The 57671-nt window shown below is 49.5% G+C and carries 50 protein-coding genes, 1 tRNA gene and 2 pseudogenes (1 of these 53 running past the window's edge); 37 read left to right on the forward strand and 16 right to left on the reverse strand.

Annotation, left to right across the window (positions count from 1 at the left end):
• Positions 1-36: 36 nt before the first annotated feature.
• Complete coding sequence (locus F8561_RS06850; RefSeq protein ID WP_012291449.1) at positions 37-1275, reverse strand: IS110 family transposase; 1239 nt, start codon at positions 1273-1275, stop codon at positions 37-39.
• 491 nt (positions 1276-1766) lie between these two features.
• Here F8561_RS06850 and F8561_RS06855 point away from each other — a divergent pair, with 491 nt between their 5' ends.
• Both F8561_RS06855 and F8561_RS06860 read left to right on the forward strand, forming a co-directional pair.
• Positions 1767-2675: a hypothetical protein gene (locus F8561_RS06855; protein ID WP_151887269.1), complete on the forward strand. Its 909-nt coding sequence runs from the start codon at positions 1767-1769 to the stop codon at positions 2673-2675.
• Between the two features lies 1 nt (position 2676).
• Positions 2677-3483: a GIY-YIG nuclease family protein gene (locus F8561_RS06860; protein ID WP_151887270.1), complete on the forward strand. Its 807-nt coding sequence runs from the start codon at positions 2677-2679 to the stop codon at positions 3481-3483.
• 452 nt (positions 3484-3935) lie between these two features.
• Here the strand turns inward: F8561_RS06860 and F8561_RS06865 are convergent, their stop codons facing one another.
• Complete coding sequence (locus tag F8561_RS06865) at positions 3936-4733, reverse strand: hypothetical protein (RefSeq protein ID WP_151887271.1); 798 nt, start codon at positions 4731-4733, stop codon at positions 3936-3938.
• 360 nt (positions 4734-5093) lie between these two features.
• On the opposite strand from F8561_RS06865, the gene F8561_RS06870 reads away from it, so the two are divergent.
• A complete protein-coding gene (locus F8561_RS06870) occupies positions 5094-5672 on the forward strand; it encodes an inovirus-type Gp2 protein (protein WP_151887272.1) in 579 nt (192 codons plus the stop codon).
• Positions 5673-5779: 107 nt separating this feature from the next.
• The gene (locus F8561_RS06875; RefSeq protein WP_072420663.1) at positions 5780-5989 is read left to right on the forward strand and encodes a helix-turn-helix transcriptional regulator; all 210 of its coding nucleotides are present in this window, start codon (positions 5780-5782) and stop codon (positions 5987-5989) included.
• Positions 5990-6205: 216 nt separating this feature from the next.
• On the opposite strand, the gene F8561_RS06880 is transcribed toward F8561_RS06875, so the two are convergent.
• Positions 6206-6814 carry a DUF1062 domain-containing protein gene (locus F8561_RS06880; RefSeq protein ID WP_012543048.1) on the reverse strand — a complete coding sequence of 203 codons (609 nt, stop codon included), beginning with the start codon at positions 6812-6814 and terminating at the stop codon, positions 6206-6208.
• Between the two features lie 961 nt (positions 6815-7775).
• Between F8561_RS06880 and F8561_RS06885 the strand changes: the two genes are divergently transcribed.
• From F8561_RS06885 to F8561_RS06985, 21 genes and pseudogenes are all read left to right on the forward strand, one after another.
• A complete protein-coding gene (locus F8561_RS06885) occupies positions 7776-8210 on the forward strand; it encodes a VOC family protein (RefSeq protein ID WP_012543049.1) in 435 nt (144 codons plus the stop codon).
• 60 nt (positions 8211-8270) lie between these two features.
• The gene (locus tag F8561_RS06890; protein WP_151887273.1) at positions 8271-9089 is read left to right on the forward strand and encodes a GNAT family N-acetyltransferase; all 819 of its coding nucleotides are present in this window, start codon (positions 8271-8273) and stop codon (positions 9087-9089) included.
• Between the two features lie 40 nt (positions 9090-9129).
• Positions 9130-9702 carry a DUF1349 domain-containing protein gene (locus F8561_RS06895; protein ID WP_151887315.1) on the forward strand — a complete coding sequence of 191 codons (573 nt, stop codon included), beginning with the start codon at positions 9130-9132 and terminating at the stop codon, positions 9700-9702.
• Between the two features lie 38 nt (positions 9703-9740).
• The gene (locus tag F8561_RS06900; protein ID WP_151887274.1) at positions 9741-10997 is read left to right on the forward strand and encodes an MFS transporter; all 1257 of its coding nucleotides are present in this window, start codon (positions 9741-9743) and stop codon (positions 10995-10997) included.
• A 24-nt stretch (positions 10998-11021) separates the two neighbouring features.
• Positions 11022-11414 (forward strand): VOC family protein, encoded by a 393-nt coding sequence (locus F8561_RS06905; RefSeq protein ID WP_151887275.1) that lies wholly within the window; start codon positions 11022-11024, stop codon positions 11412-11414.
• 386 nt (positions 11415-11800) lie between these two features.
• Positions 11801-12592 (forward strand): class I fructose-bisphosphate aldolase, encoded by a 792-nt coding sequence (locus tag F8561_RS06910; protein WP_000032488.1) that lies wholly within the window; start codon positions 11801-11803, stop codon positions 12590-12592.
• A 14-nt stretch (positions 12593-12606) separates the two neighbouring features.
• Positions 12607-13158 carry a glycerol-3-phosphate responsive antiterminator gene (locus F8561_RS06915; RefSeq protein ID WP_000479583.1) on the forward strand — a complete coding sequence of 184 codons (552 nt, stop codon included), beginning with the start codon at positions 12607-12609 and terminating at the stop codon, positions 13156-13158.
• A gap of 20 nt (positions 13159-13178) precedes the next feature.
• Complete coding sequence (locus F8561_RS06920) at positions 13179-14717, forward strand: FGGY-family carbohydrate kinase (RefSeq protein WP_151887276.1); 1539 nt, start codon at positions 13179-13181, stop codon at positions 14715-14717.
• Between the two features lie 11 nt (positions 14718-14728).
• Positions 14729-15490, forward strand: a complete 762-nt coding sequence (locus tag F8561_RS06925; protein WP_108394109.1) for an SDR family NAD(P)-dependent oxidoreductase — start codon at positions 14729-14731, stop codon at positions 15488-15490.
• Positions 15491-15506: 16 nt separating this feature from the next.
• Positions 15507-16502, forward strand: a complete 996-nt coding sequence (locus tag F8561_RS06930) for a 2-hydroxyacid dehydrogenase (protein ID WP_151887277.1) — start codon at positions 15507-15509, stop codon at positions 16500-16502.
• An 89-nt stretch (positions 16503-16591) separates the two neighbouring features.
• A complete protein-coding gene (locus F8561_RS06935) occupies positions 16592-17854 on the forward strand; it encodes a PTS galactitol transporter subunit IIC (protein WP_104440643.1) in 1263 nt (420 codons plus the stop codon).
• A 437-nt stretch (positions 17855-18291) separates the two neighbouring features.
• A complete protein-coding gene (locus tag F8561_RS06940) occupies positions 18292-19797 on the forward strand; it encodes a BglG family transcription antiterminator (protein WP_151887278.1) in 1506 nt (501 codons plus the stop codon).
• Position 19798: 1 nt separating this feature from the next.
• The gene (locus F8561_RS06945; RefSeq protein WP_032681816.1) at positions 19799-20272 is read left to right on the forward strand and encodes a PTS sugar transporter subunit IIA; all 474 of its coding nucleotides are present in this window, start codon (positions 19799-19801) and stop codon (positions 20270-20272) included.
• A gap of 21 nt (positions 20273-20293) precedes the next feature.
• Positions 20294-21700 carry a PTS fructose transporter subunit IIC gene (locus F8561_RS06950; protein WP_151887279.1) on the forward strand — a complete coding sequence of 469 codons (1407 nt, stop codon included), beginning with the start codon at positions 20294-20296 and terminating at the stop codon, positions 21698-21700.
• Between the two features lie 2 nt (positions 21701-21702).
• Positions 21703-22563, forward strand: a complete 861-nt coding sequence (locus F8561_RS06955; protein WP_040018505.1) for a ketose-bisphosphate aldolase — start codon at positions 21703-21705, stop codon at positions 22561-22563.
• A gap of 276 nt (positions 22564-22839) precedes the next feature.
• Complete coding sequence (locus F8561_RS06960) at positions 22840-23097, forward strand: YjhX family toxin (protein WP_072420586.1); 258 nt, start codon at positions 22840-22842, stop codon at positions 23095-23097.
• Between the two features lie 10 nt (positions 23098-23107).
• Positions 23108-24745, forward strand: a pseudogene (locus F8561_RS06965) (methyltransferase domain-containing protein).
• Positions 24746-24872: 127 nt separating this feature from the next.
• Complete coding sequence (locus F8561_RS06970; RefSeq protein WP_100167015.1) at positions 24873-25124, forward strand: zinc ribbon domain-containing protein; 252 nt, start codon at positions 24873-24875, stop codon at positions 25122-25124.
• 20 nt (positions 25125-25144) lie between these two features.
• A pseudogene (locus tag F8561_RS24540) lies at positions 25145-25327 on the forward strand (VOC family protein); the annotation flags it as partial.
• 241 nt (positions 25328-25568) lie between these two features.
• Positions 25569-25985 carry a putative zinc ribbon protein gene (locus F8561_RS06980; protein WP_151887280.1) on the forward strand — a complete coding sequence of 139 codons (417 nt, stop codon included), beginning with the start codon at positions 25569-25571 and terminating at the stop codon, positions 25983-25985.
• Positions 25979-26377 carry a zinc-ribbon domain-containing protein gene (locus F8561_RS06985; protein ID WP_226778008.1) on the forward strand — a complete coding sequence of 133 codons (399 nt, stop codon included), beginning with the start codon at positions 25979-25981 and terminating at the stop codon, positions 26375-26377. Before F8561_RS06980 ends, F8561_RS06985 begins: the two co-directional genes overlap by 7 nt.
• A gap of 423 nt (positions 26378-26800) precedes the next feature.
• Here the strand turns inward: F8561_RS06985 and F8561_RS06990 are convergent, their stop codons facing one another.
• The 3 genes from F8561_RS06990 to F8561_RS07000 all read right to left on the reverse strand — a co-directional run bounded on the left by F8561_RS06990 (position 26801) and on the right by F8561_RS07000 (position 33161).
• Positions 26801-30082, reverse strand: a complete 3282-nt coding sequence (locus F8561_RS06990) for a type I restriction endonuclease subunit R (protein ID WP_096111254.1) — start codon at positions 30080-30082, stop codon at positions 26801-26803.
• A gap of 84 nt (positions 30083-30166) precedes the next feature.
• Entirely contained in the window at positions 30167-31567 is a 1401-nt protein-coding gene (locus F8561_RS06995) for a restriction endonuclease subunit S (protein WP_151887281.1), read from the reverse strand.
• The gene (locus F8561_RS07000) at positions 31557-33161 is read right to left on the reverse strand and encodes a type I restriction-modification system subunit M (RefSeq protein WP_096111252.1); all 1605 of its coding nucleotides are present in this window, start codon (positions 33159-33161) and stop codon (positions 31557-31559) included. Before F8561_RS07000 ends, F8561_RS06995 begins: the two co-directional genes overlap by 11 nt.
• Positions 33162-33576: 415 nt before the next feature.
• On the opposite strand from F8561_RS07000, the gene F8561_RS07005 reads away from it, so the two are divergent.
• The 8 genes from F8561_RS07005 (at position 33577) to F8561_RS07040 (ending at position 43833) form a co-directional block, all read left to right on the forward strand.
• Positions 33577-35178, forward strand: coding sequence for a hypothetical protein (locus F8561_RS07005; protein WP_000126516.1), 1602 nt, complete (start codon positions 33577-33579; stop codon positions 35176-35178).
• 643 nt (positions 35179-35821) lie between these two features.
• Positions 35822-36310: a hypothetical protein gene (locus F8561_RS24325; protein ID WP_000185033.1), complete on the forward strand. Its 489-nt coding sequence runs from the start codon at positions 35822-35824 to the stop codon at positions 36308-36310.
• On the forward strand, positions 36307-36888 hold the full coding sequence (locus tag F8561_RS07015) for a hypothetical protein (protein ID WP_002431130.1): 582 nt from the start codon (positions 36307-36309) through the stop codon (positions 36886-36888). Before F8561_RS24325 ends, F8561_RS07015 begins: the two co-directional genes overlap by 4 nt.
• Before the next feature lies 1 nt (position 36889).
• A complete protein-coding gene (locus tag F8561_RS07020) occupies positions 36890-40300 on the forward strand; it encodes a UvrD-helicase domain-containing protein (RefSeq protein ID WP_151887282.1) in 3411 nt (1136 codons plus the stop codon).
• A gap of 65 nt (positions 40301-40365) precedes the next feature.
• The gene (locus F8561_RS07025) at positions 40366-41121 is read left to right on the forward strand and encodes a multiubiquitin domain-containing protein (protein ID WP_151887283.1); all 756 of its coding nucleotides are present in this window, start codon (positions 40366-40368) and stop codon (positions 41119-41121) included.
• Positions 41096-42271 (forward strand): ThiF family adenylyltransferase, encoded by a 1176-nt coding sequence (locus tag F8561_RS07030; protein WP_001271380.1) that lies wholly within the window; start codon positions 41096-41098, stop codon positions 42269-42271. Before F8561_RS07025 ends, F8561_RS07030 begins: the two co-directional genes overlap by 26 nt.
• Before the next feature lie 77 nt (positions 42272-42348).
• Complete coding sequence (locus F8561_RS24330) at positions 42349-42726, forward strand: DUF6527 family protein (RefSeq protein WP_254284910.1); 378 nt, start codon at positions 42349-42351, stop codon at positions 42724-42726.
• A gap of 552 nt (positions 42727-43278) precedes the next feature.
• Complete coding sequence (locus tag F8561_RS07040) at positions 43279-43833, forward strand: hypothetical protein (RefSeq protein WP_151887284.1); 555 nt, start codon at positions 43279-43281, stop codon at positions 43831-43833.
• A gap of 357 nt (positions 43834-44190) precedes the next feature.
• Here F8561_RS07040 and F8561_RS07045 read toward each other — a convergent pair whose 3' ends face one another.
• The 5 genes from F8561_RS07045 to rraB all read right to left on the reverse strand — a co-directional run bounded on the left by F8561_RS07045 (position 44191) and on the right by rraB (position 47827).
• Positions 44191-45450: a tyrosine-type recombinase/integrase gene (locus F8561_RS07045; protein WP_151887285.1), complete on the reverse strand. Its 1260-nt coding sequence runs from the start codon at positions 45448-45450 to the stop codon at positions 44191-44193.
• Positions 45451-45648: 198 nt separating this feature from the next.
• Positions 45649-45733, reverse strand: a tRNA-Leu gene (locus tag F8561_RS07050).
• Between the two features lie 104 nt (positions 45734-45837).
• Positions 45838-46566 carry a hypothetical protein gene (locus F8561_RS07055; protein WP_020885380.1) on the reverse strand — a complete coding sequence of 243 codons (729 nt, stop codon included), beginning with the start codon at positions 46564-46566 and terminating at the stop codon, positions 45838-45840.
• A 30-nt stretch (positions 46567-46596) separates the two neighbouring features.
• Positions 46597-47355 carry a tRNA isopentenyl-2-thiomethyl-A-37 hydroxylase MiaE gene (gene miaE / locus F8561_RS07060; RefSeq protein ID WP_151887286.1) on the reverse strand — a complete coding sequence of 253 codons (759 nt, stop codon included), beginning with the start codon at positions 47353-47355 and terminating at the stop codon, positions 46597-46599.
• A 46-nt stretch (positions 47356-47401) separates the two neighbouring features.
• Positions 47402-47827 carry a ribonuclease E inhibitor RraB gene (gene rraB / locus F8561_RS07065; protein ID WP_014168417.1) on the reverse strand — a complete coding sequence of 142 codons (426 nt, stop codon included), beginning with the start codon at positions 47825-47827 and terminating at the stop codon, positions 47402-47404.
• Positions 47828-47947: 120 nt separating this feature from the next.
• Between rraB and argL the strand changes: the two genes are divergently transcribed.
• The 3 genes from argL (at position 47948) to xynR (ending at position 49888) form a co-directional block, all read left to right on the forward strand.
• Positions 47948-48022 (forward strand): putative translational regulatory protein ArgL, encoded by a 75-nt coding sequence (argL, locus tag F8561_RS24335; protein WP_223399268.1) that lies wholly within the window; start codon positions 47948-47950, stop codon positions 48020-48022.
• Positions 47992-48996 carry an ornithine carbamoyltransferase gene (gene argF, locus F8561_RS07070; protein ID WP_049023681.1) on the forward strand — a complete coding sequence of 335 codons (1005 nt, stop codon included), beginning with the start codon at positions 47992-47994 and terminating at the stop codon, positions 48994-48996. Before argL ends, argF begins: the two co-directional genes overlap by 31 nt.
• A gap of 133 nt (positions 48997-49129) precedes the next feature.
• A complete protein-coding gene (gene xynR / locus F8561_RS07075) occupies positions 49130-49888 on the forward strand; it encodes a DNA-binding transcriptional repressor XynR (protein WP_025205733.1) in 759 nt (252 codons plus the stop codon).
• 4 nt (positions 49889-49892) lie between these two features.
• Here the strand turns inward: xynR and F8561_RS07080 are convergent, their stop codons facing one another.
• The 5 genes from F8561_RS07080 to F8561_RS07100 all read right to left on the reverse strand — a co-directional run bounded on the left by F8561_RS07080 (position 49893) and on the right by F8561_RS07100 (position 56803).
• Positions 49893-51512: a glycoside hydrolase family 43 protein gene (locus F8561_RS07080; protein ID WP_151887287.1), complete on the reverse strand. Its 1620-nt coding sequence runs from the start codon at positions 51510-51512 to the stop codon at positions 49893-49895.
• Between the two features lie 11 nt (positions 51513-51523).
• Positions 51524-52906, reverse strand: coding sequence for an MFS transporter (locus F8561_RS07085; protein WP_072126504.1), 1383 nt, complete (start codon positions 52904-52906; stop codon positions 51524-51526).
• A 335-nt stretch (positions 52907-53241) separates the two neighbouring features.
• Entirely contained in the window at positions 53242-55209 is a 1968-nt protein-coding gene (yagF, locus tag F8561_RS07090) for a xylonate dehydratase YagF (RefSeq protein WP_063925713.1), read from the reverse strand.
• Between the two features lie 14 nt (positions 55210-55223).
• Positions 55224-56132 (reverse strand): 2-keto-3-deoxygluconate aldolase, encoded by a 909-nt coding sequence (gene yagE, locus F8561_RS07095; RefSeq protein ID WP_032681837.1) that lies wholly within the window; start codon positions 56130-56132, stop codon positions 55224-55226.
• A 218-nt stretch (positions 56133-56350) separates the two neighbouring features.
• On the reverse strand, positions 56351-56803 hold the full coding sequence (locus F8561_RS07100; protein ID WP_151887288.1) for a YhcH/YjgK/YiaL family protein: 453 nt from the start codon (positions 56801-56803) through the stop codon (positions 56351-56353).
• Positions 56804-57478: 675 nt separating this feature from the next.
• Between F8561_RS07100 and arcA the strand changes: the two genes are divergently transcribed.
• Positions 57479-57671, forward strand: partial view of an arginine deiminase gene (gene arcA, locus F8561_RS07105; protein WP_151887289.1) — the 5' portion only. 1028 nt of this gene lie beyond the right edge of the window; 193 of the gene's 1221 nt are visible here — the first part of the coding sequence; its start codon is at positions 57479-57481; the stop codon falls past the right edge of the window.

Genomic DNA, 57671 nt, shown 5'->3' on the forward strand with positions numbered 1-57671 from the left:
GTCCGCTTCACGCCCTGAGACATTCGACAAGCTTTTTTATGGCTTCAGTAAGGGCGACTTTCGCGCTTCCAGTGCCAGCAAATACTTCGCTTCATCGTACTGGGTCTTGGTCTTCCAGCAGCGGTAAATGATCCTTATCCATTTGAAGGCCAGAGCCCGGATTGCAGACTGGTGAGATTTTCCTTTTTCTCGCAGTCCCCGATAATAAAGTCTGGCCCAGTATGATGAGTTAACCGTCTTGGCAGCCCATTCAACAAAGGTTTGCCGGACGAACTTGGCACACTGCCATCGCCAGTGAACCCAGGATTTCTGGCCACTTCGTTCTGTCACCGGTGCAATACCTGCGTAGTTTTGAATTTCTTCAGCGCTGTTAAACCGGTCACGGTTATCACCAAGTGCAGCAAGCATTCGTGGTCCCAAACACGGCCCCATGCCCGGAAGTGATTTGAACAGCCCCGAATCTGGCAATGTGTCAAACAGCGTTTCGATTCGTTCGTCATAGGTTTTGATGATTTCACTCACGACTTTAATTTGTGTCGCCAGTGCTGTTGCCATCAAAGCATTAGCCTCTATAACACTCGGGTCTGTCGTCAACGGAATGGCGTTATCAATACTCACAACACGCTGCTCGGTAAGGGCCATTGCGCGGCCACCTTTGGCATTGAGAAAGTTGCGGATCGTGTCTCGCCTGGCTCGTTTTAGTTGTTGCAGACTGGGCCATCGCATAATCAGTTCACACAATAGCAAGCTACCCCGATGTGAGAACCACTCCAGGGGCTGAGGATAATACTGTTTGAGTGTGTTGATTAGCCGGTTCACAAAACGGCGCTTATCTTCAACCAACTGACGACGCTGCTCAACCAGTTGCTGGAGTAACCGGATATCGGCATTGTCGGGTTCAATGGCTTTTATCTTTTGGGGATAACGCAGCATTAACTCTAATGCCAGCTCGGCATCCTGCGGGTCATCTTTAGCACCGCTGGGCGAGAAGGCTTGCCGGTAACGAGCCAGAGACAAAGCGTGGACGGGGAAAACGGTGATAAATGGATATTTCTGAAGAGCATACACCACGGGACCTTTCTTCAGCTCAACGGCGATAGCGATCCTGCCTTTTACCTTCTGGTGTAACTCGGTAAGCCAGACATCAAGCGCTTCCGGCGTATGTTCAATCACATGGAATGTGCGTTCACCGTTTTTAAACTGAACACAGACATCGTGCTTTTTATCTGCCCAGTCCAGACCAACGTGCGCAGCAAATTGATTAGTCTCAGTCATCACCAACTCCTTTTTATCGGGGATTGGTATGCATTCCACGCTCTTCGAAAGAAATATAGCCAGCAGTTATCTGCATGCCCTGAGTATTCGTTAGCGAACGTGGAGCACCTACTGGCTCGAAAGAAAAGCGGCGATCATCGCATGATTCTCGCTCAATATTCGTAACCAGTAAGCGCATACCCTGAATCACTTCAAAGTGTAATTCTCAGGGTGCGAATGACTATATCTCGCTCACAGCGGACCTTTAGCACTTCACCTGATGCCTGCCAGCATCGCACCTCGCTTCATGTCTAACCTCTCTGTTAGCCCGGCATGGTCAGTGGCTCTGTTGACAATGGTGCCACTTTCCAATACGTTAAGCACAAGGTTAGCGCGACCCGGCAGCTCACGGCCAAAGCGGAATGCAGCGCAGACTTATCAAATCTTTTTTGGTTAAGTGTCTTTGATTCTTATGGTTCGTGAGCACATAAGACAGATTAGAGACTTAAACCATGAAACAACTCCCTACATGCGCTGAAGCAAAAGCCCACGCTAAATACCTTTCACGGTCGCTCAATATCAATCTAAGCTACGCCCGGGATGCAGTGGCATTACGCTATAACTGCCATAACTGGTCGGAACTCAGCACAGTATTTGGTCAGCTTAGCGATAAGTACATGTCGTTCTATGGCCTTGCCAGCCATGAAGAGAAGCGTGTTTTTAGCCAGCTTCTGGCACCGTATATCGCAGAATTGCAAAATGCCATTCATCCTGACCGCCATGTGCCGGAAAGCTTGATACGTAAGATCGCTGAAGGCCATATTTCCCGGGTATCCGGTAAAGTCATGTCGGCTGTAATACGTGAATGCGAGGATTTTCCTCCCACGACAGTTAAAGACATCATTGAACTGCTTGAATTTTATGATGAAACGGTCAGCCGGGTATTAGCAGGACATCACAAACAGATCCCGACCAATAATCCCTGGCTGGAACCTTGGGTATTTGGTGTGCGCTTTTATGCCTATTACCACTTTAATGGCAAGCAGGTCACCATCTTAAGCCGTGAGTGGGATTTAGATATTCATGATGCCTACCTGCCACATGCCTGTGACAGAGTATTTTCACGCCCATGGTTTCAGGACTATATGATCGGCTATCTGGCCTACCTCGTGAAGCAATTTATCGGATTGGGTTACGACGGTACCGTTAAGATTTGTTGCATTAATAATTATAGCGCGCTGGATTACCATCAGAAAAAAGCAGCCCCCAACGGTCGTGTGGGGCTCAATCACTTATACAGAGAGTTACTTAATCGCGGGGGAGAAGAAAAGTGGTCGTTTAGTCAAAATGGTCATAAACATGATTTTGGTATCGAGCTCCCGTTTGCCGCATTGACCTCATTGAATAAAGGAAGAAAATGAGATGAACAAAGCCGGGAAAATAGCGTATTCATGGCTAAAGGCACAGAGCGATAGCGAAAAAATTCGATTTATTGCACAAGCGCTGGGGAGTATCGAATATCAGGCGTTTATAAAAAAACATCAGCCTGAAAAGCAGCATGCCCACAATCTACCTTTAAGTTTTTTGAAATGGTATTTGCCTCAGAAACTAGTGGCCTCCTATCAGGGCAAGGAGATCGGCCTGAGAAGTGTACCGGAGACGGTTGGCGATAAGCTGGAAATTCGGCATACCTGGATGCCAACAGGACAGTTTGCTCCTTCGCGTCATGGATCTTACATACCACTGGGAACCCACGTTGCTTGTACTGCTCTGATGCAACCCTTTTTGCAAAAACAGCAGGAAAAATGTGTGGAGCAGGCCTGGCAGGCAGCACTTCCCCTGCTTCTGTCACCTGACATCAGTAATAACAATGAATTCACCGCTCCATGGCTTGATTACGAGCCCTATCTCAATGGTGAAACGGATGTGTACTTTTTACTGGATGAACCTCAGGAAAGAGTCAAGATTGGAATATCAGGTAATCTCAGGCAACGCGTGGATACCTTGAAGCAACAACATAATACCAGCCTGAGTCTTATCTCCATAATACCCGCAGGGGGTATTGAGACAGAATCCGCATTACATCTTTTCTTTAAAAAATACAGGTTGGATCAGAAGGGACTTGGTCGAGAGTGGTTTTCTTACACGGATGAATTATGCGAATTTATCAATACCCTGAACACCTATGCAATCAGGAGCCACTGTCTAAGAGCTTACGGCATTATCTGACATAAGATCGTATCTTTAGGACCCGTGGCGCTACGCACCTACAGGTGTGAAAAATCGATTATTTAACCCCAGTGCCGTATGTAACCATTAAGCCAATACAGGTCTGACAGAGCCAGTCAACAACGTGACAGAATGAACGCTACAAGCCATCTGTCTTGGCAAGAGAAATTATATCTTCTTCGGGAGCGACACGATGGTGAGTACAACGAAAACCTATCTTTTTACGCCACATCTAGATCGCACCAACTGCCTTTACGCACTGGTACGTATCAGATGTGAAGACCTATGTCCCGGAACTTCTGGTTCATGTTAGACAGAGCGTCTACATTGTAGCGTGATATATTCTTTGTCACTTTGCTGACTCTCATCCGCACTTGGTAAATAAACCAAAATGAGGCTAAGGTAGCCGCTGAATAGACAAAATAATGACCTAGAGGGAACAAGAATCAACGTTACTTTTTGCCATGGTAGACCACTGTGATGTTGTCTGGTTTTCTTAACGTCGGGACCATAGCAGGGTCAATCAGGTACACAGGGACTATCACGGCATTTTTCCCACTAACCAAGATTGGCACCCAGCAGTGAACACGTGGGTCTCCTGTCGTCTCCGGAATACCACTTGTACCGTATGCCATAAGATCAACCACATTGATAAAAAGCGCCTTACCTATATCAAAGAAAAACTCGTTAAAAACCACATCTTTTGCAAGCAAGATTACAGCGTCACCTGCCGCCAGTTTTACTGGCGATGAAGAGTGTTCAGAGGTTTCTACATCAGCAAAAACAATCCTTTCGGTATAGATAAAACAAGCATAGCGGGCATCCTGTTCTGACCTTTCCAGGAGCGACTGACAGAACTCTTTGATATGTCGATTTTCGACCCTGCCAACTGCATTATCCCGGCGGTGGTGTCGCTTATGTTCGCGGACATGCGCCTTGCCATTAACGCTGTCAAAGTCATACACTTTTCCAACCTGAAGCTTGCTCTCCCAGATCTCCATACAATACTTTTCAGCAGCTACAACATTTCTTCGGCGAGGCAAATCCTGCTGATAGACACCAGACAGTAGCCGGGCCTTAAGTTCGTCCGCAAGCTGATAATAGCGATTAATATCTTTCAGTACCGGAACGGTAGCATCCAACAATATGGAAATAACCTGTGATCGTGAGATCTTCTGTTTTTTGCTGTATTCATCCACAACACGCAAAGTCTCAGAATTGGTTACATTGAAAGTGATTCGTTCTGACATGCCTCAACTCCTGTTAAGCACTTTATCAAAATTGCATAATAATTAACATTAATTTCTTAATTATCAATACCTTTGTTTATTTTAAACTGTTGATTCATGGTAACATATCCCTACGTAAAATACCGGGTATAATTTTGTCAGGACAGGCAGAATAACAAGAATGAACATTTGGGTTTTTAGTATAATTAAGGGGCACTTCCTGTTTCTATACCACTTTGTTCACAGCGCCCTCACCCAACAAGCAACTCTGCCTGTATTCCCCCTGGATACATAGTTCCCTGTTTCTGCCGTATCCCCGCTTCTCTTAAAAATTACATTTCATCCCAATCCTTTGTACTCCACCTGACAAAGGATAAATCAATGCACACACCTTACCCCTTTAATCCTAGATACACGATGAACTGGTTTCTACTGTCTCTAATCAACGACCACCTGAATCAGCTACTGAACCGATACTCCCGAATACAGGCACTCAGACTCGACCTGTTCTATCAGAAAGGTACAGAGCGCTATAAACGTCATTCCTGGAATGAAACAGAGCGAGAGGTGCGCATGCTGGTTGAACGCACCCTGCAGCACACAAATCTGACAGGGTATTTCTGGGTACTCGAGAACTCTGTAGACCACGGGTGCCATGCCCATATCGTGTTCTATCTCGACAGGCACCTTAACCAGGCCACCTACCCAATAGCTGAGAGAGTAGGAACAATATGGCGGGAAATAACGCAACGAGAAGGCTATTACAACCGCTGCGAATACAAGTCCACTTATGACGTCAGTATTGATAAGCCAGTGAACTACGATGATACCGAAGCCATCGATAACCTGCGCTACATCATCAGCTACCTTGCCAAAGAAGAGCAAAAGTACGGTCACTATCACTACGGAGCCAGTGAGGTACCGCCGCCCAGCGGACTGGGGCGTCCTCGCACGCTGTAACTCACGTTCTGCACTTTTTAACGTATCAATCCATTGATGTGGAAGGGCTGGTAGTAACGAGCAATCAACCACCAGCTCAGGATAATCCCACAATGGAAGACAGCATTATGACAGAACAAATTTCTTTGCTTGATGACCAACTGGTGGATATGCGGTTCATCACTAAGCTTACAGGGCTGACGGACAAGTGGTTTTACAAGCTGATAAAAGACGGCCAGTTCCCGAAGCCAATTAAGCTGGGCCGCAGCTCCCGCTGGAAGCAAAGTGAAGTCGAATTATGGTTACAGCAACGGATTGCCGATTCACGCGGTCATTGATACAACCCATTCAATTAAGCTACACCTTTCCCGATATCCCAATCCTTAAAGCACCATTAGACTCGGCACAATTCAAGCGATATCGTTTATCACCCTATTAACTAAAGTTCTCAATTCTGAAGCTGAAAAACTGAAGCTCCCCTATCCCCGGCCTATCTGGCATTATGTTGAACCGCTGCCACACGGGCGTTTATTACCTCAGGGGAGCTTAATATTTTAACGATGCGTCAGAACAATCCTGCGCCTGGCATATAACGTTTCCGCAGACAGCTGGAATTCATATTCCGCTGCCTTTAGCTTTCTCGATTTAAGCATCTTCATCGTAACGCCGCTGATCTGCCCTGACTCCAACCCTCTCAGAATTTCACCAGCGCTCAGCATGAGCTGTTGCTTCAAAATCGACAGCAGACTTACCTGAAATGAACGGGAGATCCTGACACTAACGCGAACCCGCTGGTGGGCGGTGATGCTTAACGGCCAGCGCTCCTGAACGGTAAAATCAGGCCGACCCGATAGCTCGGCGTTGTTCCGCTTCAGCGTCGCGATATCACAGGCAAAATGTTGAACCGTGGCGGCATCGTTTGTCATTAGCCGATGATAAAGCTGGCGGTCAATTTTGCTGACGTGCAGACGCGAAAACAGGGAGATATTCCAGGTGTAATCACAGTGTGTGCATTTATAGATACTCCACACGTCCAGCACCTTCTTTTGCGAATTAACCCGAAATGCACCTGACGGCGTGAAGTCCCGTTTAATGTTGCATGAAGGGCATCGTTTCGCGATGCGCTGATACCCCACAGGCGTGACGGTCCATGTAACTTTCATAACGTACCTTTTTTAACCCATACAAAATCGGATCCGTACTGAACGGACCATAAATTTTTATGTATGAAAAATATTTAAGAGATATTTTTCAGCAGGTTAAAAAAAGATTTCCAACGTTACATTCCTGTAGATGTTCAACGAGATAAGTCGAGGTTATCAAAATGGCGCTTTTTAGGTAAATGAGTTCAATCAATATTTATGGTGGTTAATCACGCTACTTAACCCCCCGGGAATCCCCCGCCTAGGATGTAATTGCATTGATGGCTAATCAGAAGCAATTATCTCTCCAGTTCTCATGAGCGCCTATCAATTAGCAGTACTGGATAGTCCCACCTTGTTTATTATTTGAGTGCGTATTATTCGGAAGGCATTATTTAAATAAACGCTAAACAACGATTTATTTATTATGGATATACTGATTTTATCCGTTAACCTGTTCTGGCTAACAAACGAACAGTTATACAGGAGGAAACTGTCAACCCGGAAGGAAAACGGTTAGCCACTTGTGGCTTGTTTTTACCGTTACGTTAGCACCAGGGCAACTAACCTTGCTCACAAGTGCCTTGTTTGTGGAATGATTCTTTTTCATTGTTTAGCAGCCTGTGCAGGCGGCTCTTTTTAAGGAGGCAGCATGCCACTCAATAAAATGAAGCGTCATGCCATACTCCACACGCTCTCTATACCTGAACGTAAACTACGCCCCGTAAAATGGCTTGCTCTTATCTCATCCCTGCTCGTTATATTACAACTGGCAATTGAGAGCCTGGTCATAAGCGAATAACGGAATAGCAATTCCTGTACAAAGACCAATTCTGGAATGATTTTCTGATATCTGTCGGGTTCAGAGCACAAAACTTAATGTATTTTTTTTCCAACAACACAATCATTACGTAGAGTTGTGCCTCTGTTGAGTTTCACAGGTAAAGACCTGACTGACAGAATCTGAATAAGGAAATGAACCATGGATAACTATACGCTGCATCGTGGCAGACTTATCGACCATATCCAGCTCGTGGTAAACAACTTTGCCGCAAGCAAAGCGTTTTACACTGCTGTTCTGGCGGAACTTACGATCCCCATGGTTATTACCGATGACGATTATATCTGGGCTGACGAACTGGTCATTTCGTCGGTAAAAAGTTCGGAGTCTGGCGGAGTGCCTACAGGACGGCACCATCTGGCCTTTCAGGCCGCAGACCGTGAATCGGTGAACGCGTTTTACCACGCAGCACTAAATCATGGCGGACGTGATAACGGCGCACCTGCCGAACGAACCTATCATCCCGGATACTATGCCGCTTTTGTTCTGGATCCGGACGGTAACAACATCGAAGCTGTTTACCATGGTGAGGGCGATCGCAGTGCCCGCTCTGTAGAAATCAGCTTCACTGTCTGAGAAAACAGGGAGCATATTTTCCCCTGTAGCTCCCGGTAACCGCAATGGAGAGCTTTATCTATGACCGTTATTCCGGTATCAGCCCTTGAATGCAGCATTACTGAGCTGTGCCGTATTCTTGCAGACAGCTTTAATGAATCATTGACACCGTTTGCGTTGCCACCGGAAATGTTTGCCTCACGTTTCATTTCAGAAGGACTCAGCCTTGAAGACTCGTTTGTCTGGCTGGTCAATGATAACCCGGCGGCAATAGCCATCGTAACCCGCAGAATGGACAAAGCGCGTCTGGCAGCATTTGGTGTGTTGCCTGAGTACCGGAGCCAGGGACTGGCAAAACAGATGCTTACTCCTCTGTTTACCTCCTTAAAAGAGAAAAAGTTATCCAGCGTGAGGCTGGAAGTGATGCGCGAAAATACCGGGGCAATCGCTCTCTATCACGCGCTCGGTTTTCAGGTTCGCCGACATCTGTGCAAATACCGGGGAGATCCACAGTCTCGTCCGGAAATACCTTCAGGGGATATGGAATCCAAGACTGCTGATGACTTCCTGCGTACCGTCTGGTCTGCACCAGATGATGATCTTCCCTGGCTGGCCAGTCCCCTGCAGCTCTTGTCTATTCCCTGCGACATCCTCAGGGATAACGAACATGCATGGTGTGCTGTCGCGGAGTTCATGGGACAACCTCAGCTCCGCTGTTTGTTTGTGGAACCGGTGTATCGTTACCAGGGACGGGCTAAAAGAATGCTTCAGAAAATGAATGCCAAATGGCCTGGCATAGGTACATCAGCCGCGATCCCAGAAACGCTGGCACCATTATTTACTGCGGCGGGTTATCAGGCTGAACCGTTATGCCAGTTTGAAATGGAACTGACATTTTAAACTATCGTTATGCTGCGTTCCGCATGACAGGAGAACAATGATGAGTTGCAGGTTTGAATGGATCAATGAGCCCGCCGTATGGTGCTACGAAAATAACGCCCTGTCGGTAATCACAGATGAGCATACTGATTTCTGGTGCCGTACCTGGTACGGGTTTGAGCGTTTTACCGGCCACATCTACGCTACTGATGTAACGGGTGATTTTACTTTTCAGGTCAGGATCCGCGCAAACTTCACCACACTCTATGACCAGGCCGGAATTATGATGCTCTCTGACGAACAGCACTGGCTCAAAGCTGGCATCGAATTTAACGATGGAGCACCTGCAATCGGGAGTGTACTCACGATGAGAAATTCCGACTGGGCTACAGGACTCTTTCCTGGAGATCCGAAGGAATTCTGGCTGCGTCTGACCCGTAAAAAAGATGTGTTACGACTGCAGTACTCCTCAGATGGACAGCACTGGCCATTACTTCGCTTATGCCATTTCCCTACGGGCCCTGTAAAAACGGGCATCATGTGTTGTACACCTCAGCGCAAGGGGTTGGAGGTAGAATTTCTTGATCTCAGACTGACTCCTGCGATGGATAAGGAACTGCACGATCTAAGTTGATAATAACCATTCAATAATAAAAAACGGAGAACCCGTTTATGAAGCCATTCTCGGGACGCCTTGGCAGGTATGGCAGCGTGCTATTATTTCCACTGGCGATGATCATCTACGATTTTTCAGCCTACCTGACAACGGACCTTATTCAGCCGGGCGTCATTAACATTATGAATGAGTTACAGGCGGATGTTACGCTGGCTCCAGCATCAGTCAGTTTGTATATGGCAGGCGGACTGGCGCTCCAGTGGCTCCTGGGTCCTCTCTCCGACCGGATTGGTCGCCGCCCCGTCCTGCTCACTGGTGCAATGATCTTTGCCCTGGCATGCCTGAGCATGCTGTTTGTCACCTCGATCAAACAGTACTTTATTGCCCGTTTTATACAGGGAACCAGTATCTGCTTCATCTCTACCGTTGGTTATGTATCAATACAGGAGGCCTTTGATGAAAAGGATTCCATCAGGATCATGGCTGCGCTGACCTCTATTGTTCTGCTCGCCCCAGTTATCGGGCCGGTGGCCGGCGCTGCGCTGATGGCGTTCATTCACTGGAAACTGCTCTTTGCCATCATCGGTGTGTTTGGTCTGGTAGCATGGTTCTTACTACTGTTCAAAATGCCGGAAACAGTTATATCTCAGGGAAGAGAATTCAAACCGGGTGAAGTGCTGTCAGATTTCATCGCGGCATTTCGCCATCCAGTGGTGCTGACCGGCTCACTGGCAGTCGCTTTTGGTAACCTGCCAATCATCACCTGGGTGGCACTCTCCCCCGTGATCCTGATTGAGCACGGGGGTATGTCTCCCGGTACCTATGCCTGGACACAGGTGCCCGTGTTTAGTGGGATCATTATCGCCAGTGCGATCGTAGCGAATTTTATCAAAGACCCGACTTCACCGCGTTTTATCTGGGGTACTGTCCCGATACAGTTTGCTGGCTTGCTGGCTTTGCTGGCCGGCAACCTGCTATGGCCACACGTCTGGCTATGGTCAGTAGTGGGAACGAGCTTTTATGCCCTGGGTATTGGACTGCTCTATCCGGTGCTGTTTCGCTTCACGCTCTTTTCTCATAACCTGCCAAAAGGCACCGCTTCTGCCACGCTGAATATTCTGGCGCTCAGCATAATTGCCCTTAGTATTGAAATAACACGCTGGGTTTACTTCCATGCCGGCGGCAGGATTGCTTTCCACGGTGCAGCGCTGCTGGCCGGTATAGGCGTAATCATATCAGTTGCCCGCCTGCTTATACTGCGTGGACAGCATCAGAGCCAGTCAGTATCACCGGCTGGCTGTCAGGAGCAATAATACAAAAGAGATTAAGGAGTATTTATGTTTTCTTACGTGATGCTGGGTACTAACGATCTACAGAGAGCTATAAGGTTCTACGATCCCCTGATGGAATTGCTTGGACATCCAAAGGCAGGCCGTAATGAAGAGGGCGCGTCCTGGGGGACGTTCAGCGATAACCATACCATCGGACTCTGCGTTGGCATGCCCTTTGATCGGCAGCCCGCCGGGGTTGGTAATGGCACGATGGTGGCGCTGAACGCCCGCTCTGTTCAACATATCAGACAGTTGCATGCGCTTGCCCTAAGTCTGGGAGGCGTGGATGAAGGTGCGCCGGATCACAGGCCGCAGTACGGACAAGGATTCCATAGTGCTTATGTACGCGATCCGGATGGCAATAAGCTGGCGTTTGTATTCTACGATTTGGTGGAATAAAGGATGTGGTATCAAAAGCCTTCCGGGCTAAATAACTCATCCGTCAGAAAATTTTCGACGAGATAGTTTAGTTGTTTTATTTCAACTGGTTGCATTTAATCGGAGCATCGTTAATTCTTACAGGATTTAAAATTGACGTGATCAGCTTCTCAGTTTTGGTACTCAAGCTAGACAAGCTAATCCTGAGCATGTTAGTTATTTAAGCACGCAAGAGAACGGATTTAAATATAAAAAAGTTTAAATCCCTCTCAAATTGCAAAACAAATTAACTGATAATGATTTAGATTCCTAAACCATTATTACAAGGGTATGTGAATAGAAAGCCCTCAGAGACATGAGTCTCTGAGGGCTTTTTTTGTTTTTTTATCTTGCTAAGGAGTAAATAAATGTCTAAAGAACGCCGTCTCTCAAAGATTTTTGCAAAAGATGGTAAATCAGTGACATTAGCGCTGGATGGTTACTATTTTTCCACGAAAACAAATGGTATTGATAATACGATTAACCAACTGCCTGCATTGGTGGAACAAGGGCTGGATTGTGCGTTGGTCACGTACGGTATGCTGAAAAATTTTCGTGAGCCATTAAATTCTGTCCCTGTTGTATTACGCGTCGATAGTACAGTCAGTATTTTTGATAATACCGTTCCCGATACTACCCCGATGTTTACCGTTGAAGATGCGTTGAAAGTCGGCGCTGAAGGTGTCGTCTGCATGACCTTCCCGGGTGCTTTCAACGAAGAAAAAACGCACATCATGGCAATGCAACTGGCACAAGCCGCAGACCGCTGGAACGTTCCGCTGATTGTCGAATCACTTCCATATGGCTACCCCGTGACCAGCGACGACTCGAACAACCCGGCGATTATCGCCGCCTCGGCTCGAGCCGCAGTGGAGCTGGGGGCCGATGTCATCAAAACACGTTTTACAGGTACAGCGGAAGACCGCTTGATCGTCGAAGCGGCAGGCGTTCCCGTCCTTGCACTTGGTGGCCCAAAAACCGGCATTGATGGTTACTTCAGGTTTGTTCAGCACTGTATGCAGGTTGGGGCTAAAGGGGTGGCAGTGGGTCGAAATATCACTCAGGACCCGCGACCAGACAGAGTGGTCGCAGGCCTGAATGCTATCGTCCACGAAAATGCCTCTGCGGAAGAAGCATACAGCCTCTATATGGCTAAATAACATCGGATACTAATATGTTTTTAAATAACACCATCATTCCTTCAGTTAGAAAGTATAAACATTTTGACAAGGCATTATCCTGTGCATCGGAATATGTTCTGTTGTCAGAGGCCAATATCGGCAATCTGCAATCACTGATAGGCAAATGTCATCAAAGTGGTAAGAAGGTTTTGGTCCATCTGGAGTTACTCGGCGGGTTTAAACCCGATCAGGCTGGGATCAATCTACTGAAAAGTTATTATAAAGTTGATGGTGTTATTTCTTCCAATCTCTCCGCCCTGCGCTATGCAAAAAAAGAGGGGTTATTGACTATTTTTCGGGTGTTACTTATCGATTCTCGATCGCTGGATCAGTCTATCGATATCGTTAAACATAACCCGCCGGATGCAATAGAAATCTTACCTGCTGAATATGCCTGCCAGTGTCTGGAATTGATTAGCCGAAATTTGAATGGCTTTGACGTGATATTCATCGCCGGAGGCTTTGTAAAGCGGAAATACCTTGTAGATAAAATATTCCATGCCGGGTTTAAAGGAATAACCACCAGCGAGCCGGGTTTATGGTAACCAATAAGGAGTCCACGGTAATGAAAGATGAATATGTAATGGGTATCGACAATGGCGGGACAGTCACTAAGGCGGCTATCTACGATCGCAACGGCAGCGTGGTTTCTATCGCGTCAAAATCCACCCAGATGCTGACACCCAGGGAATTTCATACCGAACGCGATATTACCGAACTGTGGGCGGCTAACATCGAGGTCATCAAAAAAGCGATTGAGCAATCAGGGATCGACGCCAGTCAAATCAAAGGAATCGCCGTCACCGGACATGGGAACGGTTTGTATCTGGTAGATGAAGCTGGCAACCCGGCCCGCAACGGCATTATCTCAACCGACAGTCGGGCAAAAGAGTACGTGGAAAAGTGGCAAAACTCACCCGAGTTTCTGACCGACATCCTGCCTAAAACCATGCAGTCAATCTGGACCGGACAACCCATCGCTCTGCTGGCATGGCTGAAGGATAACGAGCCGGAGGTGCTGCAGAAAGCACATACCATTTTTATGGTAAAAGACCTGATCCGCTTCTACCTGACCGGAGAGGCTTATCTTGAGCTTACTGACATATCCGGGACCAACCTGATTAACGTACGTGACCGCAAGTATGACGATGAGCTACTGGCATGGTGGGGGCTTGCTGACCTGCGCGCGAAATTGCCACCCGTCAAACTGTCCACGGACTGCTGCGGTCGGATAACCGATGAAGTCGCCCGTCAAACAGGCTTGTGCGCGGGCACGCCCGTCTCTGGCGGCGTGTTCGATATTTCCGCCTCGTCTGTCGCCTCCGGGATCAATACCCTCAATAAGCTGGCTATTATCACCGGAACCTGGAGCATCAATGAATATGTGACTGACCATCCGGTTATCGATAAAGATCTGTTTATGACTTCGATTTACCCGATCGACGGTAAATGGCTGATAACCGAAGCCAGCCCTACGTCTGCTAGTAATCTTGAATGGTTTATCAATAATTTCATGGAGAACGACCGGGAAACTGCTGCTGCTCAGGGCTCTTCCGTCTATGAGTTGTGCAATACCTTGGTCTTATCCACGACGCCAGAAGAGAGCCATCTGCTGTTCTTTCCTTTCGTATTTGGCTCTAACACCATTCCCGATGCCTCAGCAGGCTTTATTGGGGTGAACAGTTTCCATAAAAAAGCGCATTTCCTGCGCGCGATTTACGAAGGTGTGGCGTTCAGCCATCTCTATCACACCGAGCGTTTACGGAACATCAATCCGGATTTGAGTCGGACCATCCGAATTGCTGGCGGAGTCACCAACTCTCCAGTCTGGTTACAGGTCTTTGCCGATATCTTCCAGTGCACGCTTGAGATTGTCGATGTCAAAGAGCACGGCACACTAGGTACCGCAATGACAGCCGCTGTAATGATTGGCTGGTTTGATGATGTCTTTGCCGCGTCCAATGAAATGGTGCGCGTCGCGCGTACCGTGACACCGAATCCGGCCCATCAGCAAGTGTACCAGGACAAATATCAGCTCTACAAAAACCTGTTATCTGAAATGCAGTCCCCATGGAAAAGCTGCAGTAACTACATCACGCATTAAGTGAGGAATGAATGGATCTAAATCTGAAACACCGCACAGCTATCGTCACCGGTGGTGCGACGGGACTTGGCCGGGAGTTTGTCCTTTCCCTGGCTAAAGAAGGCGTCAATATCTGTTTCACGTACATGCGTGATGAAGAGTGCCCGGAGCTACTGATTGAACAGGTGAAATCCACCGCTGGCGTCAAAATTATTGCGGTGAAAACCGATCTTGCCGATGAGAAAAGCCGGGAGCGTCTCTTTGCGGCCTGCATTGAGGAAATGGGAAAGGCTGACATTCTGGTCAATAACGCCGGTATCTGGCTCAGTGGTTACGTCACCGCGATAACCCCGCAGGACTGGGATTTGGTAATGAACGTGAACCTGAAAGCGGTATTCCATTTAAGCCAGCTGTTTGTGAACCACTGCCTGCAACAAGATCAGGCAGGCAGCATTTTGAATATTACCTCACAGGCCGCGTTCCATGGTTCCACAACCGGCCATGCCCATTATGCAGCGAGTAAAGCGGGCCTGGTGGCTTTCTCTATCTCGCTGGCAAGGGAAGTAGCAAAACAGAAAATCAACGTGAACAACATCGCCGTCGGGATTATGGACACCGCGATGATCCGTAAAAATATTGAACAGGACCCAGCCTATTACGTCAGCCGGATTCCAGTAGGTCGGGTGGCTCAGCCAAATGAAATTGCCGACATCGGGGTCTTCATGGTTTCTCCTAAAACCAGCTATATGACGGGAGCAACTCTGGATGTCACCGGCGGTATGTTGATGCGTTAATCTATGGAGAATCACTATGAAATGTCTGGCGATAGCCGATCTTTTTATCAACAAAGCGATGATGGATGCAGGTCTTAACGCGCTCAGGGATAAAGGTATCGACGTTGAAGTTCGTGAATGGTCACATGAATCAGTCGAAAAATTGCAGGAGGATAATCTGCGGGTCGAGCAGGAAGGCGCAGAAGCGGTCGCGTTACCCGCAGCCTTACTCCAGGATGCTGACGACGTTGAAATCCTGATAACCCAGTTTGCCCCGGTCAATACAGCGGTACTGGATAAACTGCCAAAGCTCAAATACATTGGTGTATTGCGAGGGGGCGTTGAAAACGTAAACCAGCAGGTCGCACTGGCCCGAGGAATTGAGGTAATGAACACGCCGGGGCGCAATGCCCGCAGCGTGGCGGAGTTTACGGTCGGGATGATGCTGGCTGAAATGCGCAATATTGCCCGTTCTCATGACGCATTACGCGATAAGTTCTGGCGTAAAGACAGCCCTAATCATCAGGCTATTCCTGAGCTTGGCGGTAAGGTTGTCGGTCTGGTTGGCCTGGGCCATATCGCCCAACTGGTCGCGGGCTTTCTTAGCAGCTTTGGCACAGAAATTATCTTTTATGATAAGTACGTATCGGGCCACGAACGCTATGAGAAAGTCGATACTCTCGACGAACTGGTAACGCGGGCTGACGTTGTATCACTCCATGCACGTATGACGCCGGAAACCGAAAACCTGATCAATGCGCATCATTTCGGGTTAATGAAAAGCAGCGCCATTATTGTTAACACTGCGCGCTCCGGGTTAATCAATGAACGCGATCTGATTGACGCTCTACAGGCCGGGAAAATTATGGGAGCGGCGCTGGATACTTTCGACGATGAGCCGTTACCTGATGACAGCGCTTTTTATTTGCTGAATAACGTCACCATCACCCCGCATATTGCGGGAAGTACTCTCGACGCCTTCAGCAATTCACCCAAACTATTTGCTGAGATCTTGCTGAAGAAACTCAGTTAAATATTAAAAAAGACCTTTAAGGTTTTTATACAGCCCATTGGGCACGGGTTCGCTCGCGCCCAATTCGGCCGCCTTTTTAAGGAATTATTATGGATATTATCAACAGCATTATTAGTCTGGGGGCATCAGTAATGATGCCAGTAATATTCTTTATCATAGCACTTTGCTTTGGGGTAAAAATTGGCACGGCATTTAAAGCCGGGATGCTGGTCGGTATTGGGTTTGAAGGCGTCGGTCTGGTGATTGGTCTGCTGCTGACGAACATTGGCCCGGCGTCTCAGGCAATGGTCGAGCGCATCGGCCTGCAGCTGAATGTCGTCGACACCGGGTGGCCGACCGCTTCAACGATTGGCTGGGGCTCTCCGCTGATGCTGCCTGTCGTGGTCGGTTTTATTGTCATCAATCTGGCCATGCTACTGCTCAAATTAACCAAAACGGTGAATATCGATATCTTCAACTACTGGATATTCCTGATCATGGGCTCGGTCGTGTATGCCGGAACCGGTAACTACTGGCTTTCTGTTGGCATAACATTTGGTATTTTTGTCTTAACGTTACTGGCAGCAGATTTAACCGCCCCGTATTTACAAAAAAATTATAATCTAAAAGGGATTTCTTTCCCTCACCTTACCTGTATAGCCTACGTCCCCTTTGGCATAGCCTGTAATTACATTATTGATAAGATTCCGCTTATCAATAAAATTAATTTTGATCCGGAAAGCATTAATAAAAAGTTCGGTGTATTTGGTGAGCCGTTAACGCTGGGTTTCGTACTGGGATTGCTGCTGGCATTCCTTGCCGGGTATGACGTTTCGGCTGCCGTTTCGCTGGCAATCAAGGTCTCCGCGGCGATGCTGCTGTTGCCAAAAATGATTGAAATACTGGTGCAGGGATTGCTTATCGTCCGTGATGCCGCAGAAGCAAAATTGAAGGCCAAATTCCCTGACCGTGACTTTTATATCGGCATGGATACCGCGTTATTGATTGGCGAACCTTCAGTCCTAGCCACCGGACTGCTGTTGATCCCGATGGCCGTAGTGCTGTCTATCATTCTGCCCGGTAACCGCGTTCTGCCATTTGTCGACCTCGCTTCATTGATGTTCCTGCTGGCGATGGTCACACCATTCTGTAAACGCAATATGTTCCGCATGTTCATTAGCGGCACGCTGATCGTCAGCTGCATTTTGTACGTCGGAACGGACATTTCTAAGGAATACACTCAGGCGGCGGTTAACTCCAGCATTCCGGTTCCGGAGGGGATGTCTGAAATTACCAATATTGTCGGGGGGGCGACCACACCAGTTGGCTGGCTGGCTGTGAAGTTTGGGGAGTTTTTCAGTACAGCGCCTTAATCCAGAGTCACAACACAAACAGAGGGTAATCCCCTGCCCTCTGTTTCCTTTTACCATTACAGAAAAACCTTCAACTGAATGACATATCAGCCAGAGTATTTTTTAGAAATACATTATTTCAAAATGCAAATCCTGCTATGCCATTTTCTGTATATGACTCATTTAACTTCGTCTCCAAATTGTGTTTTTTTTGAAAATAGAATTAACATCAAGCTCACGCTATTAATATACCCATCCATTAAACCAGTTAACCACCCTATTCTTTTCTCTTAGGGACATTAACTTACAAATGACCGCGTATAATCACGCCTTTCCCGAATAACGTGCTGTTCATTGTGATGGTATACATGCGTTCATTACATGGTATTTCCTTCAATTATGAGAGTCGTTATAACTAACATCATTGAAGCGCCAACATTTCTTCGAAGGAGTGGATAATGAAAGTGCTGAGCAAAAGACAAATATTACTGGTAAATCGATTAGCTCAGGAAGATGGCTGGCTAAGCACGGCTCAGGCCGCGAAAATCCTTCATATCTCAGTGAGCACCCTCAGAAGAGATGTTGATGCTATCAACGACTTTTTCGCTGATAAAGGCAATCACATACTCTGCAGACCTGGCCTGGGCATGAGGCTGGATGCAAGTGAAATAGTGTCTTTGCCAGTCACATCTCCAGACGAACATGTTGCTAATATATTAAAAAGCAAAAGACTCATTGGCATCATCACTGATTTGCTGACGCACTCACCCACGCCATTATCCATTACTTTTTTGTCAGACAAGTATTTCATCAGCCGCTCCTCAATCGTAGAGGATTTAAATAAAATTGATAAATGGCTGGGCAGTTTTTCACTGGTGATGATAAAGAATCATACGGGAACGTATGTTGAAGGGAATGACTATGATATTCGCATGGCTCTCAAGGAGATCGTAACACATAGCGTATTATGTAATTATCAGATGACCGATAGTCGAATCGACAGATTTTCTCGTGTACAACTCATAAAAGAGTTTGGTAAAGAAAACGTCGCGAACTGTATCAACCTCATCACCTTCATAGAAGATGAATTAGCATGTGCAATCAGTGAACCCTACTACACCAATCTTTTTTCACATTTACTGGTCACCATCAGACGAATGGAGAAGTGTCATCCTCATACCGATAACGAGAAGGTTCCAGTTCATGATAATAAAGAATGGAAAGTTGCAGTTAAAGCAATATCATGGCTAGAGGGAAAATATACATTTTCCTTTCCAGAGATTGAAATTAACTACATCTATCAGTATCTGATTTCATCTGGAAAAGATACGACCTTAACCAACCTTCCAGATAATGATTTTCAGGATAAAGAGGCGGTAAGTTATGCCATAAATCTGACAAGTGACATCTCTCAGTCGCTTAAATGTGATTTGATATCAGACAAAACACTGTTGAACTCTCTGGTCATGCATATTAAGCCGATGCTAAACCGACTAACTTATCGGATAATTATTCACAACCCTCTTCTTGATGAAATAAAAAAAGAACTCTCAGATGTTTTCGCTGCTGTCAGAAGCGCCACTATAAAAATAAATAACTATGATAAACACGATCCCCCTTCAGAGGATGAAGTTGCTTATTTAAGCGTTTATATTCAGGCAGCAATAGAAAAGGTTAAAGAGAACAAAAAAATTATCCTTGTCTGTTCAAGTGGAGTCGGCACATCGCAGCTTCTGTATAGCCGGATCACCAAAGCATTCCCGGACTGGGAGATTGTCGACATTGTGCCTGGAAGCAGGCTTAAAAAAACATTATCTGAAAAGAAGTGTGACTTAATCATTTCAACGGTGAGGATAGAAGAAATGATGATCCCTGTGGCATATGTATCCGCTCTTTTTTCAGCAAAAGATATTATTCGCGTGACGGAAACATTATTCACCGAACGCAACTCTCAGGAGAAATAACATGTTAGATAAAATTGTTTTAAGTGATCTATTAAGCAAAGCCTGCGTGATAACTGATATGCAGGCGAACAGTAAAATGGATGTCATTGAGCAACTGACGCAGTCGCTATGCGAAGAAGGTGTAATCGATAATAAACAAGGTTTTATCGCTGACGTGCTTGCAAGAGAAGCACTGGGGTCAACGGGTTTCGAAAATCAGATTGCTATTCCACATGGAAAATCTCAGTGGGTTAAAGAAACAAGAATTGCTGTTGCCAGGCTAAAGGAGACTGTTGACTGGGAAACCATGGATAGTTCCGATGTCAAACTGGTGATTCTGTTTGCCGTGAAAGACGTCGACAGCGGAGCGGGACACATAAAAGTGCTGGCCCGTATATCAATTGCATTAGGAGATGATGACGTCGTCGACAAATTACTTAATGCCAGCTCACAAGAGGAACTGTACCGGTTAATTCTCAGCAATACCGGGGAGTAGCATCCTTACAAGGAGAATAAAATGAAAATCATTGCAATTACCGCCTGTCCCACTGGCGTTGCACACACATACCTTGCTGAAGCAAACCTCAAAAAGAACGCCTGTAAAAAAAGCATTCCCTTACTTGTTGAAACGCATGGCGCTGTTGAAAGTGAGTATATTTTTACAGAGGATGATATCAGGCAGGCGGACGTAGTTTTAATCGCCGCCGATAAGGTTATTGATCTCTCGCGCTTTAATAATAAAAACATTATCCGCGTCTCGGTAACGCGTGCAGCGAAAGATGCTTCTGGGTTACTGGATGATATCGTTTCTGGAAAATTACAGCCTGAACGGTATCTTGCGTCAGATATTTCGGAAAAGCAGTCACAAAAAGATACGGATAAATCTCTCGTTTCCCAGATTTATATTCATCTTATTACCGGCGTTAACTTGATGATTCCGTTCGTGGTTGCCGGTGGCATTCTGATTGCCCTGAGTTTCTCATTTGGCATTACCGCTGCAACACCTGGAGATCCAAATTTCAGCCCCGTTGCAAAAATGCTTTCTGATATCGGTGGAGGTGCCGCTTTTGCACTGATGCTGCCCATTCTTTCACTTGGCATCAGTAAATCGATTAGCGGCAATATGGGTATGGTTTCCGGGGCCGTTGGCGGCATGATGGCAATACAAACGGGCTCGGGATTTCTCGGAGCACTACTGGCCGGATTCCTGGCGGGATATATCACGCTGCTGATTGTGAAATATATCAATCTCCCTAAGTCCCTGGCAGGCCTGAAGCCGATACTGATCGTCCCGTTACTGAGCGTTTTTATTACCGGTGCGTTGATGGTGTTAGTCATTGGCGAGCCCATTAAGTTTCTTCTCGACTCGCTAACCTTATTTCTTCAGAACCTCGGGAATACCAACGCAGCCATCATGGGACTTTTGATAGGCATGATGGTGGCCTTCGACATGGGCGGACCGCTGAATAAAACCGTCTGCATGTTTGCTATCGGCCTGATGTCGACAGGTATCTATGAACCGATTGCCGCCTGCATGGCTGCTGGCATGGTACCGCCGTTAGGCATTGCGCTCGCCACCACGCTGTTTGGTCGTAAGTTTACCCGTCAGGAAAGAGACACCGGCAAAGTCACCTATGTTCTTGGCCTGTCTTTTATCACGGAAGGTGCAATCCCTTACGCAGTAGCTGATCCGCTACGTGTCATCCCTGCCATTGTTGCAGGATCCGGGCTTGCAGGGGCTCTCTCTATGGCGCTGGGATGTGCATCAAGAGCCCCGCACGGTGGCGTATTTGTCATGTTTATTCCGAATGTGATCAACCATGTTGTCAGCTATATCGCTGCTATTGCTGCAGGCGCATTACTGACGGCCCTTATTCTTCGTTTTATTAAGAAAGACAGTCCTGAAACTGTACAGGAGATGTAACCATGCTTATGAATATGAAAGACGTTTTATCCATAGCTCAGCAAAATAAATTTGGCGTTGGCGCATTCAATATTGCCTCTGCCGAGTTTGCCAGGCTCGTCATTGAGGTTGCAGAAAAACTTCGTTCACCCGTCATTCTTGAAGTGCATCCTGATGAGCATGAATTTACCGGGGATGATTTTATTTACTATCTTCGCGAACTGGCGATTAAGGCAACGGTGCCCGTCGTCATCCATCTGGACCACGGGCAGACACTGGAACAGGTTATGCGGGCCATTCGCACCGGCTATACATCTGTCATGATCGACGCCTCAGCCCTTCCATTTGAGGAAAACATTGCGATCACCCGCCATATTACCGAAGTGGCCCATGCTGCGGGCGTATCTGTTGAAGCGGAACTCGGCACGATAGGTGTGGCTGAGGGCAGCAGCGAAGGCGGACACGCTGAAATCCTTTATACCGATCCACAGCAGGCTGAACAGTTTGTGAGAGAGACAGGAGTCGACACGCTAGCGGTTGCGATTGGAACCTCACACGGATTATACCCGGCAGGAAAACAGCCGAAACTGGATATCGAGAGACTGAAAGCCATTAAGCAGCGACTGAGCATTCCTCTGGTTCTGCACGGTGGTTCAGGTAACAAAGATGCTGAGGTGGCAGAATCTGTCCAGCACGGTGTCAGCAAAATCAACATTTCCAGCGATATGAAAAAAGCATTCTATATTGCACTGGAAGAAGAACTGAAATCAGGAAGTCATGAACCTAACGCTCTATACCTTAAGCCAATGGATGCAGCGAAAGAGATTGTGATCCAGAAGATGGATTTATTCTCCTCCATCGGCAAGGCGGCGCTTTACGGCTAAGAAGGCAAGGCGATTCAATAAGGGAGCCCTGACAGGCTCCCATCGGGATCACACTTTTCATCCTTGGGTATTCACTTACTAAAATCAGGTGTTATCATTCACCCCGTAAATACCTTTCAACTCAACCTGAGGCTTTGATGCTGGAGAATGTAATCATCCGATAATCAGCTCCCCGACCTTTTCAGGCCGGACTGATTATCAATGCGCCGAAATCGAATGCGGACACCGCTGTGTGTTTGCACGTTTTGCACATGATGATTAAACAGGTTTTCCAGTATGAATTTATCCCGTCAGGAACAACGTACCTTACACGTTCTCGCCAAAGGTGGTCGTATTGAGTACGTTCGTGATACGTCTGGCCGCGTCACCGCCGTTGAATGCTACACCCGCGAAGGGCTGTTGCTCACCGACTGCACCCTCGCCACCTTCAAAAAACTCAAAACCAAAAAACTGATCAAGTCCGTCAACGGTCAGCCCTACCGCATCAACACCACCGGGCTGAATAACGTTCGCGCACAGCTTGATAACCGCTAAGGAGAGCTTGATGGATATCAGCACCCTTATTTGCTCATCCCGGCACATTCAATTGTCGGCGGAGGAAAGCAAAATCCCCTGGGACGAACCGGCCTTCAGCCAGCGCATGCTGGCGAACCATTTGTCGCAGGATCACGACTGGGCCAGCCGTAGGCAGGAGGTCATTGAGCAGCAGGTCGAGTGGATCGCCAGTCAGTTATCCCCTGGCGCACATATCCTCGATCTTGGCTGCGGCCCCGGGTTTTATACCCACCGCTTAGCGGAGCGTGGATTTCACTGCACCGGCGTTGATTTCTCACCGGCATCCGTGAGCTGGGCCCGTCAGCAGGCGCAGAACGCAGGAATGAATATCGACTATGTTCAGCAGGATGTCCGCGCATACTGGCCGGATAAATCGTTCGATTTCATCATGATGACATTCGGGGAACTGAATGTGTTTAGCACGGCAGATGCGCGCTCACTCGTCAGCCGCTGCGCGCTGTGACTGGAGCCGGGTGGCAGGCTGCTCACTGAAGTCCATACTTTCGACGAAGTTAAACGTCAGGGAATGGCTGAACCGAGCTGGCAACGCTGTCCGGACGGATTGTTTCTTGACGTCCCTCACCTGTTGCTGACGGAGCATGGCTGGGATGAGGAAGCACAGACCAGCTCAACACAGTTCTGGGCCATAGAAGCAAACGGTCACACCACCCGTTTCGGCAGCCAGATGACGGCCTGGCGCGATGACGAGTACGTCAGCCTGCTCGGGAATGTCGGTTTTACCCTGCTTCCTCCTCCTGAAAGCCACGACTGGCCAGTCAGCGAGACATTTGAAGGAAAGCTGTTTGTTCTGCTGGCTGAAAAAGCCAAACCCTCAGAGGAGCCTCCTCTTCATACACAACGCAATATAAGGAATTCCACATTGGATATCCCACGTATTTTTACTATCAGTGAAAGCGAACACCGCATCCACAACCCGTTCACCGAAGAGAAGTACGCCACGCTGGGTCGCGTGCTGCGCATGAAACCGGATACCCGCATTCTTGATCTCGGCAGCGGCTCGGGAGAAATGCTCTGCACCTGGGCCCGTGATCACGCCATTACCGGGGTCGGTATCGACATGAGCCAGTTGTTCAGCGAGCAGGCCAGACGCCGCGCGGAGGAACTCGGCGTCAGCAACCGGGTTCAGTTCATTCATAACGATGCCGCCGGATACGTTGCAGAAGAGAAGTGCGATGTGGCCGCCTGCGTCGGCGCGACATGGATTGCCGGCGGATTTGCCGGGACCGTCGGGCTGCTGGCTAAGAGCCTGAAACCGGGCGGGCTCATGCTCATCGGAGAACCGTACTGGCGTCAGCTTCCCGCAACAGACGAGATTGCCCAGGCCTGTGGCGTCAGCTCGCGGGCTGATTTCCTGACGCTTCCCGGGCTTGTCAGCGCGTTCGATGAACTCGGCTATGACGTGGTGGAAATGGTACTGGCGGACCAGGAAGGCTGGGACCGGTATGAGGCCGCGAAATGGCTGACCATGCGCCGCTGGCTGGAAGCCAACCCTGACGACGACTTCGCAGCGGAAGTCAGGGCCGAGCTAACACGTTCGCCAAAACGTCACGTAACGTACGCGCGGGAATACTTTGGCTGGGGCGTGTTCGCGCTCATCGCCAGGTAAGAACAGGTTCCCGGTATTTCTGACTGGAGATACCGGGAGCTTCGCCTTTGCTTTGATCTGATGCATCACCTGCACAATGCATATTCAGTATGTTTATTAATCAGGACGTCGCCATAAGGAGCATCATATGTCACAACATGAACAGTTCTGTCAGGCTTGCGGAATGCCGATGTCGGCACCCGATGCACACAGTGCCAGCGATCACTATTGTGCGTACTGCAGCGACAGCAACGGCAATCTCAAACCCTGGGAAGAAGCGGTGTCAGGCTTAGCCAGCTTCCTTGATTCCTGGCAAAAAGTCGGCCCGGAAGAAGCACAGAAGCGGGCAAAACGTTATCTGACGGCAATGCCCGCCTGGGCTCATAAAGCGGACGAGTGATTTGAAATGGTGTGCTGATCGCCCGGATTGCCCGCTCAGCCAAGCATATCCAGCAGCTTCACGCGCTCGCTTTAAACCACGGCGGCACGGACGAGGGAGCACCTGGCCTGCGTCCGCATTACGGCGAAGGTTTCTACAGTGCTTGCGTCAGAGACCCCGATGGCAACAAGCTGGCATTCGTGAATTACACAGCACAATTCTGAGAACGATAAATCGGGGGTCTTCACGCCCCCATCTAAAACTGAACCCATCCTGCAGATTTCAAAGAAGCGTTGGACGAGTTGATAAATGCCGAGATGTCTGACTGTTTTTACGCCAGAACGCCATAGTGTGACAACCGCAGTACTATCCCCCTTTCCCCCTTTAAATCACTCAACCACATGATGTCCGTCTGCTCCTCGGGGACGGCTTACGCCTGCGTGTTGTCTGACTGGAGTCAATACAATGTTTGCCAAATCCTGGATCGATCTCGACGAGAATGGTCGTCTGTCCGGTGCTCAAACTGCGCAGACCGCCCCTTATGACCGCTATATCTGCCACCTCTGCGGTAGCGTGCTGCAATACCATCCTGGATACGAAACTGAGCGTCCGTGGTTCGGGCACACTGACGGCGGCCTGACGGAGAATGGCAGGCAGCATTGCCCTTATGTGAATCCGGAAAGCAGTGAAACCCGGCTGATAAACCGGCTGCAACGGTTTGTGCCTGACGCCCGTCCAAAGGTCAGGAAAGCTGACTGGCACTGTTCGCAATGTTCTGGTGATTACCATGGGGAACGTTATTGCCTGAACTGCCAAACCGGAAAGTTCAGCATCGTGGCCACTTCCATAGCAAGTATGGGAGAGGTGATATTAGAATGCTGAAATGCCATCTCGCTATTACGCCCCTGGGCCATCACATCACCGCTGAGGATGCTGTCAACACCAGCCCCAGAGTCTGGAGCTGCATTCACTGCGGTTGTGGACTCATCCTTCATGCAGGCTCACAACAGGAGGCAGCCTGGTTTGAACATGACCAGCTCAATGTCGCCAACAAGTTGCTGATGGGATGCTCATATCTCGACCCAGAGGTGAAAGAAGACGCTCGACAAAGAAAGCTGAAGTTGATGCTGGCAGCCGTGGAGCCTGCACCAATGGTTTTGTCGTGGCACTGCGTTTTGTGCAAAAGAGATTATGATGGAGAAAGACACTGTCGAACCTTTGGCACTGGCATTTACAGCACAGAACTGAATCTAAAGACAGCCTCGCCATCCTAAGCATCAACATCAACATCAACATCAACATCAACATCAACATCAACATCAACATCAACATCAACATCAACATCAACATCAACATCAACATCAACATCAACATCAACATCATTTTCGCACTTCCCCTTTCAGATAGAATGACCCTATCCGAAATGAATGAACCACGGACGTACCCTTCTAGATACCGATAGAAACGTAAAAGGTCAGGCGGTAGCTGCTGATCCAGATCGCGGACGGCAAGCCCGTGAACAATACGATACCAGCATAGTTCTTTGCGTTATGGAGGCTCGGGACAGACTTACAATAACGTCAGGCTACTGACAACCCCGTGTCACCGAGATTACTTCGTACGGTAGCAGAAAGCTCGGTGAAACGGGTTTAGATTGCTGAGTATTTCCGAGGAAAGGGTTCCCTCAATTTGATAAATCAGCTATGCAAGTACTTCTTAAAGTTCTCCGCCTGCTCCAGCACGCTCTTGTAGACCTCATCATTGGCTACCGGGGGGAAGCCATAGCGGTGCAGGAGAAGGATAAGGTCTACTTTCAGCTTGGCCTTAATGTCATCGCGGTTGCTCCAATCGGGGTACTGGGCACTGTCATCGACAATCACCTTCATCTCTTTGGCCAATTCCAACATCTTATCGTCGTCATAGGTGAAATCGTACTTCTCGCACATATGCGCTAGGATATCGAGAAAGGCTTTCTCTTCCATGTCAATGCCAATATCGGCGAACGACATCATCTCGGTCTTAATGTCGTAGATCATGTCGGCCATTTGCTTGGTGAATGTATCGAACTCTTCACCGTTGAGCACGTCGTTCTCCTTACGCTGGTTGTACTGTTCAACCAGAGCTTGGAAACGTTTGGAGAAGTTGATCCCCTGAAGTTGGTTCACCTTTTGAAAATCGCTGATGGCTTTTGCCAACATTTTTTGCAGTAGTTGCATCCGGGTGTTGGGCAACTTGATCTTGCCAATGCGAGCCATGTACTCATCATCAAATATGTCGATGGTCTCAGCTTTATCTTCGCCTAAAGTAAATATCTCCTCTACTCCCTCAGCCTTAAGTGCCTCGGCAATCATCTCACGCACTTTCTGGTTCATCTGCGCGGTGTCTGGCGCATCGCCCTTAGTCAGCTTGAAGACGATAGAACGCACGGCCAAATGGAAATGAATTCGCTCTCGCTCATCCTGAGTAATCTCTTCACTACCAACGCAAACGTCATAGGCGGCTTTCAGGCGTTTCACCAATCCCATAAAGCGAAGCTCAATCTTCTTAGTCTGCAGGGCAAACTCGGCGGCCCGGTTGAGGCATTCCAGTTGTAGGGTCGGTGCACCAGAGAAGTAATCGCGGCTGTCGAACGTATGGAAAACCTGAGCAAGCAGATGCAGGTGGTTACGCACTTCAATCAGTGACTGCTGGACATCTTCAAAGTTAGATTTATCAGCCTTTGAGTACATAGCCAATGCCATGTTCATCCGGCTTTTAATGCCGATGTAGTCGACTACCAACCCCTTTTCCTTACCCTCAAAGCGTCGGTTTACCCGCGAAATAGTTTGGATCAGATTGTGCTTTTGCAGCGGCTTATCGATGTAAATAGTATCAAGTTCGGGCACATCAAAACCAGTCAACCACATGTCCACCACAATGGCAATTTTGAAGTTGGACTTAGGGTTCTTGAACTGCTTGTCCAGCTCCCGGCGGTACTCCTTAGTACCAAGCAAATTATACATGGCCTCTTCATCATCCTGGCCTCGGGTCATTACCATGTTGACCAGAGGAAGGCTCATCAATTCTTTTTTCTCTTGCTCGGTAAGGGCGACACCATCGATAGCCTGTTTCGCCTCGAACCAATCGGGGCGCTGTAGCTTCAAACTCTTGTAGAAATCGTAGGCAATCTCGCGGCTGGCACAGACAAACATCGCTTTGCCTTTGATAGTCGAACCTTCCGTCACCCGTTTTTCGTAATGCTGGGCGAAATCCTTGGCCAATGCCTCGATGCGATCCGGATCGCCCAGGATGGAATTCATATTGGCCGTGGTTTTCTTGCTCTCTTCAATCTGGTGTTCACTGGCACCCAGTTTTTCACATTCTTGATAATACTGCTCAATCTCTTCCAGCTTACTGTTATCAAGCACCACTTTGGCAGCTCGCCCTTCGTAGACAATCCGCACCGTGATTTCATCGTTAACCGACTCGGTCATAGTGTAGCTATCGATGGTGGGGCCAAATACATCCAGAGTGGCGTCGATAGGGGTGCCGGTAAAGCCAACATAGGTAGCGTTAGGCAGCGAGTCGTGTAGATATTTAGCAAAGCCGTAGGTCTTTTTCACCGTTCCGGTTTCAGCATCGATGCTGATCTTCAGGTCGAGGTTGATCTGGCTTCGGTGGGCTTCGTCAGAAATACAGATGATATTGCTGCGATTGGAGAGCAGTTGGATATCTTCAGTAAACTTGTGGATGGTGGTCAGGAATACCCCGCCGCTAGCGCATCCGGCCAGCTTGTCTCGCAAATCCTGACGGCTGGTGACCGGTTCAATAACTGCATCGCCGATAAAAGCGGTGGCATTGCAGAATTGCTTCGAGAGCTGTTCATCAAGATCGGTGCGGTCGGTAATGAGAACAATGGTCGGACTGGCAAAATCGACGCTCTTCATCAACAACCGGGCAAGGAACTGCATGGTATAGCTCTTGCCACAGCCAGTAGCACCAAAGTAGGTTCCCCCTTTACCGGTGCCACCGATATTCTCGCCGTTAGCCGTTATCTGCTTGCGCTCTTTATTAATGTTGTAGTAAAGCTTGCGGGCGGCGTAATACTGCGGGTAGCGACAGCAGATTTTCACTTCCTGTTTGCTGGTGTCTGGGAAGAAAACGAAGTTCTTCAACACGTCCAGCAAACGGACAGGATGAAAAAGCCCTTGGATCAGAGTGTAAAGACCATTGATGCCATCTTGCTCGGCGGACTCGTTACCATTCACCTTGCGCCAGGCGTAGTAGAACTCGTAAGGGGCAAACAGGTTTCCCAGCTTATTGTTCACCCCATCACTGAGAATACACAGCGCGTTATAGACAAACAGCTTAGGTATATCGCGCTTGTAGCGTACACAAAGTTGGCGCCAGGCGTCGTAGGTGGTGGCCTCTTCTTCACGTACCGCCGATTTAAACTCGAAGACTACCAGCGGCAGGCCGTTCACATACAAGATACCATCGGGGATACGCAGTTGCAGTCCGCCGTCCCGGGCCTGGCCTTCTATCTCCAGTTGATTAACCAACCGGTAGATATTATTGCCCACCTCGGCAATCTCTTCGCCATGCCCTGTGAATAAGCTAGCTAACTGCTCTGATAAGGTGCTGGTATCCATCAGCTCGATATAGAGGTCTTTCTTATTACGATCTTCACGTTTAAGTAAAAAGCCGTTGCTGAGCCAGTGGCAGAAGGTTTTATTGCTCTGGTAGAGATCGCTGGCAGGGAGAGCCTGCAACTGATGGAGGATGTGAGAAATCTCCCCTTTAGTGATCCCCTCAGTCTGATACTGGTTGGCCAGATACTGGCGCAGGTCATCCGTAATCAGCACCTCACTTTTCTCTTTTCGCGGCACATTGCTACCGACAAAATGAGGGTAACAGGGTTGGCCTTCCGCATTCGAGTGCTGTCCCAGTAGGGAGATAATGGCCTGTTCCAGCTTCGCTTCCGTGAAAATATGGCTCATGGCAATGGCTTATTGTTCGGTTGTTAATGGTTATAGGGCTACGTAACCCATCGCTACATCGCCCCACAGGATCGGCCCGCGTACTTAACTGACGAGTTCGGTCTCAATTTCATCGAGGCGAAGCTCACCAGAAATCAGTTTGGGTAGAAGAGTATCTCGTACTTTTAAAAGACTTTGAGACTGCTCATTACTCGAGTTGCCCCATTCAATAAATGATTTGACCCGCTGATGAAACAAATGTTGTACTTCTTTTGTAGGCAAAACTATAGGTTTTCGGTCTAGCGAACCTTTCCACTTAGCATATGGGATGGTTGATCCTTCACAATGAAGGGTTGCATATTCCACAGTTGATTCCTGATATGCTTGGAAAAAAGAGAAATATAGGGATTCCGAATCTTTAGCTGTGAGAGTAAAAACTGTTGAGCGAGTAACTCCATTAAATGGAGCAATGCATACCTTATGGAAATATGGACGCATTGCTCCAAATAGAATATCCCCTTCCTTAAACAAAATCAGACTACTGTTAGCTTCTTCACCAGATTTTGATTTTGAAAGGAGTGGTTCCTTTGTACCAATGCATTCAATTGGTACATATGGAATACGTTTAGTTTCACTCGATGGTTTTATCCGTTCATTTCTTAGTAAAAGAACATCACCTAGTTCTCCAGCCTGCCAACCTTTAGGTATCCATCCTTCCAAACCCAATGAAGGCTCGACGCACTCTTCAAAAGCGGCAGGGAATTGCTGACGAATATCGTTCGATAATGGTTTGAAATCGCTGCTTTCACGCGCAGCTTTACGGAACTCAGCACGGCGCAGTAACTCATCAGAAAACTCTAAATCCTGCTCGAAAAAACCTGCATCCAAGGCGTTATCGACCACGGGGTCAAAATCTACAAACCAGGACTTAAATAGTGCCTGCGCCATCTGCTCCAGGGTTTGGTTTATTTGGCGGTTTAGAGTGATTTTGTCATCGAGGTTTTTTAATACTCTTGCAATTTCAATCTGTTCCTCTTCAGGAGGATAAGATATTTCTAGCCTGCCAATCATTTCGTTGTTAAGACTTGCTCGTGTCGACATCGTTGAAAAAGCGAGCATGGATTGTCGAAATTTAGTACTCCTCAGATAATACCCTACATATTCAGGCACTAACTCGCTGTTCTGATGGGGGCGAAGGCGTTTGCAAAAACCATTAAAGGTCGCGTTTTCATAATCCTGGAGAGCAACACAGCTCATGCCCAGCTCATGCATTGTCTCGCTAGTACGCGTTAGGAATACATCACCACGTTTAACAGAGCAGTTTTCTCGTTCTTTGTCATTGGACTGTACTAAATCACCCAGTTCGTCCGGAGTAAAGTAGTTGTAAAAAACATCCTTAAATGTCAGAAATGGATGCCCACTACCAAAGTCCTTTGCTGGTTTTGATAACCCAGAACGAATATCGTAATGGTCAAGCAGCTTTGTCGTTTTCCAATTACTCCCCATACCCCAGCGCCTCCATATTGGAACGGATAGTCTGATCCAGATTTATCGCTTCATCCAACTGGCGATAGAGGGTCTTAGTCAACTCGTGCATTTTGGTTTCAAAAGCGATGCCATCATCCTCAATATCAACTGCCCCCACATAGCGGCCCGGAGTCAGAACAAAGTCATTATCCTTGATTTCATCAAGTGTGGCGACTTTACAGAAACCAGCTTGATCCTGATATTGCTCGACACTGATTTCATTGGCCTCGATACGACGCTTGAGTTCGCTCTCGCTACTGCGCCAGGCGTGGAAGGTATCGGCTATGGTAGCGATATCCTCTTTAGTCAGCTCTTTTTGGGTACGGCTCACCATCGTGCCAAGATTGCGAGCATCAATAAACAGGGTCTCGCCGCGACGATCGCGGTAGCCATATTGAGGATTGGCTTTTTTGCTTTTGCTGATAAACCACATGCAGACCGGAATTTGGGTGGTGAAGAACAGCTGTCCTGGCAGGGCAATCATGCATTCGATACGATCATCTTCAATCAACTTTTGGCGAATCTCTCCCTCACCGCTGGTATTTGAACTCATGGAGCCATTGGCCAGCACAAAGCCCGCAGTGCCGTCTTCACTCAGCTTGGAAAGCATGTGCAGGATCCAAGCATAGTTAGCGTTGCCGGTAGGAGGAGTGCGAAAACCTGCAAAGCGCGGATCGTTGGTGAGCTCCGCCTCGTTGCGCCAGTCCTTCAGGTTAAAAGGTGGATTAGCCATGATGAAATCAGCCTTGAGATCTGGGTGCTGATCGGCAAAAAAGGTATCAGCCGGGCGCTCTCCCAGATTGCCGGAAAGTCCGCGCACAGCCAGGTTCATTTTGGCCAGCTTATAAGTGGTGCTGGTCAACTCCTGGCCGTAAATAGCGATGTCTTTACTCTTACCTTGATGGCTTTCAACAAATTTTAGGGACTGCACAAACATACCGCCTGAGCCACAGCAGGGATCATAGATCTTACCTTGATAGGGTTCGAGCATTTCAGCAAGCAAAGTCACCACTGCTTTAGGGGTATAGAATTCACCACCACCTTTACCTTCGCTGGCAGCAAACTTGCCAAGGAAATACTCGTAGACCCTGCCCACCAAGTCCTCTTCGGTCAGTTCGCATTCGTTGGCGAGCGTATCGATGTTCTCAATGCTATCAATGAGAGAAGCGAGCCTTTTCACCTCTAATCCCTGGCGTGAGAAGTAGTTATCCGGCAGAGCACCGGTTAGCGACGCATTGCGTTTCTCTATAGTAGAAAGGGCCGTGTCGATGATCACCGCAATATCATCTTGCTTTGCGCGGGCTTTAACATAAGACCAGCGGGCATCTGGTGGCAGGAAGAAGACATTATCCTGTTGATAGAAAACATCCATATCGACAAAGGCTTCTTGGCCGTTGTCGATTAACTGCTTGCGCTTGGCTTCGAACTTGTCGCTGATAAATTTCAGGAATACCAAGCTCAACACTACGTGCTTGTATTCGGAGGATTCCACGCTGCCACGCAGCTGGTTGGCGGTATCCCAAAGTGTTTCTTCGAAGCCTTTGCCAGCTTTCTTGGTTGGTGATTTAGCCATGTAAATGTGTTCTCTTTTTCTAATGAAAAGCAACCGGATTCCCGCGATTTTGGGCTAAGCCCTGATGAGCAGAAACCTCATTATGGGTTAATCCCTGTGCGAGTGGTCGCTAATGTATACAAAGTGATATTGGCTGGGATTATCCCATAAATGCATCCGGATTTAATTGCCGTAGGCCAAAATGGGTACAAATTCTCTGAAGCTCAAATTTCAACCAAGAATGTAGAAAACTTCATGAGGACGCTTGCTTGATGCCAAATAGCTGAAAAGGCTCTGATGAGCTTACAACTCCTACTAGAGTCTTGGGATAAAATGAGCATTAAATGATCCTATACGCTTCACACACTTAATGCATGTCTCCCGCGCTAACTGGGTGTAATCTCTCCAAATTAACGAAAGGATAAATAAAAACGCCATGACAGCACCTTCCCAAATTGACACAACCAGCTTACTCACAATACTGGGCGTCATCGCCGCTGTATGGGCGTTGATATCTCCTACTAGCAGACTACGACTTCGATTCTGCATGGCTTGGTGGGATTGGTGTATCGGTGGCGTGGTCTTTCTCTTCATTCACTATTTAGTATTTGCTCCTGTTTTAGAGAAGCTTGGGCTGTACTACAGCCTAGGGCCATGGAAATGGGGGCTCAATAGCTCAAGTGCGGTTTACCTACTTCTTCTCTCTGTCGCCTTATACTACTTTTGGCGCACAAGGTCTCCTAAACTGGCCAGAGGAAGAGTTCGCATCTTCCGCGAGCTAATTGAAAATTTGCATCTTACAAAGCGTTACGACGAGCTGGTGTTGCTAGTTGAACCCCAATTGTCGAAACTTATTTCCTTAACTAAGCAGCAATCTTGGCTTGTTCGCATAATTAATCATCTAGACAAACCCAACATTGACATGTCTGCTCTATTTGACGGGATTAAACCTCAAGCAAGACCAGCTTGGCGCGTGTACATAAGCCCTTTACTCCAGTATTTGAAGTCGTGCCGTTTGGCTCGCACAGAGGCCAATATACAAGCCCGTGAAATCCTCTTAAATCTAGTCACCTCTCCTGAGCTGACAATTCACCTGGCTCTTAGCCACCCACATTTTTGTCTTAAGCTCCTTCAAGCCGACGAAGTGATACGCTCCGACTTCATTGAAAACTACATGGATGCGTTACTCGATGCACCGGGAAGCCGCCTCTACGTGGAGTTAAAGAATAACCAAAATCTGCTTCGTGGAAATCGTCTGCTGCTACCGGAGAACAACCGATTACTTCGATTCTTCTTCGCCGATGCAGCTTTGGCGATGAATAACGGTCTGGATAATGCCATTGGCACTGCGGTGTGTCGGCGACTGGATGAAGATAATAAACTAGCCGAGAGGTTGAACAAATCATTGGGATCCTACTATGACTCAGGAAGATTTCGTTGCCCGATCAATTCGGGCTTAACGCTCTTTGAGATCATGGTCCATGAGGGTATTCATCAGGGCCTGCAAGACCATATGTGGTTGCATTACTTTGGGCACTTCGCGGAAAAAATTTTGAAGCAAATGGATACGTCACCCGATGAAGAAATCTATCAGGAATGGCCTACACCTTTTCATTATCTTCTTTACCGCTTAATTAGTATCGCTACCGATTGGGCCGAACAGTGCGCGCTCATTGATGATTCAGAGATTCCGGAGGCGACACGCTCCGCTGATAAATTTGACCAACACTATATTTCTAAAGAAGCGACCAAAGTCCTTGGGGTAATGCTCGAATACATCATCCCAAGCGAGAAATTATCTCCTGCATTCAAGAGATATCTGCTGGAAGTGGTCGTACGTTGTTACATCAAACTTGAGAACAATCCCAGGTTATCTGATGTCGCATTGGCACTCTTGACTAACGTAATTATGGGTAAGGATCTTCCGACAAAAATCTCTTATCGTTTAAAACTTCGGGATGAATTTAGGAGTATTGACCACATAATGAGGAAGGATGCTTTGAAGTTTGAACAAACCTTAGATGAATCACTTGCGTGATGTCCAAAACGGATTAGGGTGAAAAGTTAGCGTAAGCTATTAATCCTCTGAAAGCGCATGACTTACTTAAGCCTGCGTTGCTGACGTTCTCGTGAGCTCATGGAAAAAATTTGCCTATAAAAAACCTGCTTGTAAGCTGGCTCTTTTGACTTATGTCACCGTTGCTTGAGACGCATAACCAAAAAAACCTAACAAATTGAATAAAAAGGAATTTATTTAAAATACGTTGTGATTTTCACCAATATTTTGGCGTATGAAGCAACCATTGGGTTAACGTGATCGTAGCTTTAAAATTTGGTTGAGCCTAGCTATGGTATCTGTTCTATGGACGAGTAATCTATTGGAGGTTGCATTGATCGTTCCACTTCAAAAAAAAACTGAGGCTGGAAAGCCTTACACACGTATACCTGAAAATGAAATCAGGTTGGTGGAACTTAGCTCTGTTTCAGATGGAGATCTGGTAGAGCTGTGTCGGCAGAGTAGGACACATCCGCAATACGTTCCCATCGAATGTCTTCTTTACTACGTCCGACGCTGCGCATCAACTAACCCATCCCTTTTTGAACAGCTCTTCAAGGTTCTTTCAGAACGAATACTTAGGAAGCTTCCGAGATCCGAAAGCCAAGGCGGAATTACTGTATCAATGACAAATAGCGACATCCGAGAAGGTGTGTATGACCGCTTCATTGAGATGCTTATGATCGACAAAGCAGGCTACGAAGAACGATTGGACATGTTCGAAGTGCGTTTTGATCTGGCTTTATCGAGATTAAAAAAAGACGCTCAAAGGAAATTTTATCGGGCTGAGAATAGAAATACCGATTTGGGATTTAATGATGATTCGGCCGACCTTAATCCAGAAGTTGAGACTGCATCTGAGGGGTATGATCCTTTTGAGGCAACAGATATCGATAATTATCGTTACCGTTGTAGGCTTGATGCGGCGATTGAGACTCTACCTGAACTACAGCAGAGAATCATTGAAATGACCCGATTAGATATTCCAATAGACTCGATTGACCCAAATGAGATGACTATTTCCAGGGCACTCGATAAGGTTGAAAAGACCATTCGTAATCAAAAAAAGAAGGCACTCGCAAGTCTTCGTATACTGCTTCAAGGGGACCTATGATGACAGGACTTTCACCTCAAGCATCCCTGGAAGAGGTACTAGAGTCATTCTCTATAGAGCATGATGTAGGTACAGCAACCTTGCAAAAATATCTTGCTGCATATCCACATTTTTCAAATGAAATCATAGATCTATCTCGTGAAATGGCAAGAACATTAGCAGAGGATGAGGAACCGCTATCTGAATATGATCGCTGCTTGATCAGTTCGGCCGTCACACGCATCCAAAATGCTCCAGGAAAAACGATGATAGATCCATTCGCTGATCTCTCAGTTCAAAAAATGCGTGATATCTCCAAAACACTAAACTTACCTCGACAGGTAGTCATGGCATTTAGGGAGCGAACCGTAGCTCCAGGATCTATTCCTCAGCGATTTTTAAGCAGATTCGCTGAACTGCTGCAAAGCAGTGTACAACATCTCACAACCGCACTTGAAAAGCCCCCCATGGCGGTTGCAGGAAGTTATAAGTCCGACGGGAAACCGTGCAATGTGCAGAAGATTACTTTCGAACAACTCCTTCGAGATGCTGATTTGTCTGAAGAAGATATCGCTACCTTAATGGAAGAGGACATTTAACGTGCAAGCCGTGGAATTGGCCCGCGAGGCCGCTGCTGTTCTACATGATCAAGCTGTAGCTTCCGGACATGACCCATGGAGACCATACGAGTTTGCTGTTGCAGAGGCTGACAGAAGAGGCTTTGACGTAGAGGGCACAAAGAAAGGCTCACCTAGCCTCAGAGGGGCGCGAGCACGTTTCTTCCCAATGGAGAAGTTCATCCTCCACGAAAAATGCACAACCCTTTTTGAACAAGCGTTCCTAGTTGCCCATGAAATAGGTCACGCTGAACTTGGCGACGACATTGAAGAGGATGACCAAGGTTATACTATAGACCCAACAAGAACCTCCGAATCTTCTCCGATGGGGGCTGAGCGGGTTGTTGACTATAGTCGCAGGCAGCGTCGAGAGGTCCAAATGGATCTATTCGCGCGTGAGTTTCTGCTCCCCCGGCATGTAGTAAAAGCGCTTTATCTGGAAGGGATGAGTGCGTTAAGTATTGCAGAGAAGCTTGGTGCTCCCTTCGATGTGGTTGCGCAACAGATATTTGATGCATTGTTACTACCCTCACCTTTACCTGAAGATACAGAGCCCGCGATTGAATACCCATTGAACGCAGAGCAGGATAAAGCCGCCGCCCATCGAGGCCCGGCCTTTCTGCTTGAGGCCGGGCCTGGTACGGGCAAGACTCAGACTCTAGTGGGACGGGTAAAAGGATTGCTTTCCGATGGCGTAGATCCAAGAAAAATTCTTTTGCTGACGTTCTCTAACAAAGCTGCGGGGGAAATGGCTGAAAGGATAGCTCGCGTTGACACGGAAGCTGCAGCTGCAATGTGGATTGGCACTTTCCACTCATTCGGCCTCGATCTGATTCGTCGATTTCATGACGAACTGAATTTGCCGCTCGACCCTCGACTGCTGGACCGGACGGAAGCAGTAGAACTGCTGGAACATGAGTTTCCTGTATTAGATCTGGTTCATTATCGCAATCTTTACGATCCAACCCGGATGATTGCTGACATCCTCACCGGCATCTCTCGTGCCAAGGACGAGGTAGTCGATGCAAAAACCTACCTCGCGTTGGCACAGGCCATGCGCGATAGAGCTGTTGGTATTGAAGATATAGCAACGGCAGAAAAAGCCATTGAAGTCGCCAAAGTATACGCCACTTACGAAACCCTCAAAAAGCAGGCTCGATGCATTGACTTTGGGGACTTGGTTTCATTGCCAGTGACGCTTCTTGAAGAAAATGAAGCCATTCGATCTCACATCCAATCCACTTATGAGCACGTTCTAGTCGATGAATATCAGGATGTGAACCATAGTAGCGTACGACTGCTAAAAGCCCTTTGTGGCGATGGCGAAAACTTGTGGGTGGTTGGAGATGCTAAGCAGTCAATCTATCGCTTCAGAGGCGCTTCGTCATTCAACATGACTCGTTTTGGGAATGAGGATTTCCCAGGCGGGTTGCGATATCGTTTAAAAACGAACTACCGGTCTGTACCCGAAATAGTGTCGGCATTTTCAAATTTTGCGCTGAATATGGCTGTAGGGGATGCTGACAGTGATTTAAACGCAGAACGGAAAAGTGATGCCCAGAAACCTGAGCTGCGTTGCGTAGATCAAGGATTTCTTCAAGCGCCCTCAATTGCGGACGCGATAAAGGAGATGCAGAACTCCGGTTACAAATACAGTGATCAGGCAATCCTGTGCACGGGCAATGAGAAGCTTTCAGAAATCGGGCAACAACTTGAGCTCTTAGGCATCCCTGTACTTTACTTGGGTAGTGTATTTGAACGCCCCGAGATAAAGGATTGGCTGACACTGCTCTCCCTCTTAGTAGATCGTCGTGCAATGGGCTTGGTGCGAATAGCTTGCCTGCCTGAGTTTACGATGTCACTGGATGATGTTGGCAGTATCCTTACACATCTGCGTGAAGATGAAACCGGAAGTGATTGGAAAACCAAAATCGATGACTTTCAGATCTCAAACGATGGGCGCACAGCCTTAAATCGGCTTGTCAAAACACTTAGCGGTTTTAGTGCAAATGACTCCCCTTGGAGCGTGCTGGCAACTGTACTTTTAGACAGGACGCGAATCGCGGCCCGTATGGCAACATCAACAGACTGCAGTGTCCGCTCCCAATGTATCGCAACTTGGCAGTTGCTCAATTTTTTACGAGCACAACCCCTTAGCGGGGAAGGGGTATTTATCACTCGCACATTAGATCGCATCCGTCGTTTGGTTCGGCTAGGGGATGATCGCGATCTTCGGCAGCTTCCGACGGCAGCACAAAGCATTGATGCAGTGCGTCTCATGACCATTCATGGAGCAAAGGGACTCGAATTCCCTGTGATTCACTTACCCGGTATGAACGCAGATACTTTACCAGGTAATCCGCAGAAGCAGGTTTGCCCACCACCCAATGGCATGATTGCAGGGGGTGGGTCCAATGCCAAGGAACAATTTAATCTGGAGTATAAGGCGGAGAGAGAATGCTTATTCTACGTTGCGTTGTCCAGAGCTGAAGATCGGCTATTTCTCTATGCTACTACGCGGAATGCTGCTGGCAGCACTCGAAAGTTATCTGACTTTTTAAACCGTATAGGGCCCAGCTTAGTTCAAAATAACGTAAAGCCTCTACATGCGGTAATCGAAAAGCCCGAGTCATTACCTGTGGATTGGGTTATCAGCGGAGACCTAGTTCTAAGTGGTGCTCAGATTTCCCTGTATGAGTCCTGCCCTCGCCGTTTCTTCTATACGCACATTCTCCAAATTGGAGGACGGCGTACTCCAACGCCATTCCTAAAGATGCATGATGCTGTTCGCAATGTATTCCAGGAATTGGCCAACACTGCGCCCGTAAAAATAACGGACATAGAAGATAGGGTCACGCAGGCATTTACTATCGAAGGCCTAGCTGAACACGGTTACGCTCCTGAATTTAAGTCACTAGCAATTGGCATGGTTAACTATTTCGCTTCGATTAGGGAAAGCCACAACTCTGAAGCAACCTGTGTCTTCACAATAAAGCTTGGGGAAACCTTTATCACCATACAACCTGACGATGTATTGGTTCATCCAGATGGACGTAAAACATTTCGCCGGGTGAGAACAGGACATAAAAGAGATAAAGAAGAATCGGACTTAGGCGCGGCTGCCTTTGTACTCGCAGCACGGCAGGCTTTTCCAGATGCAATGATGGAGTTAGTACACCTTTCTGACCAAACAGTGACACCAATCAATCTGACCGCTAAGCAGTTGGATAACAGGTATAAAAAAATTCTTACTACCCTTGACTCAATAGTTAAAGGAGTCTTTCCAGCAGAGCCATCATCTCGAGTATGCCCCTCCTGCCCGGCATTTTTCGTCTGCGGATTGACGCCTGCAGGCGTGCTTCAAAAAAAATCTAAAAAAAATTTACCGGTCTGATTGACCTGCATCGATTGAGTAGTAGAGCCAGACACCGTCTGGCCAAACTCAAAAGGTGATGCAAAATGAATACTGAAAATATAAACGATATTGACGATGTCGGAGAAGCAATTCGCGAAGGCCGTGCTCTGCGTTCAGCACGCGCATACCGCATCTTGTTTGCCCAAGAAAACCTGGCTTTTCGCGCAATCGAAGTCAATGATCCTGTGCCACTTGGTCGTCAAATCCTGATTGCTGCTGGCCTACGTGCAAATGATGATTATAGCCTGTTTGCCATTCTGGAAACGGGGGATTTCGAAGACTTGCGCCTTGATGAACCCTTCGATTTACGCGGTCGAGGCGCAGAGCGATTTGTGGCCTTCCAGACCGATCGCGATTTCAAACTGACGATTAATGAGAGTCAAGTATCATGGGGCAAGCCCGCAATTTCAGGCTCCGCGTTATACGACCTGGCGAAACCCAGCGACGGAGATGCCGTTTTCATGGTTATTCGTGGTGGAAACGATCGTCAGATTGAACCGAACGAGGCCGTAGATCTTACCGCCCCGGGGGTTGAACACTTCATCACTGCACCAAAGCGCAAACCGAAGATTGACATCGTAGTCAATGGTCGCGAAGTCCAGGTATGTGATAGTCACCAAACTTTCGAGCAGTTAGTTGCTATCGCTTACCCTAGTGAAGCTCCAGCACCTGAGATTGTGTACTCAATTACATATCGCGGCGTAGCCTCAAAGCCACATAGTGGTGAATTGGCCGCTGGTGGCTTTGTTGAGGTAAAAAATGGGAGCGTGATCAATGTCAGCCGCACCATTCAATCTTAATAGCGACCTTAAGCGCTTGCGTGAGGAAGGATACTACGTACAAATCGTGGGTGGCTTCTTGGTGATGCGTGAAGTGCCGTATGTTAACGCGCAGTTGGAAGTTAAGACCGGCACGCTCATCTCAAGTCTTTGCATGTCTGGAAACGTTACTCAAAAGCCAGAGCCGCACACGATTCACTTTGATGGAGACTATCCGTGCAATTCCCAGGGTGCGCCCATCCAAGCTATTGCACATCAGAGCGTGGCGGTGGATCTGGGACATGGGTTGAGTGCTCAGCACATGTTCTCCAGTAAACCCGGGCCAGAGGGTTACAGCGATTATCATCAGAAGATGACGACGTACGCGACAATCATTTCTGGCCACGCAGCGATCCTCAGACCTGACGCTACTCCACGTGTGTTTAAAAATCCCGACGAGGAGGATGGCTGTGTATTTAACTATCTGGAAACTGCTTCAGACCGAGTGGGAATAGGGGCGTTGACCGCACGACTTGAAGGTCAACGTATCGCTATCCTTGGCACTGGTGGAACAGGATCCTATGTGCTGGACCAGTTGGCGAAAACTCCAGTGAGTGAGATACGCCTCATCGACGGTGATGATTTTCTTCAACACAACGCTTTTCGTGCCCCAGGCGCGCCGTCGATAGACACTCTCCGTGAGGTGCCAAAGAAAGTGGATTACCTAGCGGGTATCTACAGTAATATGCACCGCCATATCGTGCCACATGCAGTGCAAATGGACATAGATAATCTCAACCTTCTGGACGGAATCAACTTCGCCTTCCTTTGCATGGACGCTGGCGAGCCGAAGCGCTTGGCGGTGCAGAGGCTAGAGGATATGGGAGTATCCTTCGTAGACGTGGGAATGGGCCTCGAGCTAGTAAACGGCTCGCTTGGTGGTATCCTCCGTGTGACGGCAAGTACCCCCAATAAGCGCGATCACTTTGGCAAGCGCGTGTCTTTCGAAGGTGGGGGAGTTGAAAATCTTTACGCGTCAAATATCCAAGTCGCAGAACTAAATATGATGAACGCGGCACTTGCCGTAATTAAATGGAAGAAACTCCTCGGCTTTTATCGTGACCTAGAAAACGAACATCACTGTTCCTATACAACCGACGGAAATATGCTGCTGAATGGTGACTCGCTATGATTCGTCATAACCAGCTTACCCCCTGCTTTGTAAAGGGGGTACCGCGTATACTTGAACCTGGCATTTTGTACGTTTCAATGGAATACGGTACCGTGGTCCACAGTTGCTGTTGTGGCTGTGGCCTTGAAGTAGTGACACCTCTGACTCCAACAGACTGGCGTCTAACCTTTGATGGGGAAGCAATTTCGCTTTGGCCATCGGTAGGCAACTGGAATTTACCCTGTCGATCGCACTATGTGATTCAAGGTAATCGAGTGGTAGAGGCTGGGCATTGGGACAAAGCTCAGATTGATGCAGAGAGGCGTCGCGACAAAGCGGCTAAGGCGCGCTACTACTCACAAATTGAATCTCCTGGGGCTCAGAAAGAGTTGAAACCGAAACCTACCAATGGGCCTGCTGGGACGATGGCTAACCGAGAGAGCATTTGGGCCAAGCTACTGCGATGGTTAAGTTAGGGTGAGGGCTTCAAAAGCCTTTCATTTTGCTTCGGTTGCTTACTGGGCACGGATCAATTAATGCATTTTTTATAAGGAGATAACTGCAACCGTCAACAGTATTTATCGGAAATTATCAAAACCAGATGTGTTTTAGTACTTAAATATTCGGGGCAGATGATACACCCAGAATTTAAACATCGACAATTAGCACGTTAAGGAAAACCCAAAAGGCAGCTTATTCAACATGCCGTCTTTCTGAGCAAAATGTGGGTATGTCTAATCATTTTAACTTTGGATCCATTTAATGTGTTGCGTGATGCCTTGCTCTAAGTTGAAAAGTACAAGCTGAAGTTTAGATCCAGAAATTGACATTGCTCAAAAAAATATTTTTATCATTGTGCAGTTCGTCATGATCGTCACAAACCTACAGAAACAAATTAAGGAGGTAATGAGCTGTTTCTCTTAGGGTATATTTTAGTTAGCCTCATGTTCATATGATAGTCAAACAAAATTAGATTAAAAGTTTAGTTAATACTGTTTTATTTAAAATGATATAGAGGAGTAATGTAAATGATTAAATGGATGCGGAAAGTTTTATTGTCAGATTGCACCCCCTCAGTTATATGCTTTTTTTTACTATTAAAAATGGATTATTCAATATTATCTAGTTGGCCGCAGAATCAATCAATTGATAATAGAGTTAAGCTAGCTTTGTTATTTATACACTTGATTATGATATTTGCAATTCTTTCCCCACTTATAAGTCGGTTATTATCACGTGTAGGTAATGAAAGGTTAAATAAATTTATCGCTCTACCAAAATCGGATAAAAACATCACGTATATTGATTTATATGACTTTTTAAGCGGCCTTGCTTTATCTGCGTTTTACTTGTCCATCCTACTTTTTACAATGAAGGAAGTTTACGAGGTAACTGGATGGGTTATTTCCGGCATATATGTTTTTTTAATGTTTATTTCTGCCATTTCAATTGCCTCACTTTCATTAATGAGATTTATATGGATGTTTGTTAAATATAATAAATATACCTATTCAGTTGTTGCTTTACTTGCGAGTAGTATGTGTATGGCAGTTCTAGGTGTAGCCATGAGAATGGCCTCATAATGCTCAACTCGCACTTATTGTAGAAAAATCACAATAGCAAATAGGAAAAAATAGTTTTACGACAGGGTACTTTATTAGTTTTCATTCCTGTCTTTATAGATAATAGGGTTAAAAATAGTACTTATTAATTGTCAAATAAACAGTCTAGGCGCAACGACGACTTTGTGTTGAGATTTTACCTTCGCTATAAAGTCGAAAATTACATGGGCGTAAAGTCCGTTTCACGCCCTAAAATGTTCAACGAGATCCAGTAAAGACGAGTTTTGCAATTCTAGTACCAGAATTATTTCGTTTCTTCATGGCGAATTCTGATCCGCCCGCATTGTTAAATGATCCACATCTATTTAACAATTATTTTTATCTTAGAAACTGTTTCCCGAAGTCAAACGGACTAACCCCCCTCTCCCGATTGGCATCCAGATAATCCGCCCACCACTGTAGCATCAGCCTCCTCTCTCCCAAATGCTCCGCCTTATGGATGTAAGCTGCCCGAACAGAGCTACGCTCCTGATGGCTCATCTGCCTCTCCACCGCATCCCTCGACCACAATCCTGATTCAATAAGTGAACTACACGCCATAGTCCTGAATCCATGCCCACAAATTTCCGTTTTCGTGTCATAGCCCATCACTCGTAGAGCCTTGTTCACCGTGTTCTCACTCATGGGTTTACGCGGATCGTGATCTCCTACGAAGATCAGGTCACGGTTCCCACTCATACTTCTGATCTTTTCCAGAATGGCCAGCGCCTGGCGCGACAAGGGAACAAGATGTGGAGTACGCATCTTCGAACCGCGCTGAGAATGCTTGACTCCTTCCAGTGGCTCACGCTCACCGGGGATCGTCCACATGGCCGTTTCAAAGTCTACTTCTGACCAACGGGCAAAACGCAGCTCACTTGAACGGATGAAGACCAACAAAGTGAGTTCAGCAGCCAATCGAGTTAAGGGTCTGCCAGAATAGTGATCTATGCGGTGAAGTAATTCGGGAATACGTTCAAGATCCAGAGCCGCACGGTGCTTTCTTTTAACCGTAGCAACCGCACCAGCAATCTCTTGCGCGGGGTTGTAGTCGATTAAGCCGCTCTGAACGGCAAACCGCATAATCGCAGTAGTTCGCTGTTGCAAACGAGCCGCAACTTCGAGTCGTCCGGATGACTCCACCGCTTTGATGGGTACAAGCAGATCCCGAGTCTTCAGTTCCGCAATATTCCGCTTACCAATGGCAGCAAAGAGATTATCCTCTAGGCTCTTCAATACACGAGCGCTATGCGATGCCGACCATTTCTGGTTGCTGGCATGCCAGTCTCTGGCGACCACTTCAAACGTTATCGCCTCTTGCTCCTGCTCTACCTTAACGGCTTTCTTGTTCTCACTGGGATCAACACCATTAGCTAATAGCTTACGGGCCTCATCCCGGCGTGCCCTGGCATCCGCAAGCGAAACTTCAGGATATTTTCCCAATGCCAGCATTTTCTCTTTGCCGCCGAAGCGATAGCGAAGCCGCCAGTATTTGGAGCCGTTCGGGTGAACCAGCAATATCATGCCGTCGCCGTCAGTTAGCTTATAGGCTTTTACTTCAGGCTTAGCCGAACGAACCTTCACATCACTCAGAGCCATGATGAGTATCCTTTCAAGGGTTCTGTGTGGGTACAAGCATAATCGAACCGGTATATACCCGCAGTTGTACCCGCATCAGTAAGTTGATGTAGATTGAATCAGGTTGACTTAGGTTGAGTGAAAAAGCGAGGAAAGCCTTGCGGATACTGGATTTCAGGCACAAAAAAAGACGTCCGTTGACGTCTATTGATGTTCCGATGGTGCCGAAGGCCGGACTCGAACCGGCACGTATTTCTACGGTTGATTTTGAATCAACTGCGTCTACCGATTTCGCCACTTCGGCACTGAAGGGGATGCGGAAACGTTGTGGATTATACCTGTCGCGCGCCGCCATGCAAGCGGCGACGCGCTAAACCTACGCTAAGTGCCCAAAAAACCAGCGCCCTGTCATTCTACCTCGGAAACCGCCAGTCGAATCACGCCTGCCGCCTTCTGCTCTGGCAGCGCCAGCACCTTCGCCCACATCTCCTGCACCATGTCGCAGGAGAGCTTCTCTTTGCCCACCGCCTTCTCCGGCATCTGCAGCAGCTGGATGTCCTCGCCGTATTTGTCGGCCAGCGTTTTCATAATCGGGCGGACATCCGTCACCGCGGCTTCGCGTTCTTCCGGGGTCACGGTATGGCGATTTTTGCCATAGGCCGCGCGCATCATGTCGGCGTCGGCCTGCATGCGCCGCGTCATCAGGTCTTTATCCAGCATGCGCATCGGGTTGACGCCCCCTTTTACCGCCGGGTAGAGGAAACGGAAACAGGCGTCGTCGCTCACCTTCTGGATGGCGGCGGTCTGCTCCATGTTGATCGTCATATAGTTCACCACGTTAGCGTCCGGCGCGTTTTGCAGACGCGACATCTGCAGATGCAGGATCTGCGGCTGGATGGTGTCGATAATCTTCTGTTCCGGCTCGCCGGCTTTTTGCAGGGCCGCCATCTGGTCAAGAATGCGCTGATGAAGCACAGGCTCCTGCTCTTTAATCACCTGCCAGGCGGGCATTGCGTTGAGGGTGGTATCAAGCTGCTGTTCGGGGGTGTGCTGGCGTTGTTTGTCGAAGTAGACCCAGAACGCCACGACGGCGGCCAGGAGAGTCACCACGACTATACGGATCCACGTTTTATTCATCTCGCATCCTTTTCTTTTCGCTATGCCGGTTTACACCGGCACGCCGCTGTGAAAGCGAAACTCGTGGTCCGGTGTCGAGATAAGTGTGGCTTCAATTTCGCCAAAAAGCTGTATGCGCGGTGAGATATCGTCGTCGCTCACCTGTTGGGCAAGCGTCAGGTAGTCCTGATAGTGGCGCGCTTCCGAGCGCAGCAGCGAGAGATAGAACTTCTGCAGGTCTTCGTCGAGGAACGGGGCCAGCGCGGCGAAACGCTCGCAGGAGCGGGCTTCGATGTAGGCACCGCAGATGAGCTTGTCGATAAGCGTCAGCGGTTCGTGCGTGCGCACCGCTTTCAGCATCCCTTTGGCGTAGCGGCTGGCGGTGATTTTGACGTACGGAATGTCGCGCGCCAGCATCGCCTCGCGCACCTGCCAGAAGTGATGCAGCTCTTCTTTGATCAGCAGCACCATGCTGTCGATAAGCGCCTGGCCCCACGGATCGTCGGTTTTTGGCATGACGCTTTTGCCAATCTGCTTGTGCAGGGCCACAAAATCCGGTTCCGGGCCTTCGCGGAAGGTGAACGCTTCGTAGGGTCTGAGCCAGTCGAGCAGCGCGTCGGCACCGCTTTCATCGGCGACGTATTTGCGCACCAGCAGCAGCGCGGTCTGGGCGGCCTTGAGCTCGCACACCATGTGGTCGGTGAGCAACAGCGGCAGGTTTGCCGGGTCGCGGGCGTGATCAATCCATGCTGGCGGGGTCGGGCACTGGAGGAAGTTAAGAACGGGGGCGAGTATCTGCGGGTAATCCATGGTTCTGCCTTGAAAAAGCGGTGGCACGCGCCACCGCCTGAAACGCTTAGTGACGCACGCCGTCGTCGTCTTCGTCGATGAAATCTTCGTCGTCGCCTTCTTCGCCGTCTTCACCGTTCGGATCTTCGAAGTAGGTTCCCCAGCCGTCGTATTCCACTTCAAACTTCTCGGCCAGGTTCATCAGCTGTTCAACCTGAGCGTCGATCAGCTCTGCTTTCAGCGCGCCTTCGCTCAGAATATCGCAGCAGATGACGGTGTCGCCCTCTTCCACTTCCAGCTCTTCCGGCTCGGTCACTTCGTAACCCAGTTTGAAAGCTTCTACCGCCAGTTTTTCCAGCGCGTCGAAATCGTCAGCAGAGAAATGGTGCTCGATGGTGTACAGCGCGTCCGGATCGCTACCGTCTTCCAGCAGTTCTTCGATAATCAGGCGCGTCTCTTCGCGTTGCTCTTCCAGGTGTTCCGGGTTTGCCATGGCTCATTCCTCTTTAAAGTGCGGCAGATACTTCTATTTTCACACACGGACGGGTTTGCCTCCACCTTTGTTGGAAAGATTTGTGAAACGGGGTTGCAAATGAATAATTAGACATATAAAGTGAATTTTAATTCAATAAGTGGCGTTTGCCATGTGAGGATAAAATGTCTGATCTGTACAAGAAACACTTTCTGAAATTGCTCGATTTTACCCCTGCACAGCTCAATTCCCTGCTGACCCTTGCCGCTCAGCTTAAAGCCGATAAAAAAAAGGGTAAGGAAGTACAAAAGCTTACTGGCAAAAACATCGCGCTCATCTTCGAAAAAGACTCAACCCGTACACGATGCTCTTTCGAAGTTGCCGCATTTGACCAGGGCGCGCGCGTCACGTATTTAGGGCCTAGCGGCAGCCAGATTGGGCATAAAGAATCAATTAAGGACACCGCGCGGGTACTCGGGCGGATGTACGATGGCATTCAGTATCGCGGTCACGGCCAGGACGTGGTCGAAACGCTGGCGCAGTATGCAGGCGTGCCGGTGTGGAACGGGCTGACCAACGAGTTCCACCCGACGCAGCTGCTGGCGGATCTGCTGACCATGCAGGAGCACCTGCCGGGCAAAGCGTTTAACGAGATGACGCTGGTTTATGCGGGCGATGCGCGTAACAACATGGGTAACTCGATGCTGGAAGCGGCAGCGTTAACCGGGCTGGATCTGCGTCTCGTGGCACCGAAAGCCTGCTGGCCGGAAGAGCGCCTGGTGGCGGAGTGCAGCGCGCTGGCGGAGAAGAATGGCGGGAAGATCACCCTGACGGAAGAGGTAGCGGCCGGCGTGAAAGGGGCGGACTTCATCTATACCGATGTGTGGGTGTCGATGGGCGAGGCCAAAGAGAAGTGGGCCGAGCGGATTGCCCTGCTGCGCGGGTATCAGGTGAACGCGCAGATGATGGCGCTGACCGGTAACCCGGACGTGAAGTTCCTGCACTGTCTGCCGGCATTCCATGACGACCAGACCACGCTGGGTAAGCAGATGGCGAAAGAGTTCGATCTGCACGGCGGGATGGAAGTGACGGACGGGGTGTTTGAATCGGCGGCGAGCATTGTGTTTGACCAGGCGGAAAACCGGATGCATACCATTAAGGCGGTGATGGTGGCGACGCTTGGGGAGTGATCCTCTGTAGTCTTGTGCCCTCCCCCCGGCCCTCTTCCACCGGGAGAGGGCGTAAACCGGCGCCACTTCATTGATTTTTCCGCCTGAAAAAGGTACGTTTTCGCCTTAATTCCTGCGTGGACATACCAGCATTATGCCGATTATTCAGTCTGTTGAACGTGCGTTGCAGATCCTCGACCTGTTTAACGAGCAGGCCACCGAGCTTAAGATCACCGACATCAGCAAACTGATGGGGCTGAGCAAAAGTACCCTCCACTCGCTGCTGAAAACCCTGCAGCTTCACGGCTATATCGATCAGAACCCGGAAAACGGTAAATATCGCCTCGGCATGAAGCTGGTGGAGCGCGGCCATTTTGTGGTGGGCTCAATCGATATACGTCAGAAGGCCAAAGGCTGGCTGACGGAGCTGTCGCAGCGTACCGGGCAGACCACCCATCTGGGGATCCTGGACGGCCGTGAAGGCGTTTATATCGAGAAGATTGAAGGCAAGCTGGCGGCTATCGCCTATTCACGCATTGGTCGTCGGCTGCCGGTTCACGCCACCGCCATCGGCAAGGTGTTGATTGCCTGGCTTGGCGAGGCCGAGCTGAACGCCCTGCTTGAGGGCTATCAGTACACCACCTATACCCCTTCCACCCTTGCCTCCCGCGACGCGTTGCTGGAGGCCCTCGCCAAGACCCGCGAGCAGGGTTACGCCTTCGACCGCGAAGAGAACGAGCAGGGCGTGCGCTGCGTGGCGGTACCGGTGTGGAACCATGAATCCCGCGTGATTGCCGCCCTGAGTCTGTCGACGCTGACGTCGCGGGTGGATGACGCCGAACTGGCCAGCTTCCGCGAGCAGCTTCAGCAGGCCGGGCTCCAGCTCTCACGCGCGCTGGGTTACCCGGCCTGAGCCGCTATTTCGTGAGCGGTTCGTAGGTGAAGTAATCAAAGTCAGCGTGGCAGCCGTCACCGCTGATGTCTTCGCAGTGCAGGCCGACAAACGCGCCGGTAAAGAAGCCGCGCCCACCGATGTAGTCATCCGACAGTTTCCACGCTTCATACGTCACCGGCACGGTGTGCCACGTCTCACCGTCAAACGAGTAGCTGTAACGGTAAACCAGGGTGTCGACGTCAACCCGTAACCAGATGCTCTCTGCGCTGTCCGGTACCGGGATCGGCTGTTCATGCAGCGGCCACGACGGCACGTTGTGGTCAAGCTGGATCACTTTGATCGTTCTGCCCTGCCCCTCGTCGTAGTCCACAAAGCAGTAGCTCCAGTTTTTACTGTTGTAGTAGCAGGTCAGCCCGGCGCTCTGCTGGAAGTGAACCGGCGAGAACTGCATGCGCGTCTCTGCCCGGAAGGCGAAGTGCTGCCAGCGGCGTGCCACGGTCGACTGGGTAAAGGTCGAGTTAAGCGAGTCGTTGCCGTAAAGCCGCAAATACCCCGGGCGCACGCTGAGCGAGCCGAGGGTGTCGTCGAACGGAATGCGCAGGGTCTGCAGCTCCGGGTCAAGCGTGCTGCCGTCGAAATCCTCCCGCCAGCGGTCCCGGGAGGCGGCGGGCTGCTCCGCTATCTGCGGGCCGGGGACGGTCAGCTGCGCGTGTTTGCCGCCGTCAACGTACGGCCAGCCGTCGCGCCATTCGATGCGCGCAATGCCGGTCTCGCGTCCCAGCGGGCAGTAGCCGCGCCCGCCCGAGGCCAGCAGCGGTATGCCCGGCAGGCGCAGCGGTCGGCTGGTGAGGTAGGCCATATACCACTCCCCGGTGTGGGTCTGCAGCAGCGAGCCGTGGCCGCTCTTCTGCAGCGGGTTCTCCGGCAGATGCCAGCTGGTCATCATCGTCACGTCCGGATGCAGCTCGTACGGCCCGTCGAGCGTTTTTGAGCGCAGCACCACCACCGCGTGTTCATAGCTGGTGCCACCTTCGGCGACCATCAGGTAGTACCAGCCCTCTTTACGATAAAGGTGCGCCCCTTCGGTGTAGCAGAGCGGCGTGCCGGTAAACAGGGTTTTGCGCTCGGGCGAAAGGGTGCCGGTCTGCGGGTCAAACTCCTGCATCACGATGGTGTTATGCGGGTTGCTGTGATGGCGCGGCCCCCACGGCCGGTAGAGATAGTATTTGCGGCCATCGTCGTCGTGGAACAGCGACGGGTCAAACCCTCCGTTGCCCATCGGGATTGGTTCGCTCCACGGCCCCTCGATGGAGGGCGCAGTGACGAGGAAGTTACGGCCATTTTTCCACGGCGAATCGACAATTTTCACGTCGGTGTACAGTAGCCAGAATTGGCCATCGGCGTAGCTCAGGCACGGCGCCCAGATGCCGCCGGAGTCCGGGTTGCCCTTCATGTCCAGCATCGACACCCTGTCCAGCGGCGTGCTGACCAGCGACCAGTTCTTCATGTCGCGGGAGTGGTAGATGCGCACGCCCGGAAACCATTCAAACGTCGAGGTGGCGATGTAGTAATCCTCCCCCTGACGGCACAGGGACGGGTCCGGGTTGAAGCCGGTGAGGATCGGGTTTGTTATCGTTGTCATGTTGCCTCCTGTTAATGGGATGCGGCTGTCGCAGCGTCGGGCACGGCGTCACCCTGCGTTGCACGGTGCTTAATCAGCTGCTGGCTGATGGCCGCCACGCGGGCGTCGGTGAGTTTGTAGAACGACAGCATGATGAACATGCCCACGTAGAGCACCACCGGCACCACGCAGAACAGAATTTTAATGGTGGTCAGCACTTCGACCGGCTGCACGCTGCTGCTGGCGGAGTAGTTCACATACGCCAGGATCCAGCCCACCACCGCGCCGCCAATCGCCAGACCGATCTTCAGGCTGAACAGGTAGGTGGAGAACACCAGCCCGTCGAGGCGGCGTCCACTGCGGCTCTCCTCGTAATCCACCACGTCAGAGGCCATCAGCCACTGCAGAGGCGTGGTGGTGTTAAAGACGAACAGGAACAGAATGTTAAGGGCGAAAATCAGGGCGATATGTTCGGCCGGGATGAAGAAAATCAGCAGGCTGATCAGGGAGTAGGCCACGATTATCCACTTGAAGGCGGTCACCCGGTCAAAGCGCCCCAGCAGGCGGGATGAGCAGAGCGAACCAAACATGGTGGCGAGGCTGCCGTAAAGCAGAAACTGCGTCGCCATCTCCGGGTGATCCATGACGTATTTCACGAAGTAGAGCGTCGCCCCGCCGCGGACCACGTTGGAGCAGGTCGCCATCATCTTGAACGCACACATAATGCGCCACTGGGTATTGCCGAACAGAAGCTTGAGGTCTTTCGACACCGACGACCCCGGCTGCACCTCAAAGGTGTAGCGCTCTTTGGTGGTGAAGAAGCAGACGTAGAGCAGCACCACGCCGCTCAGCCCCAGCACGCACATGGCGCCGAAATAGCCGACCTGCTCATCGCCTTTACCAATGATGCTCACCAGCGGCAGCGCAATGCCACTGATGGCCAGCGATCCCGCCGCCGCGAGGAAAAAGCGCCAGGACTGCAGCGCGTGGCGCTCTTTCGGGTCAGCGGTGATGACGCCCGGCATGGCGCAGTAAGGGACGTTAACGAAGGTGTAAACCAGGGTCAGCAGAATGTAGGTTATGCAGGCGTAGATGATTTTACCCTGCGCGGAGAAGTCCGGCGTGTAGAAGGTCAACACGCAGACAATCCCAAACGGGATCGCGCCCCACAGCAGGAACGGACGGAACTGGCCGTGACGCGTGCGTGTGCGGTCAACCAGCAGCCCCATCAGCGGATCGGTGACGGCATCCAGCACGCGGGAAACTAAAAACAGCGTCCCCATAATGCCCGCCGACAGGCCAAACACGTCGGTATAGAAATAGGCCAGCAGGAACATGGTGGCCTGCCAGACAAAGCCGCAGGCGGTGTCACCCAGCCCGTAGCCAATTTTATCTTTCATGGTTAATTGCATCATTACCCCCAACGGCAGTACGTGGAACAGTGCAAACGCCAGGGTCCTGATTCAGGCAAATAAATGCCCGGTGCATCATCAGGAATACACCCTTATTTCGTGTGCTGAATTCACAACATCGTGTTAATAGAGTGTAATTAAGTGTTCAATTAACCGACAATGGTCATATCTTATTTCTGAATTATGATATTTTGCTTTTGTGACGCCACTCGACATCCTGATATCATTTAAAGACCTTTCTTTTCATGTAATTAGATTATTTACGCAATAATAAAAAACAGACATGCAAAAGCCGTCCACGGAATATTTTCCGTAGACGACAAGAGCCAGAAATATAATTAAAGACCGAGCGCTTTTTTACCGGCGTTAATTACCTCGATGATTTTATCGGTGTCATAAATACACCCTTTCCAGGTGCCGCCGCTCACCGACTGCAGAGCCGCCCACAGGCGGGTATCGTCCGGCAAAAATGCGTGGGCGTGCAGGTCAGGATGCACCGGACGCGACGCCAGCACGCGCGCCCCCTCTTCCGGCCTCAGCGGCTGTTCCGCCGTGCCGATAAAGTTAACGCTGCCCGTTAAGGACAGGCGGTCGACGCTGATCTCAATGATATCGTTGTCGCGCAGCTTGCCGATGGGGCCACCTGCCAGCGCTTCCGGCGACACATGGCCGAAGCACGCCCCGGTTGATACCCCCGAGAAGCGCGCATCGGTGATCAACGATACCGTCTTGCCCCACGAGATATGTTTTAGCGCGGAAGTCAGCTGGTAGGTCTCTTCCATGCCGGTGCCGGACGGGCCTCCGCCAATCACCACCATAATATCGCCCTGCTGGATCGCCTCCTGCTTGATGGCCTTAATAGCCTGCGCTTCAGAGACAAACACCCGCACCCGTCCGGTATGGCGGTAAACGCCATCGTCATCCACAACAGACGGGTCGATGGCCGTGGCTTTGATCACCGACCCTTCGGGCGCGATATTGCCGGTCGGGAAGCAGACCGTCGAGGTCAGGCCTTTCGCGTGGGCGCGTTCAGGCGGCAGGATCACGTCATCCGGATCGACGCCGTCCTGCTCGCGCAGGCACTGACGAAAACGCGCCCGACGCGCTGAGTTTTCCCACCAGTCGAGGTTCTCCCCGACCGTCTGGCCGGTAACGGTCATGGCATCTTCATGCAGCAGCCCCAGCTTGCGCAAATGGAGCATAACCTCCGGCACGCCGCCCGCCAGGAAAGCACGCACCGTCGGGTGGTAGTCCGGGCCGTTTGGCAGCACGCTCACCAGACGCGGAACCTTACGGTTGATGCGCGTCCAGTGCGCCACATCCGGAATGGTGCAGCCCGCCGCATGGGCAATCGCCGGGATGTGCAGCAGCAGGTTGGTGGAGCCGCCAAACGCCGCGTGAAGCACCATGGCGTTTTCAATGGCTTTGTCGGTCAGGATATCGCGGGTCGTGATCCCACGGTTATCCAGCTCGCTCACCGCCCGCGCAGACTGACGGGCAATCTCCAGCCACACGGCCTGCCCGGACGGGGCGAGCGCGGAGTGCGGCAGCGCCAGACCCAGCGCTTCGGCCACCACCTGTGACGTTCCCGCGGTGCCGAGAAACTGACAGCCGCCACCGGGTGATGCACAGGCGCGGCACCCCAGCTCGGCAGCCTCCTGCAGCGACAGCTCATGGTTAGCGAAACGCGCACCAATGGTCTGCACTTTTCCGGCATCTTCCCCCACGGTCGGCGGCAGCGTCGCCCCACCCGGCACCAGAATGGTCGGCAGATCATGCATGGAGGCCAGCGCAATCATGGTCGCGGGCAGCCCTTTATCGCAGGTTGCCACACCGATCACCGCGCGCCGCGTCGGCAGGGAGCGGATCAGACGACGAAACACGATCGCCGCGTCATTACGGTACGGCAGGGAGTCGAACATGCCGTGGGTGCCCTGAGAGCGTCCGTCGCACGGATCGCTGACGAAGGCCGCAAACGGGATCCCACCATTACGGGTGATCTCCTTCGCCGCCGCCTGCATCTGCATGCCAATCTCCCAGTGCCCGGTGTGGTAGCCCAGCGCAACAGGTCGCCCGTCCCCGGCGCGAATGCCCCCCTGCGTACCGATAATTAGCACCTCTTTGCCGGTCAGCTTGTTGGCGTCCCAGCCCATACCGGCGTTTTGCGTCATGCCAAACAGGTTACCGCTGGGGGATTCCATCAGCATTTGCGGGGTCAGCGGCAGCGCCCCCTGCGGCCCGGCCGCATGGGTGATGACGGCATAAAACGCATCGTCCTGTGGGGTAAAAATTTTCTCAATGGTCATCGTCGTCTTCCGGCTCAGCAGAGCTTGAGCTGTTGCAACAGGGTTTTCAGCTGCGCCTTACGCGGTTCATCCAGTGGCGACGCGGGCGGCAGCACGTACGTGGAGATCGGGCGGCCGCACAGCACAATCGCCTCTTTAATGACGTTCACAAACGGCGTATCAAGCTGATACATCTGCGGTATTTGCAGCAGGATCTGGTGGTATTCGGCCGCCTTCGCCACCTCCTGGTCACGCCAGGCCTTCAGCAGATTCACTGACACCTGCGGAGCAAAGTTACCGCTGGCCGAGATCGCGCCATCGCCCCCCAGCAGCAGGGTATTAAACAGATGATCGTCATAGCCGCACAGCACCGTGAAGTGCGGATGAGCAGATTTGACGGTGTGAATCATGCTGCGCAGATGGGCGACGGAATCGATCGTGTCTTTGATGCCGACAATATTGCTCCGCGAGTCGGCCAGGGTTTTGACCAGCGCCGGAGTCAGATCCTGCCCGGTCAGCGCCGGGAAGTTATACAGCATTACCGGCAGCGTGACGCTGTCTGCCACCTGTTCGAAATAGCGGATCAGATTCGCTTCGGACACTTTCCAGTAGTACGGGTTGATCACCACGATCCCGTCGGCGCCGGCCTGCTGCGCATGCTGGCTCAGTTCAAGGGTTTCCCGGGCGTTGGTGCCACCGGTGCCAATCAGCACCGGCACCCGGCGATCGACATGATCGATAGCAAACCGGGCAATGGTTTTACGCTCTTCGGCGTTTAGCTGGGAGAACTCGCCGCCGCTGCCCAAAAAGAACAGGCCATCGACGCCTGCGGCGATCAGGTCGTCGATCAACGCGGCGGTGCCGTGTTTATCAAGCTGTCCATCGGCGGTAAAGATGGTGGAGACAGGGGGGATGATTCCCGTGAACAACGCGGTCTGCGGCATGAGATCTCCTTGCTGAATTATTTTGTTCTACATTATAGAACATCGTTCATTAATTTAACGATCATACTATGACGCAGAAAAAGCGCAGGTAAATGGGAGGCGATGAGGGAGTGCGGAAAATCTAAGCTGGATCACATAATGACGGGCTGCGGCCTGATGCTTTCACCCTCTCCCACCGGAAGAGGGAACGTTTCACCCTTCTCTTACGCTAACAGGGCTTACCCCACCAGCATTTTCACCACCACTTTACGCACCTTCGCAGGCGCGCCCACCGCGCACAGCGGCTTGTGCACTTCGCCCGGATAGAACACCACAAAATCACCTTCACTTAACACCACCGTTTTCTCCTGCCCGCCATCGGGCAAAAACGCGATGTCTTTATCCGCCAGCCAGTCGGTATCCGGCGTACCGTGCGGCAGGGTACTGAAGGTCATCCCCTCCTGGCCTTTCATGATTATCTGAATATCCAGATAGCGGGCGTGATACTCAGCGCGGCGCTCGGCAAACGGCTGGGTCATATCTTCAGACACCAGATAAAACAGGCTGTTGCCGTCGATGTCGTGTTTGCCACAGGGGGTAGCATCGGTAACGTGCGCCTTGACGTACTCGATAGCCTGACGCAGTTCTTCAGGTAGCCAGGACTGCAGATGATGGATGTTGCCAGCGATCATAAATAAACCCTCAATATAAAACAGCGTTTCATTTTAATCTTTTATACGAGAATTCAGACTGTCCTACCACCGCTTTTTCGATGAGTTTTGCGCGAGCGCATGTTTATCGGGAAATGTGTTACTCCACTGTTAATCGCTCACAGGCATTTATGCAGTCTTTATGCATAACCTCAGCCCTCCGCTTTCAGGCCGTGATGCTAACTTACTGATCGTATACGCTTCATAGCAAAACTCTCTGTGACTTCACACTTTATCATTTTGGTAATTTGCTATTAAATCCCATAATTATTTATTGATTTTTCTTAAGTCAAAAATAGTTAATGGATAATAGTGCATAGTCATTCTGCGCGCCGTTCAATTACCATTAAAATCAATATCATAACTAAATATGTCAAAACATTAAATTCTACAAAATAATAACAACTCCAAATAATGCCAACGGATCCTGCTTAGCTATTCACCCGCAAATATAATCAAATTAATCATTATCTGATACGAATCATGCAAATGAAAACAAATTCCTTAATAGCTATTCTCACGTGAGCGACGTCACAATATTCATTATTTAAGCGCCTACTATAAATCTCGAAATCAATTGAGCTTAGCCGCCATGTAAATAAAGACATCACATGGCGCATGCCCTTTTTATTCTGAAAAACAGTTAAAGGAATAATTATGGAAAAGCATTACGTCGGTTCTGAAATTGGTCAATTGCGTAGCGTTATGTTGCACCGCCCAAATTTAAGTCTGAAACGTTTAACGCCATCGAACTGCCAGGAGCTGCTATTCGATGATGTGCTCTCGGTTGAGCGGGCGGGTGAAGAGCATGACATCTTCGCTAACACCCTGCGCGAACAGGGTGTGGAAG

It is taken from the genome of Enterobacter sp. 198 (assembly GCF_009025585.1).
Taxonomy (GTDB): Bacteria; Pseudomonadota; Gammaproteobacteria; order Enterobacterales; family Enterobacteriaceae; genus Enterobacter; species Enterobacter ludwigii.

Coding starts and splice junctions, on each gene's coding strand:
- F8561_RS06850 (WP_012291449.1), bottom strand. CDS start 1,275: ATGACTGAGACTAATCAATTTGCTGCGCACGTTGGTCTGGACTGGGCA.
- F8561_RS06855 (WP_151887269.1), top strand. CDS start 1,767: ATGAAACAACTCCCTACATGCGCTGAAGCAAAAGCCCACGCTAAATAC.
- F8561_RS06860 (WP_151887270.1), top strand. CDS start 2,677: ATGAACAAAGCCGGGAAAATAGCGTATTCATGGCTAAAGGCACAGAGC.
- F8561_RS06865 (WP_151887271.1), bottom strand. CDS start 4,733: ATGTCAGAACGAATCACTTTCAATGTAACCAATTCTGAGACTTTGCGT.
- F8561_RS06870 (WP_151887272.1), top strand. CDS start 5,094: ATGCACACACCTTACCCCTTTAATCCTAGATACACGATGAACTGGTTT.
- F8561_RS06875 (WP_072420663.1), top strand. CDS start 5,780: ATGACAGAACAAATTTCTTTGCTTGATGACCAACTGGTGGATATGCGG.
- F8561_RS06880 (WP_012543048.1), bottom strand. CDS start 6,814: ATGAAAGTTACATGGACCGTCACGCCTGTGGGGTATCAGCGCATCGCG.
- F8561_RS06885 (WP_012543049.1), top strand. CDS start 7,776: ATGGATAACTATACGCTGCATCGTGGCAGACTTATCGACCATATCCAG.
- F8561_RS06890 (WP_151887273.1), top strand. CDS start 8,271: ATGACCGTTATTCCGGTATCAGCCCTTGAATGCAGCATTACTGAGCTG.
- F8561_RS06895 (WP_151887315.1), top strand. CDS start 9,130: ATGAGTTGCAGGTTTGAATGGATCAATGAGCCCGCCGTATGGTGCTAC.
- F8561_RS06900 (WP_151887274.1), top strand. CDS start 9,741: ATGAAGCCATTCTCGGGACGCCTTGGCAGGTATGGCAGCGTGCTATTA.
- F8561_RS06905 (WP_151887275.1), top strand. CDS start 11,022: ATGTTTTCTTACGTGATGCTGGGTACTAACGATCTACAGAGAGCTATA.
- F8561_RS06910 (WP_000032488.1), top strand. CDS start 11,801: ATGTCTAAAGAACGCCGTCTCTCAAAGATTTTTGCAAAAGATGGTAAA.
- F8561_RS06915 (WP_000479583.1), top strand. CDS start 12,607: ATGTTTTTAAATAACACCATCATTCCTTCAGTTAGAAAGTATAAACAT.
- F8561_RS06920 (WP_151887276.1), top strand. CDS start 13,179: ATGAAAGATGAATATGTAATGGGTATCGACAATGGCGGGACAGTCACT.
- F8561_RS06925 (WP_108394109.1), top strand. CDS start 14,729: ATGGATCTAAATCTGAAACACCGCACAGCTATCGTCACCGGTGGTGCG.
- F8561_RS06930 (WP_151887277.1), top strand. CDS start 15,507: ATGAAATGTCTGGCGATAGCCGATCTTTTTATCAACAAAGCGATGATG.
- F8561_RS06935 (WP_104440643.1), top strand. CDS start 16,592: ATGGATATTATCAACAGCATTATTAGTCTGGGGGCATCAGTAATGATG.
- F8561_RS06940 (WP_151887278.1), top strand. CDS start 18,292: ATGAAAGTGCTGAGCAAAAGACAAATATTACTGGTAAATCGATTAGCT.
- F8561_RS06945 (WP_032681816.1), top strand. CDS start 19,799: ATGTTAGATAAAATTGTTTTAAGTGATCTATTAAGCAAAGCCTGCGTG.
- F8561_RS06950 (WP_151887279.1), top strand. CDS start 20,294: ATGAAAATCATTGCAATTACCGCCTGTCCCACTGGCGTTGCACACACA.
- F8561_RS06955 (WP_040018505.1), top strand. CDS start 21,703: ATGCTTATGAATATGAAAGACGTTTTATCCATAGCTCAGCAAAATAAA.
- F8561_RS06960 (WP_072420586.1), top strand. CDS start 22,840: ATGAATTTATCCCGTCAGGAACAACGTACCTTACACGTTCTCGCCAAA.
- F8561_RS06970 (WP_100167015.1), top strand. CDS start 24,873: ATGTCACAACATGAACAGTTCTGTCAGGCTTGCGGAATGCCGATGTCG.
- F8561_RS06980 (WP_151887280.1), top strand. CDS start 25,569: ATGTTTGCCAAATCCTGGATCGATCTCGACGAGAATGGTCGTCTGTCC.
- F8561_RS06985 (WP_226778008.1), top strand. CDS start 25,979: ATGCTGAAATGCCATCTCGCTATTACGCCCCTGGGCCATCACATCACC.
- F8561_RS06990 (WP_096111254.1), bottom strand. CDS start 30,082: ATGAGCCATATTTTCACGGAAGCGAAGCTGGAACAGGCCATTATCTCC.
- F8561_RS06995 (WP_151887281.1), bottom strand. CDS start 31,567: ATGGGGAGTAATTGGAAAACGACAAAGCTGCTTGACCATTACGATATT.
- F8561_RS07000 (WP_096111252.1), bottom strand. CDS start 33,161: ATGGCTAAATCACCAACCAAGAAAGCTGGCAAAGGCTTCGAAGAAACA.
- F8561_RS07005 (WP_000126516.1), top strand. CDS start 33,577: ATGACAGCACCTTCCCAAATTGACACAACCAGCTTACTCACAATACTG.
- F8561_RS24325 (WP_000185033.1), top strand. CDS start 35,822: ATGACAAATAGCGACATCCGAGAAGGTGTGTATGACCGCTTCATTGAG.
- F8561_RS07015 (WP_002431130.1), top strand. CDS start 36,307: ATGATGACAGGACTTTCACCTCAAGCATCCCTGGAAGAGGTACTAGAG.
- F8561_RS07025 (WP_151887283.1), top strand. CDS start 40,366: ATGAATACTGAAAATATAAACGATATTGACGATGTCGGAGAAGCAATT.
- F8561_RS07030 (WP_001271380.1), top strand. CDS start 41,096: ATGTCAGCCGCACCATTCAATCTTAATAGCGACCTTAAGCGCTTGCGT.
- F8561_RS24330 (WP_254284910.1), top strand. CDS start 42,349: ATGGAATACGGTACCGTGGTCCACAGTTGCTGTTGTGGCTGTGGCCTT.
- F8561_RS07040 (WP_151887284.1), top strand. CDS start 43,279: ATGATTAAATGGATGCGGAAAGTTTTATTGTCAGATTGCACCCCCTCA.
- F8561_RS07045 (WP_151887285.1), bottom strand. CDS start 45,450: ATGGCTCTGAGTGATGTGAAGGTTCGTTCGGCTAAGCCTGAAGTAAAA.
- F8561_RS07055 (WP_020885380.1), bottom strand. CDS start 46,566: ATGAATAAAACGTGGATCCGTATAGTCGTGGTGACTCTCCTGGCCGCC.
- miaE (WP_151887286.1), bottom strand. CDS start 47,355: ATGGATTACCCGCAGATACTCGCCCCCGTTCTTAACTTCCTCCAGTGC.
- rraB (WP_014168417.1), bottom strand. CDS start 47,827: ATGGCAAACCCGGAACACCTGGAAGAGCAACGCGAAGAGACGCGCCTG.
- argF (WP_049023681.1), top strand. CDS start 47,992: ATGTCTGATCTGTACAAGAAACACTTTCTGAAATTGCTCGATTTTACC.
- xynR (WP_025205733.1), top strand. CDS start 49,130: ATGCCGATTATTCAGTCTGTTGAACGTGCGTTGCAGATCCTCGACCTG.
- F8561_RS07080 (WP_151887287.1), bottom strand. CDS start 51,512: ATGACAACGATAACAAACCCGATCCTCACCGGCTTCAACCCGGACCCG.
- F8561_RS07085 (WP_072126504.1), bottom strand. CDS start 52,906: ATGATGCAATTAACCATGAAAGATAAAATTGGCTACGGGCTGGGTGAC.
- yagF (WP_063925713.1), bottom strand. CDS start 55,209: ATGACCATTGAGAAAATTTTTACCCCACAGGACGATGCGTTTTATGCC.
- yagE (WP_032681837.1), bottom strand. CDS start 56,132: ATGCCGCAGACCGCGTTGTTCACGGGAATCATCCCCCCTGTCTCCACC.
- F8561_RS07100 (WP_151887288.1), bottom strand. CDS start 56,803: ATGATCGCTGGCAACATCCATCATCTGCAGTCCTGGCTACCTGAAGAA.